This is a genomic window from Cryobacterium sp. (assembly GCF_025463825.1).
Classification (GTDB): Bacteria; Actinomycetota; Actinomycetes; order Actinomycetales; family Microbacteriaceae; genus Cryobacterium.
Map to the genome: position 1 here is coordinate 1 of NZ_JAODBG010000011.1, position 56,608 is coordinate 56,608.

At 70.8% G+C, this 56,608-nt stretch carries 51 protein-coding genes and 3 pseudogenes (1 of these 54 cut by a window edge); 36 read left to right on the forward strand and 18 right to left on the reverse strand.

From position 1 onward, the window contains the following. Positions 1–327 (reverse strand): annotated as a pseudogene (locus tag JWP54_RS00985) (hypothetical protein); the annotation flags it as partial. Here JWP54_RS00985 and JWP54_RS00990 point away from each other — a divergent pair. Further along, positions 305–5,203 (forward strand): hypothetical protein, encoded by a 4,899-nt coding sequence (locus tag JWP54_RS00990; protein ID WP_297366320.1) that lies wholly within the window; start codon positions 305–307, stop codon positions 5,201–5,203. The pseudogene JWP54_RS00985 and the gene JWP54_RS00990 sit on opposite strands and share 23 nt — an antisense overlap. 121 nt (positions 5,204–5,324) lie before the next feature. Here JWP54_RS00990 and JWP54_RS00995 read toward each other — a convergent pair whose 3' ends face one another. Then, entirely contained in the window at positions 5,325–5,561 is a 237-nt protein-coding gene (locus JWP54_RS00995; RefSeq protein ID WP_297366321.1) for an SHOCT domain-containing protein, read from the reverse strand. Between the two features lie 157 nt (positions 5,562–5,718). Between JWP54_RS00995 and JWP54_RS01000 the strand changes: the two genes are divergently transcribed. The 3 genes from JWP54_RS01000 (at position 5,719) to JWP54_RS01010 (ending at position 9,193) form a co-directional block, all read left to right on the forward strand. After that, entirely contained in the window at positions 5,719–7,824 is a 2,106-nt protein-coding gene (locus JWP54_RS01000; RefSeq protein WP_297366382.1) for a heavy metal translocating P-type ATPase, read from the forward strand. An 87-nt stretch (positions 7,825–7,911) separates the two neighbouring features. Next, on the forward strand, positions 7,912–8,490 hold the full coding sequence (locus JWP54_RS01005) for an N-acetyltransferase (RefSeq protein ID WP_297366322.1): 579 nt from the start codon (positions 7,912–7,914) through the stop codon (positions 8,488–8,490). A gap of 1 nt (position 8,491) precedes the next feature. Continuing rightward, entirely contained in the window at positions 8,492–9,193 is a 702-nt protein-coding gene (locus JWP54_RS01010) for a M50 family metallopeptidase (RefSeq protein ID WP_297366323.1), read from the forward strand. 93 nt (positions 9,194–9,286) lie between these two features. Here JWP54_RS01010 and JWP54_RS01015 read toward each other — a convergent pair whose 3' ends face one another. Both JWP54_RS01015 and JWP54_RS01020 read right to left on the reverse strand, forming a co-directional pair. After that, on the reverse strand, positions 9,287–10,057 hold the full coding sequence (locus tag JWP54_RS01015) for a VIT family protein (RefSeq protein ID WP_297366324.1): 771 nt from the start codon (positions 10,055–10,057) through the stop codon (positions 9,287–9,289). A 133-nt stretch (positions 10,058–10,190) separates the two neighbouring features. After that, positions 10,191–11,027, reverse strand: coding sequence for an SDR family NAD(P)-dependent oxidoreductase (locus JWP54_RS01020; protein ID WP_297366325.1), 837 nt, complete (start codon positions 11,025–11,027; stop codon positions 10,191–10,193). 388 nt (positions 11,028–11,415) lie between these two features. On the opposite strand from JWP54_RS01020, the pseudogene JWP54_RS01025 reads away from it, so the two are divergent. From JWP54_RS01025 to acs, 4 genes and pseudogenes are all read left to right on the forward strand, one after another. Beyond that, positions 11,416–12,299, forward strand: a pseudogene (locus tag JWP54_RS01025) (ABC transporter ATP-binding protein). Between the two features lie 128 nt (positions 12,300–12,427). Further along, on the forward strand, positions 12,428–13,477 hold the full coding sequence (locus tag JWP54_RS01030) for an aliphatic sulfonate ABC transporter substrate-binding protein (RefSeq protein WP_297366383.1): 1,050 nt from the start codon (positions 12,428–12,430) through the stop codon (positions 13,475–13,477). Positions 13,478–13,560: 83 nt separating this feature from the next. Next, the gene (locus JWP54_RS01035; protein WP_297366326.1) at positions 13,561–14,367 is read left to right on the forward strand and encodes an ABC transporter permease; all 807 of its coding nucleotides are present in this window, start codon (positions 13,561–13,563) and stop codon (positions 14,365–14,367) included. Between the two features lie 274 nt (positions 14,368–14,641). Beyond that, positions 14,642–16,744 (forward strand): acetate--CoA ligase, encoded by a 2,103-nt coding sequence (gene acs / locus JWP54_RS01040; RefSeq protein WP_297366327.1) that lies wholly within the window; start codon positions 14,642–14,644, stop codon positions 16,742–16,744. An 87-nt stretch (positions 16,745–16,831) separates the two neighbouring features. Here the strand turns inward: acs and JWP54_RS01045 are convergent, their stop codons facing one another. The 5 genes from JWP54_RS01045 to JWP54_RS01065 form a co-directional block, all read right to left on the reverse strand. Beyond that, positions 16,832–17,686, reverse strand: a complete 855-nt coding sequence (locus JWP54_RS01045; RefSeq protein WP_297366328.1) for a hypothetical protein — start codon at positions 17,684–17,686, stop codon at positions 16,832–16,834. Further along, complete coding sequence (locus JWP54_RS01050) at positions 17,683–20,331, reverse strand: DUF4062 domain-containing protein (protein ID WP_297366329.1); 2,649 nt, start codon at positions 20,329–20,331, stop codon at positions 17,683–17,685. Before JWP54_RS01050 ends, JWP54_RS01045 begins: the two co-directional genes overlap by 4 nt. Positions 20,332–20,509: 178 nt before the next feature. After that, on the reverse strand, positions 20,510–21,241 hold the full coding sequence (locus tag JWP54_RS01055) for an alpha/beta hydrolase (RefSeq protein WP_297366330.1): 732 nt from the start codon (positions 21,239–21,241) through the stop codon (positions 20,510–20,512). Next, positions 21,238–22,059 carry an alpha/beta hydrolase gene (locus tag JWP54_RS01060; RefSeq protein ID WP_297366331.1) on the reverse strand — a complete coding sequence of 274 codons (822 nt, stop codon included), beginning with the start codon at positions 22,057–22,059 and terminating at the stop codon, positions 21,238–21,240. Before JWP54_RS01060 ends, JWP54_RS01055 begins: the two co-directional genes overlap by 4 nt. Before the next feature lie 8 nt (positions 22,060–22,067). Beyond that, entirely contained in the window at positions 22,068–23,120 is a 1,053-nt protein-coding gene (locus JWP54_RS01065; RefSeq protein ID WP_297366332.1) for a diacylglycerol kinase family protein, read from the reverse strand. 244 nt (positions 23,121–23,364) lie between these two features. On the opposite strand from JWP54_RS01065, the gene JWP54_RS01070 reads away from it, so the two are divergent. The 4 genes from JWP54_RS01070 (at position 23,365) to JWP54_RS01085 (ending at position 26,689) form a co-directional block, all read left to right on the forward strand. After that, the gene (locus JWP54_RS01070; RefSeq protein ID WP_297366333.1) at positions 23,365–23,952 is read left to right on the forward strand and encodes a signal peptidase II; all 588 of its coding nucleotides are present in this window, start codon (positions 23,365–23,367) and stop codon (positions 23,950–23,952) included. A gap of 76 nt (positions 23,953–24,028) precedes the next feature. After that, entirely contained in the window at positions 24,029–24,400 is a 372-nt protein-coding gene (locus JWP54_RS01075) for a VOC family protein (RefSeq protein WP_297366334.1), read from the forward strand. A 19-nt stretch (positions 24,401–24,419) separates the two neighbouring features. Beyond that, a complete protein-coding gene (locus JWP54_RS01080; protein ID WP_297366335.1) occupies positions 24,420–25,412 on the forward strand; it encodes an LLM class F420-dependent oxidoreductase in 993 nt (330 codons plus the stop codon). A 164-nt stretch (positions 25,413–25,576) separates the two neighbouring features. Further along, entirely contained in the window at positions 25,577–26,689 is a 1,113-nt protein-coding gene (locus tag JWP54_RS01085; RefSeq protein ID WP_297366336.1) for a class I SAM-dependent methyltransferase, read from the forward strand. 42 nt (positions 26,690–26,731) lie between these two features. Here JWP54_RS01085 and JWP54_RS01090 read toward each other — a convergent pair whose 3' ends face one another. The 3 genes from JWP54_RS01090 to JWP54_RS01100 form a co-directional block, all read right to left on the reverse strand. Continuing rightward, positions 26,732–27,106, reverse strand: coding sequence for a DUF1622 domain-containing protein (locus JWP54_RS01090; protein ID WP_297366337.1), 375 nt, complete (start codon positions 27,104–27,106; stop codon positions 26,732–26,734). Between the two features lie 158 nt (positions 27,107–27,264). After that, entirely contained in the window at positions 27,265–28,302 is a 1,038-nt protein-coding gene (locus tag JWP54_RS01095; protein WP_297366338.1) for a hemolysin family protein, read from the reverse strand. Then, entirely contained in the window at positions 28,295–29,644 is a 1,350-nt protein-coding gene (locus JWP54_RS01100) for a hemolysin family protein (protein WP_297366339.1), read from the reverse strand. Before JWP54_RS01100 ends, JWP54_RS01095 begins: the two co-directional genes overlap by 8 nt. Before the next feature lie 254 nt (positions 29,645–29,898). Between JWP54_RS01100 and JWP54_RS01105 the strand changes: the two genes are divergently transcribed. Beyond that, positions 29,899–30,702: a sugar phosphate isomerase/epimerase gene (locus tag JWP54_RS01105; protein ID WP_297366340.1), complete on the forward strand. Its 804-nt coding sequence runs from the start codon at positions 29,899–29,901 to the stop codon at positions 30,700–30,702. Next, positions 30,699–31,805, forward strand: coding sequence for a Gfo/Idh/MocA family oxidoreductase (locus tag JWP54_RS01110; RefSeq protein WP_297366341.1), 1,107 nt, complete (start codon positions 30,699–30,701; stop codon positions 31,803–31,805). Before JWP54_RS01105 ends, JWP54_RS01110 begins: the two co-directional genes overlap by 4 nt. A gap of 13 nt (positions 31,806–31,818) precedes the next feature. Here the strand turns inward: JWP54_RS01110 and JWP54_RS01115 are convergent, their stop codons facing one another. Next, complete coding sequence (locus JWP54_RS01115) at positions 31,819–32,427, reverse strand: TetR/AcrR family transcriptional regulator (RefSeq protein ID WP_297366342.1); 609 nt, start codon at positions 32,425–32,427, stop codon at positions 31,819–31,821. Positions 32,428–32,483: 56 nt separating this feature from the next. Between JWP54_RS01115 and JWP54_RS01120 the strand changes: the two genes are divergently transcribed. From JWP54_RS01120 to JWP54_RS01150, 7 genes are all read left to right on the forward strand, one after another. Continuing rightward, a complete protein-coding gene (locus tag JWP54_RS01120) occupies positions 32,484–33,569 on the forward strand; it encodes a D-2-hydroxyacid dehydrogenase (RefSeq protein ID WP_297366343.1) in 1,086 nt (361 codons plus the stop codon). A 70-nt stretch (positions 33,570–33,639) separates the two neighbouring features. Continuing rightward, positions 33,640–34,110: a hypothetical protein gene (locus JWP54_RS01125; protein WP_297366344.1), complete on the forward strand. Its 471-nt coding sequence runs from the start codon at positions 33,640–33,642 to the stop codon at positions 34,108–34,110. A gap of 48 nt (positions 34,111–34,158) precedes the next feature. Next, complete coding sequence (locus tag JWP54_RS01130) at positions 34,159–34,986, forward strand: siderophore-interacting protein (RefSeq protein WP_297366345.1); 828 nt, start codon at positions 34,159–34,161, stop codon at positions 34,984–34,986. Between the two features lie 148 nt (positions 34,987–35,134). Then, entirely contained in the window at positions 35,135–35,665 is a 531-nt protein-coding gene (locus JWP54_RS01135; protein WP_297366346.1) for a universal stress protein, read from the forward strand. 53 nt (positions 35,666–35,718) lie between these two features. Then, complete coding sequence (locus JWP54_RS01140) at positions 35,719–36,456, forward strand: 2,3-bisphosphoglycerate-dependent phosphoglycerate mutase (RefSeq protein WP_297366347.1); 738 nt, start codon at positions 35,719–35,721, stop codon at positions 36,454–36,456. Then, the gene (locus tag JWP54_RS01145) at positions 36,456–36,893 is read left to right on the forward strand and encodes a CrcB family protein (RefSeq protein ID WP_297366348.1); all 438 of its coding nucleotides are present in this window, start codon (positions 36,456–36,458) and stop codon (positions 36,891–36,893) included. Before JWP54_RS01140 ends, JWP54_RS01145 begins: the two co-directional genes overlap by 1 nt. Further along, complete coding sequence (locus JWP54_RS01150; protein ID WP_297366349.1) at positions 36,890–37,270, forward strand: CrcB family protein; 381 nt, start codon at positions 36,890–36,892, stop codon at positions 37,268–37,270. The genes JWP54_RS01145 and JWP54_RS01150 overlap by 4 nt, the downstream gene beginning before the upstream one ends. A gap of 103 nt (positions 37,271–37,373) precedes the next feature. Here JWP54_RS01150 and JWP54_RS01155 read toward each other — a convergent pair whose 3' ends face one another. Beyond that, positions 37,374–37,868 (reverse strand): MarR family transcriptional regulator, encoded by a 495-nt coding sequence (locus JWP54_RS01155; RefSeq protein ID WP_297366350.1) that lies wholly within the window; start codon positions 37,866–37,868, stop codon positions 37,374–37,376. Between the two features lie 149 nt (positions 37,869–38,017). On the opposite strand from JWP54_RS01155, the gene JWP54_RS01160 reads away from it, so the two are divergent. From JWP54_RS01160 to JWP54_RS01210, 11 genes are all read left to right on the forward strand, one after another. Then, positions 38,018–39,199, forward strand: coding sequence for a TerC family protein (locus JWP54_RS01160; protein WP_297366351.1), 1,182 nt, complete (start codon positions 38,018–38,020; stop codon positions 39,197–39,199). Between the two features lie 207 nt (positions 39,200–39,406). Continuing rightward, positions 39,407–39,997, forward strand: coding sequence for a TerD family protein (locus JWP54_RS01165; protein WP_297366352.1), 591 nt, complete (start codon positions 39,407–39,409; stop codon positions 39,995–39,997). A 52-nt stretch (positions 39,998–40,049) separates the two neighbouring features. Further along, the gene (locus JWP54_RS01170) at positions 40,050–40,628 is read left to right on the forward strand and encodes a TerD family protein (RefSeq protein WP_297366353.1); all 579 of its coding nucleotides are present in this window, start codon (positions 40,050–40,052) and stop codon (positions 40,626–40,628) included. A gap of 45 nt (positions 40,629–40,673) precedes the next feature. Next, the gene (locus JWP54_RS01175; RefSeq protein WP_297366354.1) at positions 40,674–41,876 is read left to right on the forward strand and encodes a toxic anion resistance protein; all 1,203 of its coding nucleotides are present in this window, start codon (positions 40,674–40,676) and stop codon (positions 41,874–41,876) included. A 33-nt stretch (positions 41,877–41,909) separates the two neighbouring features. Beyond that, complete coding sequence (locus tag JWP54_RS01180) at positions 41,910–42,419, forward strand: hypothetical protein (protein WP_297366355.1); 510 nt, start codon at positions 41,910–41,912, stop codon at positions 42,417–42,419. A 5-nt stretch (positions 42,420–42,424) separates the two neighbouring features. Next, entirely contained in the window at positions 42,425–42,967 is a 543-nt protein-coding gene (locus JWP54_RS01185; protein WP_297366384.1) for a TerD family protein, read from the forward strand. Positions 42,968–43,267: 300 nt separating this feature from the next. Next, a complete protein-coding gene (locus tag JWP54_RS01190) occupies positions 43,268–43,798 on the forward strand; it encodes a hypothetical protein (protein WP_297366356.1) in 531 nt (176 codons plus the stop codon). Positions 43,799–43,876: 78 nt separating this feature from the next. Further along, complete coding sequence (locus JWP54_RS01195; RefSeq protein ID WP_297366357.1) at positions 43,877–44,995, forward strand: HpcH/HpaI aldolase/citrate lyase family protein; 1,119 nt, start codon at positions 43,877–43,879, stop codon at positions 44,993–44,995. Next, positions 44,992–46,482 (forward strand): phosphoribosyltransferase domain-containing protein, encoded by a 1,491-nt coding sequence (locus JWP54_RS01200; protein WP_297366358.1) that lies wholly within the window; start codon positions 44,992–44,994, stop codon positions 46,480–46,482. The genes JWP54_RS01195 and JWP54_RS01200 overlap by 4 nt, the downstream gene beginning before the upstream one ends. Then, positions 46,479–47,663 carry a cysteine protease StiP family protein gene (locus JWP54_RS01205; RefSeq protein ID WP_297366359.1) on the forward strand — a complete coding sequence of 395 codons (1,185 nt, stop codon included), beginning with the start codon at positions 46,479–46,481 and terminating at the stop codon, positions 47,661–47,663. Before JWP54_RS01200 ends, JWP54_RS01205 begins: the two co-directional genes overlap by 4 nt. After that, positions 47,660–48,544, forward strand: coding sequence for an HAD family hydrolase (locus JWP54_RS01210; protein WP_297366360.1), 885 nt, complete (start codon positions 47,660–47,662; stop codon positions 48,542–48,544). The genes JWP54_RS01205 and JWP54_RS01210 overlap by 4 nt, the downstream gene beginning before the upstream one ends. A 6-nt stretch (positions 48,545–48,550) precedes the next feature. On the opposite strand, the gene JWP54_RS01215 is transcribed toward JWP54_RS01210, so the two are convergent. Beyond that, positions 48,551–49,447: a LysR substrate-binding domain-containing protein gene (locus tag JWP54_RS01215; RefSeq protein ID WP_297366361.1), complete on the reverse strand. Its 897-nt coding sequence runs from the start codon at positions 49,445–49,447 to the stop codon at positions 48,551–48,553. Positions 49,448–49,585: 138 nt separating this feature from the next. Between JWP54_RS01215 and JWP54_RS01220 the strand changes: the two are divergent. Beyond that, positions 49,586–52,939, forward strand: a pseudogene (locus tag JWP54_RS01220) (bifunctional proline dehydrogenase/L-glutamate gamma-semialdehyde dehydrogenase). Positions 52,940–53,097: 158 nt separating this feature from the next. Here the strand turns inward: JWP54_RS01220 and JWP54_RS01225 are convergent. Genes JWP54_RS01225 through JWP54_RS01235 form a run of 3 tightly spaced genes read right to left on the reverse strand, consistent with a single transcriptional unit; the run spans position 53,098 to position 55,182 of the window. Next, positions 53,098–53,796, reverse strand: a complete 699-nt coding sequence (locus JWP54_RS01225) for an ABC transporter permease (RefSeq protein ID WP_297366362.1) — start codon at positions 53,794–53,796, stop codon at positions 53,098–53,100. Further along, the gene (locus JWP54_RS01230; RefSeq protein WP_297366363.1) at positions 53,793–54,755 is read right to left on the reverse strand and encodes an ATP-binding cassette domain-containing protein; all 963 of its coding nucleotides are present in this window, start codon (positions 54,753–54,755) and stop codon (positions 53,793–53,795) included. Before JWP54_RS01230 ends, JWP54_RS01225 begins: the two co-directional genes overlap by 4 nt. A 31-nt stretch (positions 54,756–54,786) precedes the next feature. Next, positions 54,787–55,182, reverse strand: coding sequence for a hypothetical protein (locus JWP54_RS01235; RefSeq protein WP_297366364.1), 396 nt, complete (start codon positions 55,180–55,182; stop codon positions 54,787–54,789). On the opposite strand from JWP54_RS01235, the gene JWP54_RS17630 reads away from it, so the two are divergent. The 3 genes from JWP54_RS17630 to JWP54_RS01245 all read left to right on the forward strand — a co-directional run. After that, a complete protein-coding gene (locus JWP54_RS17630; RefSeq protein ID WP_367274167.1) occupies positions 55,157–55,690 on the forward strand; it encodes an alanine racemase in 534 nt (177 codons plus the stop codon). The genes JWP54_RS01235 and JWP54_RS17630 overlap by 26 nt on opposite strands. After that, positions 55,687–56,151, forward strand: coding sequence for a hypothetical protein (locus JWP54_RS17635; protein ID WP_367274168.1), 465 nt, complete (start codon positions 55,687–55,689; stop codon positions 56,149–56,151). Before JWP54_RS17630 ends, JWP54_RS17635 begins: the two co-directional genes overlap by 4 nt. Positions 56,152–56,510: 359 nt before the next feature. After that, positions 56,511–56,608, forward strand: partial view of a cation:proton antiporter gene (locus tag JWP54_RS01245; protein WP_297366365.1) — the start only. 295 nt of this gene lie beyond the right edge of the window; the window shows 98 of its 393 coding nt (coding positions 1–98); the start codon lies at positions 56,511–56,513; the stop codon falls past the right edge of the window.

Below are 56,608 nucleotides of genomic sequence, written 5' to 3' on the forward strand. Positions count from 1 at the left end.
CGCGGCATCAACCCCGGCGGCCGCCACGATGGCGGCACCGGCCGCTCTCGCCGACTCACCCCGCACCGCCGCACCGGCCGTGCCGCCGTTCGCGGCCCCCGGGTATCGCCCGCCGGCCACGGCGACGATTCCGCCGCCGTCCGTCCCGACCGCGCCATCGGTACCGACGAACCCGCCGGTCTCGACCGCTCCGCCCGCCTCGATCACCCCGCCGCCCGCGCCAAAGGTCCCCGACGGGCCGGCACCGCACACGCGCTCCAGCGTGCAGGTCGTGCTGCTGATCGTGGGCGTCACACTCGTGTCGGTGGCGGCGATCTTCTTCGTCACCGTCGCGTTCATCTATACCGGGCTCGCGTTCCGCGCCGGCGTGGTGGGCGTGCTCACGCTCGGGACCCTGGTGACGGCGGCGTTGCTGCGCCGCAAGGGCCTGGTCGCAACGGCCGAGGGCATCGGCGCGCTGGCAGTGGTGCTCGTGCTGCTGGACATCTGGGCCATGCGCCGGCTCAACCTGTTCGGCCTGCAGGATGGCGACGGCCTGCTCTACTGGGGCGGCGCCCTGGCGGTGTGCACGGTACTCTTCCTCGGCTGGCAGGCCCTCTCCTCGCTGCGGGTGGCCAGCGTGGCCGGCTTCGCCGCCGCCGCACCCGCGGTCGGGCTGCTCGCCGCCGGGATCGCCGCCGACGAGGTCCCGCTCACCCGGCTGTTCCTGGCCGTCACGGGCACCGCCGCCGGCGCGCTGGTGCACCGGTTCACCCTCCCGGGCACGGCCGGCGCATGGCCGTCGCTGAACCGACGCGCCGAACGCGGCGCCCTGCTCGCCCTCGCCGCCCTCGCCCTGCTCAGCTCGACCGGGCTGGCGGGCTTCGTCGAGCCCGGCACCGACTGGTCTCCCCTGGTCAGCTTCGGCGTGATCGCCCTGGTGGCGGCGGCGCACGCCTTCACGGTGCTCGGCCGCGCCAGCCCGGATGCGTTCATGCGCGTCACCAGCCACCTCTTCGTCGGCCTCGCCGCCCTGACCGGGGTGCTCGGCGTCGCCGTGTGCACCTGGCGCAGCGGCGAGATCGCCCTGATGGTGTCGGTGCCGCTGCTGGTGGCCGCCGCGGTCGCCCTCGGCTTCGAACTGGCGTGGCGGCGCCTGGCCGCCGGCCCGGTGCGCCGGGCAGCGCTCACCGGAGCTCTCACCGCCCTTGCCCTGGCGGGTCTGGCCGGCGTCGCCGCCGTCTTCGCCGCCGCCATCCCGTTGCTGCGGGCCGTGCTGGCCCTCGACGAGAACCTGATCGCCCGCATCAGCAGCGACGGCACCGCGGCGCTGGCCGCCTTGGCCGGCGTCGCCGTGCTGGGGACGGTGTTCTGGCGGGTCGGCGGCGTCCTCACGGCCCGCCGCCGACTGCTGGCCTGGTTCGGAGTGGTCGTGATCCTGCTGGCGGTCCCGTTCGCCCAGGGGCTCTGGCTGATCCTGCCGCTCTACCTGCTGCTGGGCGCCCTCGCCCTGGCCGCCCTGTTCCTGGCCCGTGGGTCACGGCCGGCGCCGGCGGAGTTCCGTCCGCACCTCATCACCCTTGTCGCCGCGGCCGAGACGCTCGGGTATGTCATCGGCTGGACGAGCAGCACGAGTTGGTGGCTCGGCACCCTCTCCGCCGTGCTGGCCCTGGTCGTCGCCCGGTACCTGCTCGATCCCCAGACCCGGGCCAACGGCCGGGGCGCCCTGCTCTCCGGCGCCATCGTGCTCACCCTGATCGGCGTCGCCGCCGCCCCCGGCATGCTCACCCGCGCGGCACCGCCGAGCAACGCCGTTCTCCTGGTGCACATCGTGCTGGCCGTGGCCGTGACCACCGGGCTGCTGCAGCTGCTCGTCGCCCAGGGCCGGCTGCTCGCCCGGCTCAGCACGGGGGAACGCCGCTGGTCGTTCTGGACCCTCCTCGCCCCCACGCTCTACCTCCTCGCGGCGCCCACCGGGCGTCTCATCGAGGCCCTGCCCGCCGGCGAACGGGCCACCGTCGCGCTGCTCGCGCCGGTCCTCGGCATCCTGGCCACGGTCCTGGTGCTGACGGCGACCCTGCTCTGGACGCTGCTGCCCGCTGCCCGACTGCGGGTGGAGCGGCTCACCGCGGCGCTCCTGGTCGCCCCGGCGCTGCTCGCGCTGACCGTCAACCTCGTTCTCGTCACGGATGCGCCGGCCACCGTCACCGCGCTCACCCCGCCGACCGCCACCCTGCTCACCGTCGCGCTCGCCCTCGCCCTGCGGGGGACCGGGCGGGCGTCGCGCACCGGACTGGGCCTTGAGGTCGGCGCCGCCGCCGTGCTGGCCACGGCATTCCTGCCGCTGGACCGGGTCGGCCTGGGCTGGCTGGTGCTGCTGCTGACCGGCGTCGCCGTGCTGCTCACCGCCGTCGACGCCGACGGCCTGTTCGCCTCCGGCTCCTGGCGGCGCCACCTGGGCTGGCTGTCCCTGGCGTTGGCCACGGCCGGACTCTGGTGGGGCCTGGGCAACAGCTCCAGCACCCCCCTCGAGGCGTATGTGCTTCCCGTGGCCGGAACCGTGCTCGGCCTGGCCGCCCTGCTCTGGCGCTATGGCCGGGTCGACCGCGCCCTCACCGCCAGTCCGGGCGCCGCCTTGCTCACCCTGGCCGGTCTCAGCCTGGCCCTGCTCCCCCTGGCCGTGACCGGCCAGACCGGCTCGGCGCTGCGCCCGGTCCTCGTGGGTGTGGCGGCGGCCGTGCTGCTGCTCGGCGCCACCCTGGTGCGGTGGACGAGGCCGCGGTGGGCGTTCCTCGCCGCCGCCGGCCTGGCCGGCGCGGCCGGCCTGCTCGTCACCGGTGTCGCCCGCTCGATCCGCCTTCTCAGTTCCGCCGGGCCGACGGGACCGCTCCTGGAGGCCTGGCTGCTGCCGACCGCGGCCATCCTGATTCTCGCAGCCGTGCTGCTCGTGCGACCGGGCCAGTCCGGCTCAGCGCCGATCCGGTACCGCGGCAGCCTGCCGTTGGTGCTGGTGGCCCTGGTCACCCTCACGGTGCTGGAAGCCGCCGCCTTCGATTCGACCCGGCTCGGCGCGGCTCGGGCCATCGGCCTCGTGCTGCTGCTCGGCGCCCTGCACGTGCTCACCGTGTGCCGGCCGCGGGCGTCGTTCGGCGTCGTCACGGCGTGGACGAGTGCCGCGCTCGCCGGTGCCGCGGCCGGTGCCGCGCTGCTCGTGGCTGCGGTTGACCCGTCCGAGGTTGTGCTCGTGCCCCTCGGCCTGGCCCTGATGGCCGGACAGCTGCTGCAGAACCGACCGTGGTCCGCCGGGACGGGCCGGTCCGCCCCCGCCGCGCGCTACTGGATCGGTACCGGCCTCGCCCTTGCCCTGCTGCCCAGCGCCGCCGTCGGCGCCGGGCCGGTGGCGACCACCCTCGGCGCGACCGGCCTCACCGACGACGCGCTCCGCCAACTGCTCACCGTCCTGGTCGGCGGCGTGCTTGCCGTCGGCGGGGCCCTGCTGCTGAGCCGGCCACGCTGGAGCCTCGCCGCTTGGCCGAGCGTGCTGGTGGGCTCCGCGGCCATCCTCGTCACCGCGACCGGCCGTGTTCACAGCCTGCTGGCCGGCGGCTCGTCCGGGCCGGACTGGCGCCTCGAGGCGTGGCTGGTGCCTGCGGCCGTGGTTCTCATCGGCACGGGCGGCCTGGTCATCCGGGTGTTCCCGGCCGCGCCCGTCCGCCCGACGGCGCCTGCCGCACCCACCCACGCACCCGCCGCTCCGGGGGATGCCGGCCTCGCCGCGCCCCGCGCCCTCGGCTACGGCCTCGTCGGGCTGGCCCTGCTGGGCATCCTCAGCGCAGAAACCACCGCACTGTCGTTCACGCCGTACGCCCAGGGCCGGGTCCTCGCGCTGGTCGGGCTCCTCGCCGTGCTGCACGTTCTCCTGCGCTGGTTCGATCAGAGCCGCGCCGGCAGCCTGCTCGCCTGGTTCACGATCGTGGCCGGCGTGCTCGCCCTGGTGGCAGGACTCGGGCGCGACCTGGTCGACCCGATCGAACTGGGCACGGTGCCACTGGGCCTCTCCCTGGTGGTCGGGCAGCTCATCGCCGCCCGGCTCCTGGGCCGGACGTCCACCGCCGCCCAGGCGATGCTGGCCCTCGGCCTGGCCGTTGCCGTGCTGCCCAGCGTCTTCGTGGGCGCCGAGGGCGCGGTGCTGCGACCGGTGCTCACCCTCGCGCTCGGCGGGGCCATCGGCATCCTCGGCGCGCTGTTGCCGACCCGCACCCGCTGGAGCATCGTGGGCTGGCCGGCCTGTGTCGTGGGCGTCCTGGCGGTGCTGGCCACCGCCGGCCTGCAGATCATGCCGCTCTACGGCCCGAACGGAACCACCGGCGAACTGGAGGCCTGGCTGATCCCGGCAGCGCTGCTCCTGGTCGCCACCGGGGCCGGCCTGGTCTGGACGACCCGGCTGGCAACATCCGTCGTCGGCGGCCTCCCGGGCTCGGGCCCGGCGGCACCCGTCGGCCCCGCCGCCGCGGGAGCGCCGGGACCCACCGCGACGGACCGCACCGTGTGGGGCGGGTACGGCCTTGCGATCGCCGCCCTCGTCGGAGTGGTGCTCGCCGAGGTGTCGGCACTGGACTACGCGCCGCTGGCAATGATCCGGGTGTTGCTGGTGGTGTGGCTGTTCTCGGCACTGTACCTGGGCGTGTTCTGGGCCGACGAGAGCCGGCTCGGGCGCCTCGTTGCCTGGGTGGCTGTCGGCGGCGGCGCGGTCATGCTGGTCGCCGGGTGGACCCACCACGTTCCCGACCCGGTTGAGATCGTCAGCATTCCGCTGGCCCTCGCCCTGATCGCGAGCGGCCTGCTGCACCTGGACCGCACACCCCCCGCCCGCAGCTGGATCACCCTGGCCCCCGGCCTGCTGGTGCTGCTGCTGCCGTCGCTGCTGCTCGACTTCACCTACAGCCCGCTCTGGCGGGTCGTGGGCCTGGGCGTGCTCACGATCGCGGTGCTGGTCCTCGGCACGGTGCGCTGGCTGCAGGCGCCGTTCCTCATCGGAGCCACGGTGCTGCTGGCGCACGCGCTCGCCCAACTCTGGCCGTGGATCTCGCTGGCCTACGGTGCCGTGCCCTGGTGGCTGTGGCTGGGCATCGGCGGCGTCCTGTTGATCGTGCTGGCCGCCCGGTACGAGCAGCGAATCCAGAACCTCAAGTCGGTGGCCCTGAAGATCTCCACGCTCCGGTAGCCGCTGTAGCCGCAGCGCAAGGGCGGATGATCTCTCTGGCGGGGTCGGCGTGTTCTGCCGCGGGACACGGCGGGTCACCAAGATCTTTGCCTGTCCGTGCCGGGTCGGGCAGCTCGGGTAGTCAGGGCTGTTCGCCGAGTTCGGCGACCTGCTCCCGGTACTGCTCGGTGCTGAGTTCGCCGCGGGCGTACCGGTCGTCGAGGATACGCCGTGCGGCGCTGCGGCGCGGCCCGACCGGGCTCGTCGAATCGTCGCGGAAGTACCGCACCGCCACCACGATGAGCGCCACCACCGCGACCAGCGACAGCAGTCCGTACAGCCAGAGCCAGGCCGGGTTCGTTCCGTTTCCCCACATCATCGTCGGCGTCCTCTCCTGTTGGCTGACCGCGATCGGTCGGCACCCTCCACGCTAGTCGTACTTCCTTGTTAGATACCCCTAGGGGGTTTAGTCTGGGCGCATGCATTCCTCCTCCGACCACCACTCCGACGCCCCCGATGTGCTGAACCACCGGGCCATGGGGCATCCAGCGCCTGCGCCTGTCGGCAGCGGACCCGCCGGCGACATCGGCCACGGTCACACCGACCACACCGGCCACGGTGCGGGCCACGGTGCGGGCCACGGCGACCATGTGGCCCAGTTCCGCCGGCTGTTCTGGGTGATGCTGCTGCTGATGCTGCCGGTGCTCGGGTTCAGCGGCATGTTCGCCGCCCTGCTGGGCTACGACCTGCCCGACGCCCCCTGGGCGGCTTGGATCTCCCCGCTGCTCGGCACCGTCATGTTCGCCTGGGGCGGCCGCCCGTTCCTCACCGGCGCGGTGGGGGAACTGAGAAGCCGCACCCCCGGAATGATGCTGCTCATCGCCCTGGCCATCACCGTGGCGTTCCTCGCCTCCTGGGGCGCGAGCCTGGGTCTCCTGGGCATGGAGCTTGATTTCTGGTGGGAACTCGCGCTGCTGATCGTGATCATGCTGCTGGGCCACTGGATCGAGATGCGCTCGCTGGCGCAGTCGTCCTCCGCGCTGGACTCCCTCGCGGCGCTGCTTCCCGACACGGCCGAGCGGGTGGAGGCCGGCCGGGTCACCGTCGTGGCCCCCGCCGAGCTGCGCGTGGGTGACCTGGTGATCGTGCGGCCCGGCGGCCGCATTCCCGCCGACGGCCAGGTCACCGAGGGCACCGCCGACGTGGACGAGTCGATGATCACCGGCGAATCCCGGCCGGTGCCGCGCGGCCCCGGCGCCCCGGTGGTGGCCGGCACCGTCGCCACCGACACCGCCCTGCGGATCCGGGTGGGCGCGGTCGGCGACGACACGGCGCTGGCGGGCATCCGCCGGCTCGTCGCCGAAGCGCAAGGCTCGTCGTCCCGGGCGCAGCGCCTCGCCGACCGGGCGGCCGGCTGGTTGTTCTGGTTCGCACTGGGTGTCGGTGTTCTCACCGCGATCGCCTGGACCCTGCTCGGCAGCCCGCAGGACGCTGTGGTGCGCACCATCACGGTGCTGGTGATCGCCTGCCCGCACGCGCTAGGGCTTGCGATCCCGCTCGTGGTGGCCATCATGACCGAACGCGCCGCCCGCGGCGGGGTGCTGGTGACCGACCGGCTCGCCCTGGAGACCATGCGCAGCATCGACACCGTGTTGTTCGACAAGACCGGCACCCTCACAAAGGGTGAACCCGTCGTGAGCCACGTGCTGGCCGTCGCCAGCCACACCGAGGCCGAAGTGCTCACCCTGGCCGCTGCGACCGAGGCCGACAGCGAACATCCGCTGGCGAAGGCGATCGTCGCCGCGACCCGCGCCCGCTCCCTCACCGTGCCCGCCGCCACCGGGTTCCAGGCGGCCACCGCCGTGGGCGTCACGGCGACCATTGACGGCCGGGAAACGGCCGTCGGCGGCCCCAGCCTGCTCACCCGGCACGCCGCGCGGCCGCTCGAGGCCACCGCGAGTTGGGCAGCGACGGGGGCCATCGTGCTGCATGTTCTGCAGGACGGTCGCGTAATCGGCGCGATCGGACTGGCCGACGAGGTGCGTCCGGAATCGCGGGAGGCCGTCGCCGCCCTGCGCACACTGGGCGTGGGAGTGGTGATGATCACCGGCGACGCCGAGGCCGTCGCCCGGTCGGTCGCGGCCGAGCTGGGCATCGATCGGGTCTTCGCGGGCGTGCACCCCGACCACAAGGCCGAGGCCGTGTCAGCGTTGCAGCGGGAGGGCCACCGGGTGGCGATGGTGGGCGACGGCGTCAACGACGCGCCGGCCCTGGCCCAGGCCGATGTGGGCATCGCGATCGGCGCCGGCACGGATGTGGCGATCGCCTCGGCCGGGGTGGTCCTGGCCAGCGACGACCCGCGCTCGGTGCTCTCGGTGATCGAGCTGTCCCGGGCGGGCTATCGCACGATGACGCAGAACCTGTGGTGGGCCGCCGGCTACAACCTGCTCGCCGTGCCGCTGGCCGCCGGGGTGCTCGCCCCGGTCGGTTTTGTGCTGCCGATGGAGGTGGGCGCGCTGCTGATGTCGGCGTCGACGGTGGTCGTGGCGCTGAACGCGCAGCTGTTGCGCCGCCTGGACCTGCGCCCGGGCCCGAGCGCGGCCCGGGCGCTCGGCGGGCGGGTGACTACCGTGTCGGCATGAGCATCCGGCTCGAACGCAGGGACGAGTGGGCCGGGCGCCCTGCCGGAAAATGACCCGTTGGTCAGCCAACACGACTAGCCTCCATGGATGGCCGACATGCGAACCTACGCCACCCCCCGCCCCGTTGAGCTCTACTGTCCCGGCGCCGACGACTGGGCCGGACTCCGCGATGTGCGACTCCGCTCAATCGCGAACTTCCCGCTGGGCTTTTTCGAATCCTTCGCCGCCGCCCTCGCGCTGACCGAGGCGGACTGGCGCGCACGCGGAGCACGGAACGCGGAACCCTCCAGCTACCAGGTCGTCGCTCGGGTGCCGGGCGAGCAGTGGGTCGGCACGATGGCCGCCTTCACGTCGGCCGGATCTCCCCAGCACGACGGCGGGGGATCCCTGGTCACCGACGGGCCGATTCAGGCCAACCTGGTCGGCGTCTGGACCGACCCCTCGTATCGCGGCCGGGCCGGGGTGGCCGCGCAGCTGCTCACCGCCGTGCGGGCCTGGGCGACCGGCGAGCAGCACCTCGACAAGCTGTACCTGCGCGTGCACGAGAGCAATCACCGCGCCATCCGCTTCTACGAGAAGAACGGCGCCGTGGCCACCGGCGAGTACCTCGACGACCCCCGCCGCGCCTCGGAGCGCCACCTCGAGATGGTCCTCGCCACGGCCTGAGATGGATCTGCTCCTCGAATTCTGGGTCCGCATCTCGGCGCGGAACGCCCCGCTGCCGGCCCTGGCCGGCTGGCTCACCCTCGCCGCCGCCGTGCTGCTGGTGCTCCTGCCACCGGCGTGGCGGCTGACCCGGCACGGCATCACTCTCGTGCACGAGGGCGGCCATGGGCTCGTCGCGGCGCTCGGCGGCCGGCGATTGCAGGGCATCCGGTTGCATTCGGACACCTCTGGCCTCACCGTGAGCCGTGGCAGACCCCGCGGTCCGGGCATGGTGGTCACCCTGCTCGCCGGCTACACCGCACCCGCCATGCTCGGGCTGGGGGCGGCGTGGATGCTCAGCGAGGGCCGCGCGACCGGCCTGCTCTGGGCGCTGCTCGCGGCGCTGGCGCTGCTGCTGGTGCAGATCCGCAACTGGTTCGGGCTGTGGTCGGTGGCGGTGACCGGCGCGCTGGTATTCGGAGTGACCTGGTTCGGCTCTCCCATGGTGCAGAGCGTCTTCGCGCTGCTGGTCACCGCATTCCTGCTGCTGGGCGCGCTGCGCACCGTCGTGGAGCTGCAGCTCACCCGGTCGCGCCGCGGCGGCGCCGCGTCCGACGCCGACCAGCTGGCCCGGCTCAGCCACCTGCCGGGGTTGTTCTGGGTGGCCGTATTCTTCGCGGTGGCCGGTGCCTGCCTCGTGGGCGCGGCGCGACTGCTCGCCTAGCCGCGAGTTGCCGAAAGAGGCCCCTTCGCGGCGTCGGAGAGGGCAGTTCGCGGCAACTCGGAAACCCCGGCGGGCGCGGCCAAGAGCTGACGGTCAGAAGACCGTGACGCCGAGCAGCGTACCGACCAGCCAGGTCACGGCCAGCGCGGCCGCGCCGCCGAGCACCACGCGGATGGTCGCGCGGGCGATGCGGCTACCACCCAGGCTCGCGCCGAGGGCGCCGGTGGCGCCGAGGGCCACCAGCACGGCCAGGAAGGTGACCGGTACCCGGATCGTGTCCGGCGGCAGCAGGATCGCCAGCAGCGGCAGGATCGCGCCGAGCGTGAACGCCAGCGCCGAGGCCCCGGCGGCGTGCCACGGGTTGGCCACTTCCTCTTCGGCGATGTTGAGCTCGAGGGAAAGGTGGGCCCTGAGGGCATCCTTCTCGGTCAGTTCGATGGCCACCTGGCGCGCGGTGGCCGGTGCGAGCCCGCGCTCCTCGTAGAGGCCGGTGAGCACGTCGAGTTCGCCTGCGGGATCGTCGCGCAACTCGCGCTTCTGCTTCTCGATCATCGCGTGCTGGCTGTCGCTCTGGCTGCTGACCGAGACATATTCCCCGAGCGCCATGGAGATGGCGCCGCCGACGAGGCCGGCCGCTCCGGCCGCCACGATGGCGGGCGTGGAGCCGCCGGCGCCGGCGACACCGACCACGATCGCCGCGACGGAGACGATGCCGTCGTTGGCCCCGAGCACGCCGGCGCGCAGCCAGTTGAGCCGGCTTGCCAGGCTGGTCGAGAGCGCGGTGGGGGTCGGAGCGACGGTGGTCGCCGCATCCGCCGAGCGGGTCGTCGCGGACCCGAAGAAGGGGGTCGAGAGGATGGCCATAGAGTCACTGTAGGCACCTCTGCGCGGCCCCGCTAGCGTGGCGAGCCTAGCCTAATCTGCCTGGTCAGAGCATGGAAAGGCTAACCTAATCGGCCCGCCGCAACGCCAGAATCGCGAGCGGGTCGAGGCGCGGTCAGCGTCGCCCGACGAAGGTGTCCATCGACGTGTAGACGCCGAACACCCGGCCGGCCACGGCATCCCAGGCCGCCAGCGGCAGCAGGCCGCGGAGCTTCTTCGAGAACCCCACGGTCCACGGCATCAGCAGCTGGGGCGAGCCGGCGAGCATGGCCCGCCAGACCCGGTTCACCACGTACTCCGGCGTCATCACCGGGGTGAACAGCGGCCCGCGGGCGCCGTCGAACATGCCCGTGGAAATGTAGCTGGGGGCGATCGTGCTCACCCGCACGTAGTCGAAGCCCTGTTGTTCCAGCTCGAGGCGTAACGAATCGCTCCACGCGATCACGGCCGCTTTCGACGCCGCGTACACGCTCATCCGCGGGTTGGACAGCATCCCCGCGGCGGAGGCGATGTTGACGATGCGGGACTCACGGTAGGGGTTGCGCATCATGGCGGGCAGGAACTCGCGGGTGATGTACATCGGTGCGAGCGCATTGATCTGCATGGTGGAGCGGGTGTCGTCGCCGTTGTCGTGCTCCCAGAAGAATGAGCCGCGGACGATGCCGGCGTTATTGATCACGATGTCGGGGTTACCCACCTCGGTGCGCACCCGCTGCGCGGTCTGCGCGATGGCGCCCAGGTCGGCGATGTCCACAACGTATGGGGCGATCTGCGTCACGCCGTTGGAGCGCTCGGTGAGGATCGCGGCGGTGTTGGAGAGGCTCGCGGCGTCGCGGTCCCAGAGGATCACGGCCGCCGCACCCTCGGCGACGGCGCGCTCGGCGTAGAGGCGGCCCATGCCCATGGCGGCGCCGGTGATCAGCACGCGGGCTCCGGAAACGGTTCGAGTCATAGGTCAATCATCGCAAGTCCCGGCCGGGAGTGGTCACGGCACACGGGTGGCGCCCGGGCACGCGTTACGCGCGGCGGCACCTGTACGTACCCGCGCCGGCAGGATCAGCTCGTGCCGCGACCGGGCGGATGCCGATACACCACCGCCGTCCGGGCCGCACCTGTCGGGCCCCGCCCGGCTCCTATTGCTACGTTACGTTTCATCGTGAGGTGCGTCCTCGTGGCCGGCTGGGTACCGTCGAGGAAAGTCATTCCCCGACTACCCGATCGGCAGCCCCATGTCCGCCTCCCCCGCAACGCGCACCGTAGTCCGCCCGGCCACGGCAGCCGCTGATGCCGCCCGGACCGGGCGCGCCGGCGAACCCACGGGCACGGATGCGGCCTTCGCCGTGGAGTTCGCGGGCCTCGGCCGCACCTTCGCGGCCGCCCCCGGCCGCCGCCGGTCCCGCGCCACTGCTGCCGGCACCTCCCCCGCGACCGCGGGCATCGAGGCAGCGCGGCCGGTGCTGCGCGACGTGTCGATCACCGTGCATCCGGGCGAGGTCCTGGCCATCCTGGGCACCAGCGGCTGCGGCAAGTCCACCCTGCTGCGCATCGCCGGCGGGCTGGACTCCCCAGCGCCGGTTCGGTGCAGATCGACGGCTCCGCCGTCACCGACTTCGACACCCGTTGCGCCGTCGGCTTCCAGGAGCCACGACTCCTGCCGTGGCGCACCGTGGCCGACAACGTCGCCCTCGGCCTGCCGCGCGGCACCGCCAGGGACGCCGGCCGCGCCCGCGTCGCCGAACTGCTCGAGCTCGTTGGCCTGACCACTTTCGCCGAGCACCGGCCGTCCGCGATCTCGGGCGGAATGGCCCAGCGCGCCTCGCTCGCCCGGGCCCTGGCCCGCAAACCCGGCGTGCTGCTCCTCGACGAACCGTTCGGCGCCCTGGATGCCCTCACCCGGCTCAAGATGCAGGACTTGCTGCTCGACGTGCACGCCGCCGCGCCCACCACGGTGCTGCTCGTCACCCACGACGTCGACGAGGCGCTGCAACTGGCCGACCGGATCATCCTGCTCGGCCAGGAGCCGGCGGCCACCGCCGGCGGCGCCCGCCCGCCCGGCGCCACCATCGTGCAGGAGATCAGCGTGCCCGGCGCCCGCCCCCGCGACCGCGGCTCAGCGGAACTCGCCGAGCTGCGCGGGCGCCTGCTCGCAGGGCTCGGCATCGACCGGCACGGCGACGCGCGGGGCACCGCCACGGGCACCACCATCCCGCACTTCCCCTACTGACGCATCCGCTCCGCCTCGCTCGCACAGCCCGACCGTGCGCCGGTTTCACCGCTTCATCGCAACACATCCACAGCATGGATACCCGCTCCACCACCCGCGCCCAGCCCGCATCCAACGAGAGACTCGCCATGAAGAATCGTTTCACCGCCACCGCCCTGATCGCGTCGGCCGCGACCGCCGCCCTGCTGCTCACCGGCTGCGTCGCCGGCGAGAACCAGCCCGCAGCGGATGCCGCCGCCGACACCGACGACACCGCCGGCGTGGTCACCGAGGGCGGCACCCTCAACATCGATTTCGCCACCTACAACCCGCTCAGCCTGGTGATCAAGGACCAGGGCTGGCTCGAGGAGGCCCTCGCCGACCAGGACATCACCGTCAACTGGGTGCAGTCCGCCGGTTCGAACAAGGCCAACGAGGCCCTGCGCGCCAACGCCATCGACGTGGGCTCGACCGCCGGCTCTGCCGCCCTGCTGGCGCGCTCGAACGGGTCGCCCATCCAGGTCATCGACATCTACTCCCAGCCGGAGTGGGCCGCTCTCGTCGTGCCGGAGGGCTCGGCGATCACCTCCGTCGAGGACCTCAAGGGCAAGCAGGTCGCCGCCACCAAGGGCACCGACCCGTACTTCTTCCTCCTGCAGTCCCTCGAGGAAGCCGGCCTCACCGAGAAGGACGTCACCGTGCAGAACCTGCAGCACGCCGACGGCTGGGCCGCCCTGCAGAACGGATCCGTCGATGCCTGGGCGGGCCTGGACCCGATCATGGGCGGCGCCGAAGCAGCCGGTGCGGAACTCGTCTACCGCAACGTCGACTTCAACAGCTACGGCTTCCTGAATGCCACCGAAACGTTCCTCACCGAGAAGCCCGACGTGGCCCAAACCGTCGTCGACGTGTACGAGCACGCCCGTGCCTGGGCGTTGGAGAACGAGGACGAGACCATCGAGATCCTCGCCGAGGTCGCCGCCCTCGACCCCGCGGTCGCCGCCACGGTGATCACCGAGCGTTCCAACCTCGACGTCGACAACGTCCCCGGTGACGCCCAGCTCGACGTGCTCACGACCATCGGCCCGGTATTCGTCGAGACCGGTGACGTGCTCGAGCAGGGCCAGGTCGACGACGCGCTCGACACCATCATCAACGACACCTTCGCCAAGAACGCCGACCCGACGATCGTCGAGTAGCCCCCGCGGATGCCGGGGTGGTCGCCGTCGCACCGCCCCGGCCTCACATTTCTCCGCACCCGCCCCGCACGAAAGGACAGCCGATGACCGAGACCCTCGCCCCGAGCACGGCGCCCGCCGTGCGCCGCCCGCTCACCTCGCGCCGCGGAGTCCGCGTCGCCGGCGGACTGCTGTTGCCCGCGCTGATCCTCCTGGCCTGGCAACTGAGCAGCAGCCTGGGCCTCGTGACCGTGTCCCAGCTGCCGCCGCCGGCATCCGTCTGGGTCGCCGCGGTCGACCTGTTCGAACGGGGCCAGCTCACCCTGTACGTCGCCATCTCCACCCAGCGGGTTCTGATCGGCTTCGCCATCGGTGCCGCCCTTGGACTGGCCACCGGCGCCCTCGTCGGGCTCTCCCGCGCCGCCGACATCTTCTTCGCGCCCACCCTCGGCGCCATCCGCGCGGTGCCGTCGCTGGCCTGGGTGCCGCTGCTGATCATCTGGCTGAAGATCGGCGAAGAGTCCAAGATCACGCTCATCGCCATCGGCGCGTTCTTCCCCGTCTACACGACCGTGGCCCAGGCGCTTCGGCACGTGGACCGGCAGCTGGTGGAGGCCGGCCGCGCCTTCGGCCTGCGCGGCGTGCGGCTCTTCGGCGCGGTGCAGCTGCCGGCCGTCATTCCGTCGGTCATTTCCGGGCTGCGTCTCGCGCTCGCCCAGGCCTGGCTGTTCCTGGTGGCGGCGGAATTGATCGCCGCCTCGATGGGCCTGGGCTTCTTGCTCTCGGATTCGGGCAACAACGGCCGGGTGGACCGCATCCTGCTGGCCATCATCCTGCTCGCACTGCTCGGCAAGTCCACCGATGCCATCCTGGGCGTCTTCGAAAAGTGGGCCATCAAGAAGTGGGCCTGACCGCGAGCTGACGGCTCGGGTTGATGCTCGCGGCACCTGAAAATGCTCGCGGCACGCGAAAAAGCGCCGAATATCGCCTGCCGCCACGTTTTTCGCACGCCACGACGAAAAAGGGCGCGCGCAGGGCAGGGCGCACGGGCCGGGAGCAAATCCGCGGCTCCACCTGGCCGCGCAGGTTACGCCGCGTTTCGCTCTGCCCTGCAGCGGATGCGCCTGCTGCGTAGCGTGAAACGTGCCCGTCAGCCCCATCCCGAACCACACCCGGAGTGTGCCCATGCCGAATCCCGACACCAGCACCGACGCTGACGCCGCCACCCATACCCCGGCGACCCGCGCCGCGACAGCCGACTGGACCGACACCAGCGCCACCATCCGCAATCTCTCCACCGAGCACCGCCGCTACCCGGCCCCGGCCGGGTTCGCCGCGCAGGCCAACGTCGACGCCTCCTGGTACGAGAAGGCCGCCGCCGACCCGGTCGCGTTCTGGACCGAGCAGGCCAACCGCCTCGACTGGGCCGAACCGTGGCACACCGACCACAGCTGGCAGCCGCCCACCCCGGATGCCGACGGCGTGCTGAGCGTGCCGCGCGCGGAGTGGTTCGCCGGCGGCAAGCTGAACGTGGCGGTGAACTGCGTCGACCGGCACGTGGCCGCCGGCCGCGGCGACAAGGTCGCGTTCCACTTCGAGGGCGAACCCGGCGACCGCCGCACCCTCACCTACGCCGACCTGGAGAAGGAGGTCGCCCGGGCCGCCAACGCGCTCACCGACCTCGGCATCGTCACGGGCGACCGGGTGGTCATCTACCTGCCGGTGATCCCCGAGACCATCATCATCACCCTCGCCGTCGCCCGGATCGGCGCCATCCACTCGCTGGTGTTCGGCGGCTTCTCGGCCGAGGCGCTGCGGTTCCGGGTGGAGGACACGGGCGCCAAGTTGCTCGTCACCACCGACGGCCAGTTCCGCCGCGGCAAGGCCGTGCCGGTCAAGGAGGCCGCCGACGAGGCCGTGGCCGGCACGAACGAGATCGAGCACGTGCTCGTGGTGCGCCGCACCGGCGAACTCACCCCCGGCATCCCCTGGACGCCCGGGCGCGACGTGTGGTGGCACGACACCGTCGGCACCGCCGCCGACACGCACGAGCCCGAGTTCTTCGACGCCGAGACGCCGCTGTTCATCATCTACACCTCCGGCACCACCGGCAAGCCGAAGGGCCTGGTGCACACCAGCGGCGGCTACCTCACCCACGCATCCTGGAGCCACTGGGCCGTCTTCGACGCCAAGGAGGACGACGTGCACTGGTGCACGGCCGACCTCGCCTGGGTCACCGCGCACAGCTACGTGCACTACGGGCCGCTCTCCAACGGCACCACCTCGGTGATCTACGAGGGCACCCCGAACACCCCGCACCCCGGCCGGCACTTCGAGATCATCCAGCGCTACGGCGTGACCACCTATTACACGGCGCCCACCCTCATCCGCACGTTCATGACCTGGTTCCCGGACGGCCTCCCCGCCGAACACGACCTGTCCAGCATCCGCCTGCTCGGCTCGGTCGGCGAGGCGATCAACCCGGAGGCCTGGGTGTGGTTCCGGGAGAACATCGGCGCAGGGCAGGCCCCGATCGTGGACACCTGGTGGCAGTCCGAGACCGGCGCCGCCGTGATGGCGCCGCTGCCCGGCGTGAGCACCCTCAAGCCCGGCTCCGCGCTGCGCGCCCTGCCCGGGCTGAACACCCTGGTGGTGGATGACGCCGGCCAGCCGGTTCCGCACGGCACCGGCGGCTACCTGGTGCTGGCCGGCACCTGGCCGGGCATGGCCCGCACGGTCTGGGGCAACGCGGAGCGCTATCGCGACTCCTACTGGGCGCGCTTCGCGAAGCAGGGCTACTTCTTCAGCGGTGACGGCGCCAAGTACGACGACGACGGCGACATCTGGCTGCTCGGCCGGGTCGACGACGTGATCAACGTCTCCGGCCACCGGCTCTCCACCATCGAGATCGAGTCCGCGCTGGTGTCGCACCCGGCCGTCGGCGAGTCCGGTGTGGTCGGCGTGGCGGATGCCACGACCGGCGAGGGTATCGCCGCGTTCGTGATCCCCGCGGTGGCTCCGGCCACGGATGACCCGGCCGCCTGGCTGGCGCTCCGTGCTGAGCTGGCCCCGCAGCTGCGGGCGCACATCACCCACGAGATCGGCGCGGTGGCCAAGCCGCGCGACGTGTTCCTGGTGCCCGACCTGCCCAAGACCCGCTCGGGCAAGATCATGCGCCGGCTGCTCGGGGACATCGTCGACGGCCGCCCCCTCGGCGACGTCACCTCATTGCAGGACGACACGGTCCCCGGCCGCATCCAGGCCATCGTGCGAGCCGCCCGCCCGTAACGACCCACGCCCGATTCCGACACAACTGTTGCCCGTGCGGACAATTGGTCCCGGCATACCGGGCGCAAATGTCCGATTCGGGAACAGTCACGGGGGCGGCGGGGGCGCAGAGGCGCGGCGGCGGCGCTCGCAGGAGACGTAGAGGGTGACGTAGGCCACGAAGGACACGCACAGCCCCGCCACCACGGGAACGGCGCTCGGCCCGGTCAGGGCGTCCCGGCCCAGCAGCAGGGCCAGGAGGATGAAGACGAGGCTGAGGATCTGCGCCTGGAACAGCTGCCGGAACGCGCTCCACCGGGCGTCGCGGATCATCCACAGGTTGACCATGCCGGGCAGGGTGAGCACCGCGCCCACCACCCGGGCGGTCAGCGGGGTGAGCTCCCACGCCCACCACGGGCCGAACTGCCCGGGGAAGAGGAACAGCGTCAGTCCCGCGGCAAGCGCCGCCAGCCCCACGATCACCGACACCGCCCGCACCGCGCCGGGCAGCAGGTAGTCCCGTTCCTCCGGCCGGCCGTCATCCAGGCCCCGGTGCATCCCGAGCACCGCGGCCGAGACGAACGGCGTTGTGGCGTACAGCGTCGCCCAGACGGCGAGGATGACCGTGCCGTGGTGGAACCGGTCCCAGTGCAGGAGGGTGGCCAGGCCCAGCAGCACCGCGAACACCAGAACGGCATTGAACCCGCGATGCACCCGGTGCCACCGGGTCTCCCGTGCCACCCGGGCGAAGAACCAGATGCCGCCGATGTAGGCGCAGGCCAGGAACAGGGCGGTGAGCGGCGGCGCGATGGTCCAGGCGAACAGCACATCGGTGCGGGTGGGGAAGCCGTACAGCAGCACCACCGCCACCGCGAGGAACGGCAGCAACAGCACGCCGACCCAGCGGGCGAACCCGTGCAGCCTGTCGGAGCCCTGCCGGGGCACCGTCGCCGACCGGGTCACTCGGTGTCTCCGGATGCGCTCAGCCCCTCACCGAACAGGTCCACGGCACCGCCCTTCACCGGCGGCAACGCGTATGCCACCGCGGCGCGCACCCCCAAGTGCCGGCCCTCCCCCACACCCGTGGCGAATTGGGCCCCGAGCGGCCCGCCCTGCAACGGGCCGACCCAGGCGCGGTGGAACGAGATCGACGGGGCGTTGTGCAGGCCGCTCTGCTCCCGCACCGACTGCGACGCACCGAACAGGCGACCGGCCCGCAGCACGTCGCCGGCCTGCGCGGCGACGGCGGTCATCGCCTCCAGCCCGTACGCGACGCCCTCGTCGTGGCCCAGGTCCCGCGACAGCACCAGGGCATCCTCGAACTGCGCGGTGGCCGCCGGCACATCACCCAGGAGCAGGTGCGCCCAGCCGCAGTGGTGCAGTGCGATCGCGGCGCCGAGCTTGTCCTTCTGGCGCAGCGTCAGCGCCAGGCTCTCCTCGAACCGGTTGAGGGCACTCGTCAGCTTCTGCTGCAGGACGGCCGCCAGCCCCAGCGACACGAGCGCCATCGCCTCCCCCCACCGGTCGTCGGCCCCCCGGAACAGGTGCACGCTGGTCTCCAGCACGGACTCGGCCTCCCCGGCGTCGCCGCGCTCCAGCGCGGCCAGGGCCACCGACACCAGCGTCAGCGCCTGCGCGCGCGGCAGGCCCTCCTGTGCGAACAGCTCGGCGCTCTCGGTGAGGGTCTGGGTGATCCCGTCCACCGGGTCCTGCCAGAACCGGATGGCGCCGGTGAAGTACAGCGCCCGGGCTCGCGCGGCCGGCGACAGCGGGGCATCCGCCGCCAAGACTTCCTCCATCCAGCCGCGCACCTCGCCCAGGTGCCCGCCGATCCACCAGTACAGGTACAGCGACCAGGCGAACACCGTCGCACTCTCCCAGTCCCCCGTGTCGAGGTAGAACCGTTCCGCCGCACGCAGGTTCTCACGGTCGTCGACGAGCCTGGACATCCATTCGACCTGTTGTTCCCCGTCCAGCAGCCGGTCGGCGTTGGCGGCGACCCGCAGGTAGTGCGCGGCGTGCGCCCGGCGCAGGTCGTCGAGGGTGCCGGAAGCCTCCAGCTGCTCGAGCGCGTACTCGCGCACGGTCGCGAGCATCGTGAAGTAGGTCTGCCGGGGCCGTTCCTCCTGCCGCACCAGGCTGCTGTCCACGAGCACACCGAGCATGCTCAGCACGTCGGGGCCGTCGCCCGCGCAGATGCTCTCCACCGCTTCAAGGGTGAACCCGCCCACGAAAACTCCCAGCCGGGCGAGCAGCCGGTGTTCCTCGTCGCCGAGCAGCTGGGTGCTCCATTCGATGGTGCGGCGGAGGGTCTGTTGCCGGGCAGGCAGGTCGGTCATGCCGCCGGAGAGCAGCGGCAGGCGGCGATCCAGCCGGGCGAGCATCAGGTCGGGTGAGAGCAGCCGGATGCGCGCGGCCGCGAGCTCCAGCGCCAGCGGCACACCGTCGAGCGCGGCGCAGATCCGCACTACCGCCTCCACGTTCGCGGCGGTCAACTCGAAATCGGGCCGCACCGCCCGGGACCGCTCCACGAACAGGGTCACCGCCGGCGAGCGCCGCGCCGCGGTGAGAGGCACCGACCCGGGCCGGTCGTCGCCGTTGGTGTGCGGTTGGGCGAGCGGGCCGAGCTCGCAGTTGTGCTCACCGTTGACCCGTAGCAGTGCCCGGCTGGTGACGAGCACGTTCAGGCCGGGCAGGGCGGCCAGCAGCCGGGTCACCACGGAGCCGGCGGGCAGCACCTGCTCGAAGTTGTCCAGCACCAGCAGCACCCGGCGGTTGCGCAGGGCGATGACGAGCTTGTCCTCCACCGGGCCGTCGCCGGTGTTGCGCACCCCGAGGGTCTGCGCGATCGCGGTGGCCACGTTCGCCGGGTCCTGCACCGGGGCGAGGTCCACGAAGTACACACCGTCCGGGTACTCCAGCGCCAGGTCCTCGCCCACATCGATCGCCAGCCGGGTCTTGCCCATCCCGCCGGGCCCGGTCACCGTCACCAGGCGCACGGCCTCCCGGGCCAGGGTGCGCTTGAGGCCGGCAACCTCCCTCGACCGCCCGATCAGCTCGGTGACCGGCGACGGAAAGGTGCTCAGCGCCTCGTCGGCCGGGGCCGCCGGGGCGGGCGCGGCGGCGGCGCTGGCGGCGAACCGCTCGGCCAGCAGGATGGCGAGGTCCGCTTCGAGCAGCCCGGTGAGCGCATCCGCGTCGGGGAAATACTTGAACGAGGCGGTGTCGTCGGTGCGGATTCGGTCGAGCAGTTCGGTCAACCGGGGTTCGCGCTCCCCCTCCGTCTCGCGGATGTAGATCAGTTTGGGCAGCGCCCCGGACAGGGTGAACTCGTCCTCCAACCCGGAGACGCTCTCGCCCGGCGCCACCCAGCCGTACCGGTCGCCGTAGATGCCCACGAAGATGTTGCTCTGCTCCAGATAGGCCCGGTAGAGGTCCCGCGGCGGATGCGGCCGGGCGCCGAGCTCGAACATCACCGGGGCCAGGTGCAGCCGTTCCACCGCGGTCCGGGCGCTCTTGCGCTCAGCGGCCAGTTCCCTCAGCGTCGAGCTGATGAACACGCGCAGCTTCTGGTCGGGGGTGCGGATAGCCGATGACAGCCCGGTCATGGGGGCTCCTGCTCACGAAACGGTCAGGGATGAAGCGGCCGTCCGCGCGCGGGCGGCTGGGACTCTACGCCGAAAGTACCCGGATTCGCGCGCTCCCGCACCGTCCAACGTCTCGCGAAAGCGGTCCAGTGGCGGCTTCCGCCCCGGTGACGCAGCATCGTGACCGCTTTCGCGAGGTCTACGCCTGCTGGGCCGCGGCGGCGAGCACCTGCCGGTGCGTCTCGGGGTGGCTCAGGATCCGGAAGTGACCGCCGGTGTCGATGAGCACGTTCTCGGCGCCGGGCAGCACGCTGCCCTCCGGTATGTGCGGGTCGAAGCGGCCGAAGATCGACACGACCCGGTTGTTCAGGCGCAGGTCGGCGGCCAGCGCGGCCAGGTGCGGGTTACTGCCCGCGAAAGCGCGGAGGCTGGGAACCAGCAGGTACCGGGCGTACCGCGACCCGGAGAACGGGGTGCTGATGGCGATCAGCCGCCGCACCCGGCCATCGGGATCCAGCTGCGTCATCAGGTACTTGCCGATCAGGCCGCCCTTGCTGTGCGCGACGATCACCACGTCGCGCAAGTCCCTGTTCTCGAGGTAGTCCGCCACGATGGCGGCGGACTCCACCACCGGCCGCCGGTTGCGCTGCAGGAGGGTCACAACGTGCACGGGATGCCCGCGCTCGTGCAGCACGTCGATCACCGGCCGCATGAAGTGCCAGCTCTCGTAAATGCCCGGGATGATCAGCACCGGTGCCCGGTCGCCGGTCGCGAAATCGTCGGGGTGGGTGCGGGACATCGCGCCGCGGCCCTGGGCGCGTATCGCGTAGACGTAGTCGAGCACCCAGGAACCCAGGTCCCGCAGTCGGCTGCGGAACGAACGCCGCGCGGCTGGCCGGTCGGCGGGACGATCGCCCTGGCCTGCGCTCACGGGCGGGCCGGTTTGCCCGGGGACGCCGCGCCCTTCGGGAACAGCCGGGCAGCGGGCGCCGCCGGGGCGGCCGCTATCAGCGCTGACACGCCGACGTGCTCCCGGATGCCTTCGGCCGTCGCCACGGTCGAGGTGAGCTGCACGAGGTGCCGGCCGGGCAACTCCAACAGCCGACCATCCCGGGGCCGAGCGGCCAGGTAGGCAGCCCAACCATGGCGGGAGACCGGGTCGCGCTCCCCCCGGATGACCAGGGTCGGGGCATCCACCTGCTTCAGCCGCAGGTCGGTGCGGTAGGCGAGCATCGGGCGCAGCGTGGCCAGGTACCAGCGTGGGCCGCAGCGGATGTAGTCGGTGAAGACGGTCAGGTTGCCGCTGAGTGGCTCCTTGAGGGTGTCCCGCGCGAGGTCCAGCGCCTGGCGCAGGACGGTAGCCCTGGCCGGGTCGGTCACGGCCCCGATGAGAGCGAGGTGCGACACCAGCTCCGGGTACCGTGCGGCTGTCTCCACCACGAACTGCGCGCCCATCGAGTGCCCGACGAGCACAGCCGGCCGCGCGCTGAGCAGCGGGATCAGTTCGCCGAGGTAGTCCGCGTATTGCTCGATGCTGACGCCATCCGCCGGCTTCGGCGACCGCCCGAAGCCCGGCAGGTCCACCGAGTGCACGGTGCCGGACCGCGCCAGGTCCCGATGCAGCGAGGCGAGATACCGGTGTGACATGCCGATGCCGTGCACCAGCACGAAAACCGGTCCGATCGGATCCCCGACCGTGGACAGCACGTTCGCTGAAGCCCCGGTGCGGGTCAGCGCCACCTCACGCATGATTCGCGCTACTCCTGCGGAACCCGCACGCGCAGGCCGCCGGGCAGCACCCGGGCCTTGAACGCGGTCGCGGTGCCGAAGCCGTCGCCGTCGAGTTCGATCTCCTCGGGGCGGCTGAGTTTCGCCGTGATTTCGCGGCCCTTGACGTAGTTGAGGGCCTCGACCTCCTTGGTCATCATGCGCCGGCCCAGCGGGGTGCGGCGCAGCACGCCGTTCTCCCAGAACACCTTCACGATGATCTGCACCCAGTGCACGAAGCCCTCCGGGCGCAGCATCAGCATCTCGAACTGGCCATCGTCGATGACGGCCTCCGGCAGCAGCAGCACATTGGCGGTGAGGGTGCCGGTGTTGCCCACGATCACGGTGTGCGCACGCACCGACTTGGTGGGGCCGCCGTCGAGGCTGTACCGCAGGCGCAGCTGGTTGCGGTCCTTGAGGGCCGTGATGATCGCACCCACGTAGGCGAGCCAGCCGATCTTGGCCTTGAGTTCGTCGTTGGTGCTGGCGAGCATCTTGGCGTCCAGGCCGAGGCCTGCCATCACCAGGAAGGCGTGCTTGCTGACGGTGTCGTCATCGTGCCGGATCTCGATCCGCCCGATGTCGACCGTGCGCTCGGTTCCGGTGAACGCGGTCGAGATCGAGTGCTCCAGGTTGTCCAGGCTGAGGTCGAGGTTGCGGGCCAGCAGGTTCCCGGTGCCCGACGGCAGCAGGGCGAGCGCCGCGTCGCTGCCGTGCACCACTTCGGCCACGGCGCGCACTGTGCCGTCGCCGCCCGCCGCGATCACCACGGTGGCGCCGGCGTCGATCGCGGCTTGCGCGACGCCCTGGCCCGGGTCTTCCTTCGAGGTCTCGAACCACAGCGTCTCGCCCCAGCCGGCCTCGGCCTCCGCGGTGGCCACCACGCGCTTGATGGCGTCGAGATCCACCTTGATCGGGTTGTAGACGACGGCCGCGATCCCGGCGGTGCCCGTGTCGGCTGCCGGCTGCGGAGTGGTTTCGGCGGCGGCATCCGTGGCGCCCGTGGTGGTGTCTTCGGTGGGTACGTCGGTCGGTGTCGACATGCGCGGTCTCCTCAGGCAGGCGAGCGGATGTTCCCGCTCGGGCAAATCCCGCTGCGTCCGGCAGCGTACGGGTGCAACCACGCTACACGGATCAGCCGCCAGGGAACCGGACAGTTGTGCCGCGCCGCGCCGCGGGTTGCCGTTGGCGCGCGGTATTCACGGCCACGGCGGGTAGCCGGCAGGGTCGGAGCGGACATCGGGCCGCCCGGCGACCGGGCCGCGCAATCGCTGAGATGATTGTCGGGTGACTCCTGCCGCCCAGACCCCACCGCTGACGCCGACCCGTTCCCGGCGGGCCTCCCGGTTGGCCTGGCCCGCCTTCGCCATCGCCCTCGTCGTGATCCTCGTCGACCAGGCATCCAAGTGGTGGGCCGTGGCCGAGCTCGATAACGGCAAGGTGATCCCGGTGATCGGCGACCTCATCCGCTTCGTGCTGGTCTACAACCCGGGCGCCGCGTTCTCCATCGGCGCGAACTTCACCTGGATCTTCGCGGTGCTTGCCGCGGCCGCCGTGGTGTGGATCACCGTACTCACCTGGCGGGTGGAGTCCCGCGGCTGGATGATCGCGCTCGGCCTGCTGCTCGGCGGCGCCACCACGCACCTGGGCGACCGGCTCTTCCGCGAGCCCGGCTTCGCCCGCGGCCACGTGGTCGACTTCATCGGTTACGGCAACCTGTTCATCGGCAACGTGGCCGACATCGCAATCTTCACCGGCGCCGTCATGCTCGCCGTGCTCACTGTGATGGGCGTGCACCTGCGGCCCGTTCCCCCGGAGGTTGCCGCCCATGAGGACGAGCGCGCGCCCGAGAAGAACGACGACACTCCCTCCTGAAGCGGGGCTGCCGCCCGATGCTCGGTGGCACTGGTAGCTTCTGGAGAGGACCGGGATCGTTTTCGAAGGTGTGACGATGCTCGCCGACGACGTGGCGGGCATGGCGGCGTTCTACGAGCACGCCCTCGGTTTCGAGGTGGCGGTGCGGGAGGAAGACTACGTCGCCCTGAGCGGCACCGGGGTGCGGCTGGCCATTTTCCGCCGCTCCGGCATGAGCGCCCACACCCAGCACCATCCGTCGTACCGGGCGAAACGCCGCGGGCAGGCGGTGGAGCTGAATTTCGAGTGCGGCAGCCCCGACCAGGTGCGCGTGCGCTTCGCCGAGCTCGTCCGGCGTGGAGCCACAGTCGTCGCGCACCCCGCTGAGCGCGAGTGGGGCCACCTCACCGACTTCTTCGCCGACCCGGAGGGCAACATCCACTCGCTCTTCGCGGTCATCCCCGGCTGAGCGCCCCTAGGCTGGGGCCATGCGATTCGGACTCTTCATTCCCCAGGGCTGGCGTCACGACCTCGTCGGCATCGACCCCGCCGAGCAGTGGGCTGGGATGAGCGGCCTCGCCGCGCACGCGGATGCCGGCGCCTGGGAATCGATCTGGGTGTACGACCACTTCCACACCGTTCCGGTGCCGAGCGAGGAAGCCACCCACGAAGCGTGGACCCTGATGAGCGCCTTCGCCGCCACCACCAGCCGGGTGCGGCTGGGCCAGATGTGCACCTGCATGAGCTATCGCAACCCGGCCTACCTGGCCAAGGTTGCGGCCACGATCGACATCATCTCCGGCGGCCGGGTCGAGATGGGCATCGGCGCCGGCTGGTACGAACACGAGTGGCGCGCCTACGGTTACGGTTTCCCGCGCGCCGGTGAGCGGCTGGCCCGCCTCGACGAGGGCGTGCAGATCATGCAGCAGGCCTGGACGACGGGATCCGCCACCCTGAACGGCGAGCACTACCAGGTGGACGGCGCCATCGTGCGGCCGCTGCCGTTGCAGGAGGGCGGCATCCCGATCTGGATCGCCGGCGGCGGCGAGAAGGTGACGCTGCGGATCGCCGCGCAGTACGCGAACTACACCAACTTCGACGGCTCCCCGGAGGGCTTCAGCCACAAGAGCGATCTGCTGCGCGAGCACTGCGCCGCGGTCGGCACCGACTTCGACGCCATCGTGCGCTCGGCCAACTACAACACCGTGATCGGCCGCGACGAGGCCGAGGTCGCCGAGCGCCTCGACGCCATCGAAGCCCGCGTGACGCCGTACCTCGGTGCGGACGAGGCCACCACATTCATGGCCGAGTACCGCAGCGGCCACGCGCAGGGCGTCGGCACCCCCGAGCAGGTCGTGGAGCGGCTGAACGGCATGAAGGCGCGCGGCCTGGGCTACGCCATCCACTACTTCCCCGAGGCGGCGTACGACCGCTCCGGCCTGGAACTGTTCGAGCGCGAGGTTCTGCCGGCGCTGCTCTAGCCTCCCAACTCGTCTGCACCGGGGCACGTCGGGTTCGCCGGTGCGGCGGATGCGATAATCGAACAGGTCGCGGATGCCATGCCCTGCGGGTCCCGGCCGACAGTCCCGGGTGCACGAACCCGGGCACCCGAAATCACCCGTGTCGTGTCACGAGAGCGGACACCGTGTCAGAGATCACGTGGCACGTCGGCGAGACCGCGCACACCGCCCGCTGGCACTCCGAGGGTGGCTGGCCCGTGCCGCGCCGGGTCGTGGTCGTCGACGACACCCTCACCGCGGATGCCGCCTACCGGCTGGCGAAGTCCGGCACCGGCATGCTCTGGGCGGGCGACTTCCACAACGCCCGGCAGCTGCTGAAGGCCATGGCCCGCCGGGTCGACCGGCACCGCCGCACCCCCGCAACCGACCTCAAGGCCGCGTTCGAGGCGCACCGCGCCGAGGCCCTCCGCCGCGCCCGCCTCCTCGGCCTGCTGCTCGTGCCCCTCGACCCCGGCTACACCCTCACGCTGCGCCGCGCCCCCGACGTGCGGCAGGCCTGCACCGAGGCCTACGGTCCCATCGACCAACCGTCGGTCACGTCGCTCCGCGAACTGCTCGGCGTGATCGGCGCGCACGAGTGGCGCACCAACGGGGTGCCGATCCCCGCGCTGGGCGGCCGCATCCACCCGCACTACGGCGTCTTCTCGCCGGTGCGCGGCGAGTACCTTGACCTCGTCGCCACCGCCCCCCTGGCCGCGCCCGCCGTGGCATTCGACATCGGTACCGGCACCGGCGTGATCGCGGCCCTCCTCGCCCAGCGCGGCGTCGGTCGCGTGGTGGCCACCGATATGGAACCGCGCGCGCTGACCTGCGCCGCCGACAACCTGCAGCGCCTGGGCTTCGCCGGCCAGGTCCAGCTGGTCCAGGCCGACCTGTTCCCCGCCGGACGGGCCGACCTCGTGGTGTGCAACCCGCCGTGGTTGCCCGCGTCCGCCGCTGTCGGCACCGACTTCGCCGTCTACGACCCTGAGAGCCGCATGCTGCGCGGCTTCCTGACCGGGCTGGCCGAGCACCTGAGCGCGGATGGCGAGGGCTGGCTGATCCTGTCCAACCTGGCCGAACTGCTCGGGCTCCGCTCCCGCGGGGAGCTGCTGGACCTCATCGACGACGCGGGCCTCACGGTGGTCGCACGCCTGGACATCCGCCCCACCCACCGCAAGGTCGCCGACGCCACCGACCCGCTGCACGCGGCCCGCTCGGCCGAGGTCACCTCGCTCTGGCGGCTGCGCCGGGCCTGATCCGCCGAGTCACGAAGGGGGCGCGTCACGAAGGGGGGCGCGTCACGAAGGGGGCGCCGCGGCCTTGCCCGTGGTGCGCCAGCGCGCCCACGGCCAGACGCCGTCCATCTCCACCTCGAGGGAGAAACTCAGCAGCACCCGGATGATCACGATCGCGCCGAGGACCAGCACACTCTCCACCGTGGGTTCCACCACGATGGTGCGGATGATGTCGGCCACGATCAGTACCTCCAGGCCGAGCAGGATGGCCCGGCCGAGGTTCCGGCGCATCCGCTCGTAGGCCGAATCCCGGGTGGCCGGGTCGAGCGCCCGCGGAATGCCGCCGGCCAGGGCGGCCAGCCCGCCGAACACCATGATGGCCGCACCGACCACCTCGACCACCCGAACGGCCGCTTCGACCACTTCTTCGAACGTCATCTGACCCCGCTCCCGCTGCAGTCCTAGCGGAAAGGTTACTCCCAGCCTGAGAGCGCACTAAAGGCGGAGAATCTGGGGACACGCCGCCTGAGCAGCCAGCCAGCACCGCGGGCCCGGAGATTCTCCGCCTTTACATCACACCCCGTACGTCAGAAGGGTCAAGCGCTGGTCACGTCCTCCACCTCACCGACGAGCTCCTCGATGATGTCCTCGAGGAACAGCACCCCGGTGGCAACGCCGTGCGCGTCGAACGAGCACGCCACGTGTGAGCCGGTGCGGCGCATCGCCGCGAGGGCATCCTCGAGGTCGCTGTCGCGCAGCACCGTCGCGAGCTTCCGCACCCGCTTGACGGGCACCGGCTGCCCGAAGACCTCCGGTCCGGTGAGGTCCATGACGTCCTTGAGGTGCAGGTAGCCGGCCGGCTCCCCGCCGGCGGTGAGGATGTACCGGGAGAACCCGTGCTCGGCCACGGCCCGCTGCAGGTCGGCCGGGGCGGCGTCCAGCGGCAGGGACACGATGCCCGCCAGCGGCACCTCCACGTCAAGGACCCGCTTGGTGGTGAACTCGAATGCCGCCGAGAGCGTGCCGGAGGCATCCAGCAGCATGCCCTCCCGGGTGGACTGCCGCACGATGCCGGCGACCTCGTCGAGGGTGAACGCGCTGGTCGCCTCGTCCTTGGGTGTCACCCGGAACAGCCGCAGCACGCCGTTCGCCAGCCAGTTGAGGCTGACGATCACCGGCCTGAACACCCGTGCCACGAACACCAGCGGCGGTGCCAGGATCAGTGCCGCCCGGTCGGGCACCGAGAACGAGATGTTCTTGGGCACCATCTCGCCCAGCACCACGTGCAAGAAGGTCACGAGCGCCAGCGCCACCGCGAACGCGATGCCGCTGATGGCGGCCGGCGACAGGTCGGTGAGCCCCAGCGGGATCTCGAGCAGGTGGTGGATGGCCGGCTCCGACACGTTGAGGATCACCAGCGAGCACACGGTGATGCCCAGCTGCGACGTCGCCAGCATCAGGGTGGCGTGTTCCATGGCCCACAGGGTGGTCTTGGCGGCCTTGTTGCCCTGCGCGGCCAGCGGTTCGATCTGCGAGCGGCGGGCCGAGATCACGGCGAATTCGGCGCCGACGAAGAAGGCGTTCACGGCCAGCAGCACTCCGAGCCAGAGCAGCCCGGGCAGGTACTCACTCATGGGTCGACCTCCCTTCCAGAACGGCGACAACCGGGTCGAGATCGGCCCCGGTCTCGGTGGGGGTGAGGCGGATGCGCGACACGCGCGCACCGTCCATCCGCTCGATCCGCAGGGTGCCGGCGGCGATGCCCACGGTGTCGCCCACCTCGGGGATGCGGTTGAGCCGGTCGGTCACGTAGCCGGCGACGGTCTCGTAGTCACCGTCGTCCGGCACGGTCACACCGGCCCGCTCGACAAGCTCGTCGGGGCGCAGGGATCCGTCGAACACGACGGACCGGCCGGTGCGCACGATGCCCGGCTTGGCCCGGTCGTGCTCGTCCTCGAGTTCGCCGACGAGTTCCTCCACGAGGTCCTCGAGCGTGACGATACCGGCCGTGCCGCCGTACTCATCGGAGACGACGGCGATCTGCAGGCCCTCCTGGCGCAGGGTGCCCAGCAGCCGGTCCACGCCCATCGATTCGGGCACCCGCAGCGCGGGCAGCATCAGCTCGTCGGCGCGCACCAGGGCCCGGCGGCCGAGGGCCACGGCGAAGGCCTGCTTCACGTGCAGCACGCCAAGGATGTCGTCGGTGTCCCGGCCGATCACCGGGAACCGGGAGTACCCGTTGGCGCTGGCCAGGGCCACGATACCCTCGGCGGTGTCGTCGGCGTGCACCGACGCCATCTGCACGCGCGGGGTCATCACGTCGGCCGCCGAGTGGTCGGAGAAGCGCAGGGTGCGGTTCAACATCTCCGCGTGGTCGGCGTCCAGCAAACCCTCCAGCGCCGACCGGCGCACGAGGAAGCCGAGTTCCTCGGCGCTGCGGGCGCCGGAAAGCTCTTCCTTGGGCTCGATGCCGACCAGGCGGATGAGCGCGTTCGCGGTGTTGTTGAACAGCAGGATCACGGGCTTGAAGATCATCGTGAACGCCGCCTGCATGGGCACGACGAACTTGGCGGTGGCCAGCGGCACGGCCAGCGCGAAGTTCTTGGGCACCAGTTCGCCGATCACCATGGAGAACAGGGTGGCCAGCGCGATGCCGATCACGGTGCCGAGCACCGACACGAGGCCGTCGGCCACGCCGAGGCCGAGCAGCGGCCCGCGCAACAGCGAACTGATGGCCGGCTCGAAGGTGTACCCGGTGAGCAGGGTCGTCAGCGTGATGCCCAGCTGGGCGCTGGAGAGGTGCGTGGAGGTGATCCGCAGCGCCTTGATGGTGGGGCCGAGGCGTTTCTCGCCGCGATCCCGCCGTGCCTCGAGGTCATTCCGGTCGAGGGTGACGAGGGCGAACTCGGCGGCGACGAACACGCCGGTTCCGAAGGTGAGGATGAGCCCGAGGCCCACCATGACCCATTCGTTCACGAGGTGGCTCCCTGCGCCCGGAAGCGTTCGGGGCGGGCAGGGAGCATGGGTTTATGCGTGGGAGGGTCATCCATAGTGGGACGAGCCTACAGAAGTTTTCTGTACAAACGCACAGGCAGGCGGGCACCCGCGGGCCACCTCGCCGTGAAATGTGGGGACATCACGGCGACAAGGGCTTGTCTTTCAAAACCTTGCGACGTTAGGTTTGTCCCTGCAGATAAAACCTGCCCACCATCACTTCCAAAGGAGCAAGTATGTCCAGCACACCCTCCGTCCAGCTCTACACCGTGAGGGATGCCGTCTCCGCCGACCTGCAGGGCGCCATCGCCCGCGTCGCCGAGATCGGATTCACCAAGGTCGAGCCCTACGCGTTCGTCGAGCGCGCCGACGAATTCGCCAAGGCCTTCGCCGCATCCGGTGTCACGGCGCCGTCCGGGCACGCGCCCGTCATCGACTCCGACGACCCTTCCCGTGCCTTCGACGCCGCAGCCACGCTCGGCATCGGCACCGTCATCGATCCGTTCATCCCGAGCGACCGTTGGCAGAGCATCGATGACGCCGCCCGGATCGCGGACCGGGTGAATGAGCTCCAGGTCGCCGCGGCGGAGGTCGGGCTGCGGTTCGGCTACCACAACCACCAGTGGGAGTTCGCGAACCAGGTCGACGGGCGCAGCATCTACGAGCTGTTCGTCGAGCGGCTCTCGCCCGACGTGGCCCTCGAGCTCGACACCTACTGGTCCACGGTCGGTGGCGCCGACACCCCCGAACTGCTGCGCCGCCTCGGCGACCGCGTACAGTTCCTGCACGTCAAGGACGGCCCGGTCCGGGGCGACATCGCCACCGCGCTGCCCAGCAGCGAGAGCGCCCTGAAGGTGCCGGAGGCGCTCGCCACCGCCTTCACCAGCCAGCTGCCGGCCGGCAGCGGAGACGTCGGCGTCGCCGCGATCCTCGCGGCCGCACCGCACGCCCTGCGCGTGGTCGAGTTCGACGGTTACGCGGGGGATGTCTTCGAGGGCATCGCGGCCTCGTTCGCCTGGCTCGCGGAGAACGACAAGTGACCCGCACCGGACGTGTCGGCGTCGGCGTCATCGGCGCCGGCGTGATCAGTGGCACCTACCTCGAGAACATGACCGCCTTCGCCGACCTCGACGTACTCTTCGTCGCGGACCTCGACCTCGAGCGCGCCCAGGCGCAGGCCAAGGCTTACGGGGTGCCCGGCCACGGCACCGTCGACGAGCTGCTGGCCAGGGACGACATCGAGATCGTCGTGAATCTCACCATCCCCGCCGTGCACACGGAGGTGGGTGAGCGGATCATCGCCGCCGGCAAGCACGTCTGGAGCGAGAAGCCGCTTGCCCTGGACCACGAGTCCGGTGCGGCGCTGCTCACCTCGGCGAGCGCCGCTGGCCTCCGGGTCGCGTGCGCGCCGGACACCGTGCTGGGCGCGGGCATCCAGACGGCCATGCGCGCCATCGCGCGCGGTGACATCGGCGAGCCGCTGACGGCGACCACGATGTTCCACGTGCCCGGCCCGGATGCCTGGCACCCGAACCCGGAGTTCCTCTTCGCGCTCGGCGCCGGACCGCTCTTCGACATGGGGCCGTACTACATCACCACCCTCGTGCACGCCTTCGGCGCGGCCAGCCGGGTCGGCGCGGTGTCGTCGAAATCCAGCGCCATCCGCACCATCGGCAGCGGCCCCCGCGTGGGCGTCGAGTTTCCGGTCGAGGTGCCCACCCACCACGCCGCGGTCATCGCGTTCGAGGGCGGAGCGTCCGCCCAGTCCACCTTCAGTTTCCAGAATGCGCTGCCGCGGATGGGCTTTGTGGAAATCAGCGGCACCGAGGGCACTCTCGTGCTGCCGGACCCGAACACCTTCGAGGGCGAGTCCACGCTCTGGCGGTTCGGTCAGGAGGAGCCGACCACGATTCCCGCGGTCGGGTCCACCTACGGCCGTGGTTCCGGGGTGCTCGACCTGGCCCGCTCGATCCGGGCCGGGGTTCCCGAGCGCGCCAGCGGCGCGGTCGCCGCCCACGTGCTCGACGTGCTGCTGGCGATCTCGGACGCCGCCGAGAGTGGCACAACGGTGGACGTGGCCTCGAGCGTGGCCAAGCCCACCCCGCTCGCCGAAGACTGGGACCCCGCTACGGCGACCCTCTAGCGCAGGTTTCCGCTCAGGAGGGGGAACCGTTCGCCGTCGGCGGCCGGTTCCCCGCCCGGGCCAGCGCGATGACCGCTTCGACGTGCGCGCCCATGTCGCGGCTGTCATCGAACATCCACTGCAGCTGCATGCCGTCGCTGACCGCCATCAGGATCGACGCCAGCACCTCGGGGTCGACCGTCGCCTCGAGCCGGCCGGATGCCTGCATCCGACCCAGCCCCGCCGCCAGCGTGGCGCGCACGCTCTCGTAGCGCTCCCGGAAGTACTCGTGTGCCGGGTGCTCGGGGTCGGTCGCTGCGGCGGCGGACAGGTTGGAGAACATCTGTACCAGCCCGGGCACCTCGGCGTTGTGCCCGACCACGGCCGCGAGGGTGCCGGCGGGGTCGGGATCCGCCGGGCCCGGGGAGGCGTCCAGCTCGTCGCGCTTCCGCAGGATGGCGACCCAAAGGTCGTCCTTGGACTCGAAGTAGTGCAGCAGACCGGCCGGCGTGAGGCCCACCGCGTCGGCGATGTCCCGCACCGACGTCTGACGGAACCCCTGCCGGGCCACCAGCGCCAACGCCGTCTCGAGAATCTCAGCACGCTTCGCCACACCCTTCGGGTACCTGCCCAGCGTCGCCATGCTGTAAGGCTAGACCAGGAGCAGCTCCAGTCCCGTTCCCCAGAAAGGCCGTCCGCATGACCGCCAGCAGCACCCCAGCCAGCCCGTCGTCGTCCACGCTGAGGGTCGTCGTCGCGTCCCCGCTGTCCGAGGAGGACTGCCGACTGATCGAGCAGGCCGAACCGCGCATCGAGCTGGTGCGCGACCAGTCCCTGCTGCCGCCGATGCGGCATCCGGCCGACCACAACGGCGACCCGGCCTTCCAGCGCACACCGCATCAGCAGGCCGCGTTCGAGCGCCTGCTGGACTCCGCCGACGCGCTCTACGGGATTCCGGATGTCGACCCGGCCGCCCTGCGCCGCACGGTGGAGGCGAATCCGAAGCTGCGCTGGGTGCAGCTCATGGCCGCCGGCGGCGGCGCGCAGGTCAAGGCGGCCGGGCTCAGTGACCCGGACCTGGCCCGGGTGGCCTTCACCACCTCAGCCGGCGTGCACGGCGGCCCCCTGGCCGAGTTCGCCCTGTTGGGCATCCTCGCCGGCGCCAAACAACTGCCCCGGCTGCAGGCCGACCAGCGCGCCCACGAATGGCCCGGCCGGCGGCCGCTCGGCCAGCTGCGCGGCCAGACCGTGCTCTTGGCGGGCCTGGGCGGCATCGGCCGCGAAATCGCCCGGCTCACCGCCGCCCTCGGCATGCACGTGATCGGCACCCGCCGCCCGGGCAGCAGCACGACGGCCCCGTTCGTCGACGAGTACGTGTCCATCGACGACCTCGCCGGGGCCGCCGGCCGCGCCGACGCGATCGTGATCTCGCTGCCCGGCACCACCGCCACCGACCGCCTCGTGGGCGCGGCCGTGTTCGAGGCGGCCCGGCCCGGCATCACGGTCGTCAACGTAGGCCGCGGCACCGTCATCGACGAGGATGCCCTCGTGGCCGCGCTCCAGAACGGCCAGGTCGGCTTCGCGGCGCTCGACGTGTTCGTCACCGAACCCCTGCCGGCCGCCAGTGAGCTCTGGGACCTGCCCAACGTGCTCGTGAGCCCGCACACCGCAGCCCTCGACCCGCGGGAGGAACGCCGCATCGCCGAGCTGTTCACCGACAACGCCACCCGCCTCCTGAACGGCACTCCGCTCCGCAACACTGTGAACACGGTCGAGTTCTACTGACCCACCGCCCTGCCGGAGTGCGGGCCCTCGGCGGTACCGGAGAATGGATGAAACAAATCGGGAGGTACGGATGTCGCGGAAACGGCGTGCAGAGCAGATCCGGCTGATCGCCGAACACGTCCTGACCACGCCGATCCTGCTCGAAGGGGACGCCGCGGAGCTCCTGTGCGTGTTGCGGGAGGGGGCCCACACGGCGAACCTCCGATTGACGGACCACGCGTCCGCCGCCGAGCCGGCCCACATCGTCGTGCTCGCCGTCGAACGGGACGCCCGGCGCTCCTCGCTCGTGAAGGCGGCCACGATGCTGCGGGAGCTGGACGAGCAGGTCGCACCGGACGCCGTACGGATCGTGGTGGTGCAGAGCGCCAGGTCCAAACTCGCGCCACCGAAGCTGCAACGCCTGGTCGCCTCCGAGGTGCTGTTCCAGGCGGCCCTGGCCCTCTCCAGCATCGTGCCGGACCTGAGGGAGCGCACCCTCCGGCAGCGGCTGGGGCTCACCACCCTGGACGCGGCGGGATTTCGCATTCTGCGGTTCGGCTGACACCGCCGCGTTGCAAAGGAAGGGTTACCTAACTTAGGGTGGGTCGAGATGGCTACTCTCACTCCCGCGCCGGCCCGACCCGTCCGGCCGCAAATCACCCTTCAGGTCCTGCGCCGCGAACAGCTGAGCCCGCACCTGGTGCGGATCGTCCTCGGCGGCGAACAGTTCGACAGCTTCGTTCCGAACGACTCGACCGACAAGTATGTGAAGATCCACTTCGCCAAGCCGGAGCTCGGCCTCATCCCGCCCTTCGACCTCGCCGCGCTGCGTGAGACGCTGGCCCCGGAGGACCTCCCGGTGACCCGCACCTACACGGTTCGACACGTCGACCCCGAAGCGCGCGCGCTGTCGATCGACTTCGTCGTGCACGGCACGGAGGGACTGGCCGGGCCCTGGGCGGATGCGGCCCAGCCGGGTGACTCGCTCGCGTTCTCCGGCCCCGGCGGCGGATACGCCCCCGACCCCGCCGCTGCGTGGCACCTGTTCGCCGGTGACCAGTCGGCCCTGCCCGCGATCGCCTCCGCCCTGGCCGCGTTGCCGGCCACCGCGACCGGGTTGGCGTTCATCCAGGTCGCCGACCCCGGCGAGATCCTCGAACTCGCGGCTCCTGGCGCGGTCGCGGTGCAGTGGCTGTTCGGCACCGACCCGGAGCTGCTGGTGACCACGGTGGATGCCGCGACCTGGCTACCCGGCCGGCCGCAGATCTTCGCCCACGGCGAGCGGTCGGCGATGAAGGGCCTGCGCAATGTGTTCTCCGCCCGCGGCGTGCACAAGTCCGAACTCTCCCTGTCGGGTTACTGGGCGCTGGGCCGCACCGAGGACCGGTTCCAGGCCGAGAAGCGCGAGCCCGTCGGCGTGATCCTGCCCGTCGGCTAACCGGCGGCTGCGGCTCTGCCGCCAGTCCGTCGACGGCCGGGCCGCCGAGCGACAGGACAGGGTGGGTCGCTCGCCGCAGGGCATCGGATTCTCCACAGTCCTGAATGGGGCCTACCGGGTTGGCGGGTCTTCTGTCACTCTGGGCGCCATGAGCATCCGGACCAGTGTGGTGGTGGGCGTCTATCCCGGCCAGGCCGACGGGGTGGTGCTGCAGGCCGCGGTCTTCGCCGCGCGTTTCGATGCCGAACTCGTCTGCGCCTGGGTGGATCCCGGCCGGCATCCTCGTGACGACCACGCATACTCCGTTGCCCCTGAGGGCGGCACGGGCATCGACCCGCTCAGCGATGCCCCGGTGATCTCGCCCGCGACCGCTCCCACGCCGCAGTTCAACCCCTACTTGGACGCCCACCTGGCCCGAATCCTGGGTGGCCACGACATCACCTGGAGCACTCGCCAGCTCAGCGGGGATCCGGCCAGGGCACTCGGGCAGCTCGCCGAGTCGCTCCGGGCCGCGATGATCGTGGTGGGCACCAGGGACGGCACGGTGCGCGGCAACCTGCAGGAGTTCTTCGCCGGTTCGATCGCCATGAACCTGGCGCACCGGCAGAACCGGCCGGTGGTGGTGATTCCGCTGTCCCCGGTCTCGTTCGACGATGCGCCGCAGTGGGAGTCGGACTGAGCGGTGTACCCTTTTCGTGGCCGGCACCGGCCGACGAGACGGGCGGGTGAACGGTGACGAGCAGGTTGAGCGGGTCCCTCGTTCTGCTGCGCCACGGCCAGAGCACCGCGAACGCGGCCGGTCTCTTCACCGGCATCCTCGACCCCGGCCTGTCCGTCTCCGGGGCCGCCGAGGCCGCCGCCGCCGCCGCCCTGCTCCGGGCCAACGACCTGGTGCCGGATGCCGTGCTCGTCTCCCCCCTGCAGCGCGCCAGCCAGACCGCGGCGATCGTCGCCGCGACGCTCGGCCTGCCCGCGAGCACGGTAGTCGTCGACTGGCGACTGAACGAACGCAACTACGGCGCCCTGACCGGCCGGCACAAGGACGACGTGCGCGCCGAGGCCGGCGAGGCCCAGTTCCTGGCTTGGCGTCGGTCGGTCGACACGGCGCCGCCGGCGATGTCCGACCAGCTGTTCGCCGCCGTCGCCGACACCGCCCTGTTCCGCGGTTTGCCGGCCCGGGCGCTCACCCGTACCGAGTCCCTGCGCGATGTGATGGGCCGGGTCGGCGAGTTCCATACCGACCGGGTGCTGCCGCTGCTCGCGGCCGGGCGAACGCTTCTGGTCGTGGCGCACGGCAACTCGCTGCGCGCCTACTGCGCGGTGCTGGAGAATCTCGACGAGTCGGCAATCCACCGGCTCAACCTGCCCACCGGGCACCCGCTGGTCTACCAGGACGGCGACCGGCGCTACCTCGACGCCCCGCGAGCCGAGGCCGCCGCGCTGGCGCTCACGCTGGACGGCGGCACCTGATGCGCCCCGTGCACCTGCGCTGGCGCGCCATCGCCCTTGTTTTCGCAGGCGGCACGGTGGGCACTGCACTGCGCGAGCTCCTGGCGATCTCGGTTCCGCCGGTGGCCGGGGTAGCGGTGGTGATCGTGGGCATCAACGTGGTGGGTGCGTTCCTGCTCGGCCTGCTGCTGGAAACTCTGACGAGCCGCGGCGCCGATGAGGGCCGGCGCCGGCAGCTGCGACTGCTGCTGGGCACCGGGGTGCTGGGCGGTTTCACCACGTACAGCGCCCTGGCCACCGACACCACCCTGCTCCTGGCCGATGACCGTCTCGGTGCGGCCCTGCTGTACGCGCTGGGCACCGTCGTCCTCGGTGCGTTCGCTTCCTGGGCGGGCATCGCCGCCGCCGCCGCGCTGCATCGCCGGCGCCGGGTCGACGGCACGGTGGTCGACTCGTGACTCCGCTGCTCTTCCTGGTCGTCGCCCTGGCCGGCGGCCTCGGCGCGGCTGGGCGCCTGGTCCTGGACGGTCTGGTCAGAGCCCGGGTGCGCACGGCGTTGCCCGTCGGCACGTTGCTCATCAACGGGCTCGGCTCCCTGGTGCTCGGCCTGATCACCGGGCTCACCCTGGCCCTCTGGCTGCCGGAGGCCTGGCATCTCGTGCTCGGTGGCGGTGTGATGGGCGGCTTCACCACCTTCAGCACCGCCAGCTATGAGACCGTGCGGCTGGCCCGAGCCCGGCGCGCCGTGACCGCCCTGGCCAGCGGCCTAGGGATGCTCGTGCTGTCGGTGGGCTGCGCATTCCTCGGCCTCTGGCTGGGCCTCGCGGCCGACTAACCGGAGATAGTGCGTTTTTTAGGACGCAATCCCCGAAAACGTCCTTGTCATCTCACTATTTCCTTATCTGCGTGCGAGGGAAGGGCTGCCGGCCAGGGGGCGGTCAGATCGACTCGTTGTGCCGGGCCACGGCCTCGGTCACCCAGGAGAGCTCGTCCACGAACCGGCCGAGCAGCCGGGCGAACTCGGTGCGGTCGGGCTCGGTCCACTTGCCCACCAGGGTGTCGTACACGCCCTGGGCGAGCTCCCGGTGCTTCGCAATCGCGGTGCGGCCCTCTTCTGTTGCCGTCACGAGCACGGCGCGGCGATCGATGGGATCCGGCCGGCGGACCACCAGGCCCGACTTCTCCAGCCGGCGGATCTCGGTGGTCATCGTCGACTTGTCCACGGCCATCCAGCCGGCGAGCTTCGACATCCGCAGCGGACCGGCCACCACCACCCGTTCCAGCAGCCAGGAGTCGGTGCTCGACAGTGCGGCACCGCTGGAGTCGTGCAGCATCCGTCGGTTTTCGGCGCGGGTGGACCACCGCAGGATCGTCGACAGCGCCGATTCGAGTGCCTCACCCACCGGGGCATCGGGTTCGCGGCTCTGAACCATAGCTGAATGTTGCCTGACTCTTTGGAACGTGGACAAATAGTTGGAGGAACCCAACTAACATAGTGGAGCCGCCTAACTTGTCTCAGACAGGCGGCGAATGGCTGGGGCAACCCAACCTTCACACCACTACACCCGGAGAACAACCACCCATGGACATACCCGGATACGTCTGGCTCCTCACGATCCTCGGCATCCTCGCACTGCTTACCTTCGACTTCTTCTTCCACGTGCGCAAGGCGCACGAGCCGACGCTGCCCGAGGCTGCAAAGTGGTCTGCGATCTACGTCGGTATCGCGATCCTCTTCGGACTGGGCGTCCTGCTCTTCGGTGGCGGCACACTCGGCACCGAGTACTTCGCCGGGTACATCACCGAGAAGGCCTTGTCCGTCGACAATCTGTTCGTGTTCCTGATCATCATGGCAAGCTTCAAGGTGCCCCGCGCCGACCAGCAGAAGGTGCTGCTCTTCGGCATCGTCTTCGCACTGATCGCCCGCACCGGTTTCATCTTCCTCGGCGCGGCCCTGATCAACTCGTTCGCCTGGTTGTTCTACCTGTTCGGCGCGTTCCTCATCTACACGGCCATCAAGCTGCTCAAGCCAGAAGCCGAGAGCGACGAGGCCGACAACTTCATCATCCGCCTCGCCAAGCGCCTCTTCCACACCACCGAGCGCTACGACGGCGACCGCCTGTTCACCATGGAGAACGGCAAGAAGGTCATGACCCCGATGCTCCTGGTCATGGTGGCCATCGGTGGAACCGACCTCCTGTTCGCGCTGGACTCCGTGCCCGCGATCTTCGGCCTCACCCAGAACGTCTACATCGTCTTCACCGCCACGGCGTTCTCGCTGATGGGCCTCCGTCAGCTGTACTTCCTCATCGACGGCCTGCTCGACCGCCTGATCTATCTCAGCTACGGCCTCGCCGCGATCCTGGGCTTCATCGGCATCAAGCTGGTGCTGCACGCGCTGCACGAGAACGCCCTGCCGTTCATCAACGGTGGCGAGCACGTGCCGGTCTTCGAGATCAGCACCGGCCTGTCCCTCGCCGTGATCATCGGCGTCCTCGCGGTCACCGTTGTCGCGTCGCTGGTCAGCCCGGCCGGCCGCGCCCACAGCGCAATCGCCCTCAGCCGCGGCTCCGCCAAGAAGTACCTCGCCGGCGAATTCAGTGGCAAGGGTGAAACCCGGGACGAGACCTATGCCCTCGTCGTCGCCCACGAGCGTGCCCTGGGCCTACTCACGCCCAAGCACCACGCCCGTGCCGCCGAGGATGAGGAACTGCAGGCCCTGCTCGCCGAGGCCCACGCAGCGCACAACAGCGTCACCAAGTAGCGGTTCGAGAAGCGGGCGGCGGATCGGGCGGAATTTCGCCCGGTCCCCGCCCGCTTCTCTCGGCTTTGTCACCGGCGAGGCCTCTAGACTGGGCGCGCACTGGCGCTGGCCGTGCCAGGCGGCGAACCTCGTCCGCACGCACCAGGCCCCGCCCCACGAACCAACTGCATCAGCAGCTACCGAAAACGTCACACGAAGGAGTACACAATGGGTTTGAGCTTGTCAAAGGGCCAGTCTCTCTCACTGACCAAGGCGGATGGCGGCAGCCTCTCGAAAGTCCGGATGGGCCTCGGCTGGGACAGCGCCGCCCCGGTCAAGCGCGGCCTGTTCAGTCGCGGCAAGGCCGCTGAGGTCGACCTGGACGCCTCGGCGATCTTCTTCGACGCCGCAGGGAAGGTCCTCGACACCGTCTGGTTCCAGCAGCTGAGCAGCAAGGACGGATCCACCCGGCACACCGGCGACAACCTCACCGGAGCCGGCGATGGCGACGACGAAACCATCCTCGTCGACCTCACCAAGGTTTCCCCCGCGGTCTCGCACATCGTCTTCGTCATCAGCAGCTACAGCCAGCAGACCTTCGACCTGGTAGAGAACGCGTTCAGCCGCCTCGTGGACGACTCCTCCGCCGGCACCCCTGAGGTCGCCCGATACCAGCTGACCGATAGCGGTCCGCACACCGCGATGATCATGTCGAAGGTCTCTCGCGACGGCGCCGGCTGGACCTTCAAGGCCGTCGGCGAGCGGGCCACCGGACGCTCGGCGATGGACTTGCTCACCGCAGCAGCGAAGGTAATCTGACCCGCACCACCAGCTCATCCACCCCGCAGTCACACACAAGGAGAGAATTCCCATGGCAGGTCTGACACTCGCAAAAGGCAACAACCTCTCGCTGACCAAGGTCAGCCCCGGACTCACGGTCGCCACCGTCGGCCTCGGCTGGGACCCCCGCACGACTAGCGGTGAGGCGTTCGACCTGGATGCCTCCGCGCTGCTCATCGGCGACAACGGCAAGGTGCGCTCCTCCGCCGACTTCATCTTCTACAACCAGCCGGCCGCTGCCGACAAGTCGGTCGTGCACCTCGGTGACAACCGTTCCGGCGCCGGCGAGGGCGATGACGAGCAGATCACCATCGACCTCAACCTGGTGGCCAGCGACGTGTCCCGCGTCGTGATCGTGGTTTCGATCGACAAGGCGGATGCACGCCGCCAGAACTTCGGCCAGGTGCGCGGGGCGTACTGCCGCGTCGTCGACCAGGACAACAACGAGATCGTGCGCTTCGACCTGAGCGAGGACGCCGCCCCCGAGACCGCGATGCTTTTCGCGGAGGTCTACCGCAACGGCTCCGACTGGAAGTTCAAGGCCGTCGGCCAGGGCTACACCTCCGGACTTGCGGGCATCGCCACCGACTTCGGGATCTCGCTCGACTAACGTCCCCGCCACTCCCCGCCACTTCAAAAGCAGACAGGAAGACGCATGAGCTCGCCCCTTTCTCCCCCGGACGCCACCGAAACCGCCCTGGTCCTCAAAGCGCCGGATGCTCCGGACATCGTGGTGGCCGACGACGCTCCCGGCATGGTCCCGGTTCCCGCCGAGCGTCAACAGGAGATTGCGCGTCAGGCTCGGGACTTCGTGGCGGATGTGTCGGCCCTCGACCCGAGGACGCCGGAGTTCACCACCAAGATCGAGGGAATTTCGGCCCTCGCCAGCACCGAGATGGTGCAGTCCAGTGGGTACTCCAGCCGGATGCTGGAGCGCTCCAGCTCCTCGGTCGCCGGCGCCAAGCGCAGTGGCAACAGTGCCCAGGTCACCGTGGCGAACACCCTCGGCGACCTGCGGACAACGGTCGAGGACCTCACTCCGAACCAGGCCGACCTCGGCGTGGGCCGCAAGATCCTGGGCTTCATCCCCGGCGGGAACAAGCTGGCGAAGTACTTCCAGAAGTACGAGTCCGCACAGACCCAGCTCGACGCCATCATCAAGTCGCTGATGAGCGGTCAGGACGAACTCCTCAAGGACAACGCGTCCCTCGCCGGCGAGAAGGTGCAGCTATGGGAGACCATGCAGGCCCTGAGCGAGTACGCCGTCTTCGCGAAGGCCCTGGACAACGCCACCGTCGAGAAGATCGACGCGTCCCGCGCGGCCGGCCGCATCGACGAGGCGCAGAAGCTCGAAGCCGACGTGCTCTTCCCGATCCGCCAGCGCCACCAGGACATCCTCACCCAGCTCGCCGTGTCCGTGCAGGGCTACCTGGCGATGGACCTGATCCGCAAGAACAACCTCGAGCTGATCAAGGGGGTCGACCGGGCTCGCACCACCACCATCGCGGCGTTGCGCACGGCCGTCATCGTGGCGCAGGCCCTGGCCAACCAGAAGATGGTGCTCGACCAGATCGACGCGATCAACACCACAACCAACAACATGATTCTCAAGACCAGTGAGATGCTCAAGGATCAGACCGTGCGCATTCACGAGCAGGCGTCGAGTTCCGGCGTCAGCGTCGAGACGCTGCAGAAGGCCTTTGACAACGTCTTCGAGACCATGGACGCCATCGACACCTTCCGGGTCACCGCGGCCAAGAACATGGAGGGCACTGTCACGGCGCTAGAAACCGGGTTGCAGAAGGCCAGACCCTACCTGGAGCGCAGCAAGCAGGGAGACCAGCGCGAACTGCGCTAGACACACAGGCAGGCAACGGGGAGGGTGACGCAGATGGCATTCGGCAAGTTCGTGGATTCTTTCTTCAAGGGTCAGGCCGACTTGAGCCCGGTGAACGTCGAGCCGCGCAGGGCGGTGGAGACCGAAGACGAGGCAACCCTCGGCGCTCTCAACCAGATGCGCTCCGCGGTGCGCAGTGCCGGAGGCGAGCTACCCACGCTGCTCGCCTCCCGGCTCGCGCAGATCGACGACCATCTGCGCCAGGTGATCGAGATGATGGCCGCGCAGAATGCCTCCACCGAACAACGGGTGCTGCTGGATGCGATGATCCGCGACTACCTGCCCACGCCCCTGCGCGCCTACCTGGCTCTACCCGAGCGCGAGCGCACCGACGACTCCGCCGCCACCCTGCAGTTCTCCACCCAACTCGGCATCCTCGAAGAGACGATCAGCGACTTGCTCAACCAGATCCGCATCGGCGCCATCGCTGAACTGTCCACGCACGGCCGTTTTCTCGCCGACAAGTTCGCCGCGCCCAGCCTCACCCTGGACGGCCCGGCGTGAGCTCGATGATCGCGGGGGCCAACGCCGCCCTCACCGCGGAGAACCCCGGCCTCACCGAGCTTCTGGTCGGCTTCGGCTGGGAGAGCATCTCCAGCCGCGGACCGCAGGCTGAGCTGGTGCCCCTAGCGATCATGTGCGACGCCCACGGCATGTCACTCTCCAACGACCACCTGGTCTTCTTCAACCAGATCGTCAGTCAGGACGGCTCCGTCGCGTTCGCAGGCGACGGCGACACCGAGCAGATCGACGTCGACCTGTCCCGGGTTCCCGCCCAGGTCTCGAAAATCGTGTTCGTGGTCTATGTGGACCCCGACGTCCGCGGCGCCGGCAACTTCTCGGCCGTGCGCTCCGCGTATGTGCGGGTCGCCACCCGGGACAACCGCGAACTGGTGCGCTTCAACCTGCCGGACGGCGAGGCCCGCGACGTGGACGTACTCATGTTCGGTGAGCTCTACCGCCACCGCGACGATTGGAAGTTCCGCGCCCTCGGTCAGGGCTACTCGACCGGGCTGCGCGGTGTCGCGGCCGACTTCGGAATCGACCTCTGACCCGTGGTACTGAACCGTTCCGGCGTCCGCAGCGACGTCGGGTATCTGCGCCGGCGCGTAAAGCCCCGGCCCGCGGCCACGCCGGACCCGGCCGCCACGGCTCACGAACCTGAGCCCCGCCGGGCACCGCTCGCCGGCTTGTCGGTCGGTGCGGTGCCGACCGGTGCTTCGCCATCAGCGGGGTTGTCGCTGGGTCGCCCGCCGGCCGGCCCCGCGGCATCCGCCGGGTTGTCGCCGGGTCGCGCGCCGGGCGGCCCCACGGCATCCGCCCGTCCCGCTCCGGGCGTCGCGCCCACGCCGGTGCCCCCGAACCTGCTCCCGTTCCCCGCCCCCACCATCGACGAGGTCAGCCAGCTCGGCGACACCGACCCGGTCCTGCGGCTCAACTCGCGCCAGTCAGCCGTGGGCAACCTCATCGTCAGCGGCGCCGACCTGGCCGTGTGGGAGGACGACTCGCGGGTGACCGGTTCGGCCACGGCAGCCGGTGACACTGCCGGCACCCCCGTGCGCACCTCCGGCAACCGGCCGCTGGTGGGTTTCGACGCGGCGGATGCGCTCGTCTCGTTGCGGCACGTGCGGCACCTGCGCCGCGCGTTGTTCGTCGGCAGGGGACCGACCCCGCTCGGCGTGCAGCTGTTCACGGGGTCAGCGGTCACCGTCGCGCCGGGTGACGGCAGCCGGATGTTCATCCTCTGTTTATCGAGGATCGGTAACGTGCTCGAATTGCGGGCCGAACCGGTGGACAAAAACGCTCCGGACGCCGCGATTCTGACCCAGTTCGGCTTCACCCTTACGCCATACGTCGCCCCTCGAGAGTCCCGGAGTCGATAACCACCCATGCGTCACTTCGCCTTCCTCGACGATTTCCAAGCCGATCAGCTTTTCCACCGGCGGCCACAGGAGGTGACTGTGGACTCCGCCGCGCCGCTGCTCGCGGCGGCCCTCGGCGCCACGCTGTATTGCCCGGGCGATCGGCCGCGCATTGCCGAGGCCGTAGTCAAGCAGGCCGCCCGCGGGTGCGTCAGCATGGTGCTGTGCCTCGAGGACTCGATCGCCGACAGCGCGGTGGACGGTGCCGAAATCAACGTCGCCGAGGCGATCGTCACCCTGCATCGCCTGTCGCTCGACGAACCGGACACCGCCCTGCCGCTGCTCTTCGTACGGGTGCGCACACCCGAGCAGATGCTGCGGGTGGCCGAGTCCTGCGGGGCCGGCCTCGATCTGTTGAGCGGTTTTGTGGTTCCCAAGTTCGAGAACGCGAACGGCTACGCCGAGGCGTTCTTCGTCGTCCTGCGCCAGATCCAGCGGCTGAGCGGTGCCGACGGGTTAGCCGGCGGCAAACGCCTGCGCTTGATGCCGATCCTCGAGTCACCGAATATGATCCACAGCGAAACCCGCAACTCGGCGCTCTCGTCCATCCGCGAGATCTTGCACGAGAACCGCGACGACGTGCTGGCCGCCCGGATCGGCGCCACCGACCTCTCCAGCGCATTCGGCCTGCGCCGCTCCCGTGACCTCACGGTGTACGACGTGCAGGTGGTCGCGTCGGTGATCTCCGACATCGTGAACGTTCTGGGCCGATCCGACGACAACTTCGTGATCACCGGCACGGTCTGGGAGCACTACGAGACCGAGCGCATCCTGCGCCCGCAACTGCGGATGACCCCATTCGTGGAGGCCAACGAGCGGGAGCTCCGGCATCGGCTGCTGCTCGGCGGCCTGGACGGCCTGATCCGGGAGATCTCCCTCGACCAGGCCAACGGGTTGCTCGGCAAGACCGTGATCCACCCCACCCACGTGCCCGTCGTGCACGCCATGTCCGTCGTCAGCCACGAGGAGTTCCTCGACGCCTCGGTGATACTCAGCGACGTGACCGGCGGGGCCAGCGCCTCCCCGTACGGCAACAAGATGAACGAAGCCAAGCCGCACTCCACCTGGGCCCACCGCACCATGCTGCGCGCCCAGGCCTTCGGTGTCGCATCCGAGTCCACCACCTTCGTGGACCTCCTCGAAGCGAGCATGCGGTGACCCTGACCACCCCGTTCTGGCCGACGGGTTCGGTCCGCGACGCCCTCGACATCCACGTGCGCACGGATGACGCGCGCAGCATCCTCGACGTAGACGCCCTGGTGGGCATCGCGCTCCGCCACAACCCCAAGCGCGCCCACCTGCTGGTGTCCACCGTGCTCGCCAAGCACGTGCCCACGGTGCCCGGAATCGCCCTGGCGGCTGGAGAGCTGCTCGGATTGCTCGTCTCCGACGCCCTCGGCGCCGACGGCGGCACTGGCGCCGGCACCGCGCAGCGGGCGCGCGAGTTCGGTGGCCGTCTCGGCGCCCTGGTCACCCTCCTCGCCGAGGGGGCCGGGCCACGCACCCCCGCGGCCACCGACCGGGCCCGCCTCGACCTCACGGACCTCCGCCGCGAGATCCGCGCCGCCACCACGGCACACCCGGACGTGGTGGCCCTCGGCTATGCCGAAACCGCGACCGGGCTCGGCCAGCTCGTCGCCGACGCCCTCCACGCCTACTACCTGCACTCCACCCGGCACGCGCCCGCCGGAGCGACGTCGTTCGCCGGGTTCGCCGAAGAGCATTCACACGCCACCGACCACGCACTGCTGCCGACCGACCCGGAGTGGCTGTGCGCCGGCGGCACCGCGATCCTGGTGGACGACGAACTCAGCACCGGCACCACCGTGATCAACACCGTCACGGCCTTGCACGCCCTCCGCCCGCAACGGCACTGGGTGATCGCCTCGCTCATCGACCTCCGGTCCGCGGCCGACCTGGCCCGGTTCGACGACCTGGCCGGACGTCTCGACACGCGGATTGACGTGGTTTGCCTGGCCGCCGGCTCCATCGCGCTGCCCCCCGACGTTCTCACGCGCGCCGGCCGGCTGATCGATTCGATGTCCGCCGCCGAGCCGGCAGCCGACGGCACCGAGCCTCTGGGCGGCGCCGTGCACCTGCTCGATTGCACCGATCTGCCCCCGGTGCGGAGCGCTCGTTTCGGCACCACCGAACCTGTCTCCACCGCGCTGGCCGCCACGATCGCCCGGCGGGTGGCCACGACGCTGCCGGCCGTCGATTCGACCCGGCCAACCAGCACACCCGACCGTGGCGTCCTGGTACTCGGCTCAGAAGAATTCATCGCCCTGCCGATGTTCATCGCCGACGAGCTCGCCAGTGCAGCCGCGTCGCGGACCGTCAGGTTCTCCACCAGCACCCGGTCGCCGATCGCCACTCTGGACCGACCCGACTACCCCATCCATAGCGCCATCCGGTTCCAGAGCCACGACACGACCTCGGACGGGGTCGGCGTGCGCTTCGCCTACAACCTCACCACCGCCCACCAACGTTTCGGCGCCGTGGTGTTCCTGCCGGAACCGGGCACCGATCCTGCCACGCTCGACGGCGCCGACGGCGTGATCGACGCCATCCGCCAGGTGAGCGACAACGTCGTGGTCGTGCTGTTGACAGCGTCGACCCTGACCGAAGGGACCCCCACCCCATGACGATCCTTCCCCCGGCGGCCGTGCTGCCCACTCCGCTCAGCGGCCCCGCCTTCGGTTCCTACGCCGCGGACGACGTGCGCTGGTTGCTCAAGGACCTTGAGGGCGTCGCACTCGAGGCGCCCGCAGAAGAACGGGAATACCTGATCCAGACCGGCGAAGCGAACTACGCCGAGTCGCTGCCCATCGAATACCTGCCGTCGCCGGAGTACGAGGCGCTGTACCGGGAGGCCCTGGACCGCTCCGGTCGCCGGCTCGCCGAGGCCGTGGGGGTCGTCACCGACCTTGCCCTCGCCGCGCGCGACAACCGCCCGGTGTTCGTCTCCCTGGCCAGAGCCGGCACGCCGATCGGCATCCTGATGCGACGCTGGGCACTGCAGGAGCGCGGCATCGACGTGCCGCACTACACGATGAGCATCGTGCGCGGTGTCGGGCTCGACCAGACCGCCCTGCGCTACCTCGCCGCCCACCACGACCCGGCGCAGATCATCTTCGTCGACGGCTGGACCGGCAAAGGGGCCATCGCCCGCGAACTCTCCGCGGCCATCGCCCTGTTCGGCGAGACCGACGGCATCTTCTTCCCGAACGACCTCGCGGTGCTCGCCGACCCCGGCCACTGTGTCACCATCCACGGCACCCGCGAGGACTATCTGATCCCCTCCGCCTGCCTGAACTCCACCGTCTCCGGGCTCGTGTCGCGCACCGTTTTCAACACCGAGCTGATCGGGCCGGACGACTTCCACGGCGCGAAGTTCTACGCCGACCTCGCCCCGAACGACGTCTCCGGGGCGTTCCTCGACACCGTCTGCGGATACTTCCCCGACATCCATGACGACGTGTCCGCCGGCGTCGCCGTGGCGAACGCCGAGGACCGCACGCCGTCCTGGATCGGCTGGCAGGCCGTGGAACGCATCAGCGCCGAGCAGGGCATCAACAACGTGAACCTGGTGAAGCCCGGCGTCGGTGAGACCACCCGGGTGCTGCTGCGGCGCATCCCCTGGAAGGTGCTGGTGCGGGCGGATGCCGTGGCCGACATCGCCCACGTGCTGCTGTTAGCCGAGCAACGCGGCGTCGCGATCGAGGCCGTCCCCGACCTGCCGTATAGCTGCGTCGGACTCATCCGCCCCGGTGGCAGCAGCCCGGCTCCCGCCCCGGCCCCGACCCCGACCGAAGGTGCCTTGTGAACGCCTCCCATCTCGTCGCCTGCGACCTGGACCGCACCCTGATCTACTCGTCGCGGGCGTTCTGGCTCGAGACCGACGACGCCGATGCTCCCTCGATCGTGGTCTCCGAGGTCTACCAGGGGGTGCCGCTCTCGTACATGACCCGGACCGCCGAGCGGCTCCTGGTCGACCTCGCCGGCACGGCCACCTTCGTGCCCGTCACCACCCGCACCGTCGCCCAGTACAGTCGCGTGCAGCTGCCCGGACCTGTGCCGCGTTACGCCATCACCACCAACGGCGGCACGATCCTCACCGACGGTGAACCGGATGCCGACTGGTCCCGTGCCTTGCAGTCCCGGCTGAACACCGACGCCGCCCCGCTGGCCGAGGTGCGGGCCCTGCTGGACGATCCGGCCGCCACCGACTGGATCCTGCGGGTGCACACCGCCGAAGACCTCTTCACCTACGCGATCATCGACCGCGACGCGATGCCCGCGACCTGGATCGACGGCCTGCACGCCCAGTGCCTGGCGCTCGGCTGGACCGTCTCGGTGCAGGGCCGCAAGCTCTACTGCGTGCCGGCAGCCGTAAACAAGAGCGCGGCCGTCGCCGAGGTGCGCCGCCGGCTCGGCGCACCCACCGTGCTGGCCGCCGGCGACTCGCTTCTCGACCAGCGGATGCTCGAGGAGGCGCACTTCGCCTACCGGCCGGCGCACGGCGAACTGCACGAGGCCGCCTTCCAGAGCCACAACCTCGTCGTCACCAGCGCGCGCGGAATCCTGGCCGGCGAGGAGCTGCTGCGCTCCATCACCGCCCAGATCCTCAGCGGTTCGCCCGTGTCCGGCGCGTCGGCCAAGGTCGGCTCGGCCCCGCTCGCCGCTCGCTCACCCGTCGGCCGGTGACGTCGGTCAGGCGGGCGAACGTTGCTCCCGCGCGGCCCGCGCAAGCGCCCGCAGCAACGCGTTCGCGGCGGGCGAGCCCAGGCCGGCGTCGCGTTGCGCGGTGAAGATGGTGCGCCGCGGCTGCCCGGGCAGGTCGATGAGCCGGCACGAGGTGTCGCGGCCGGTCCAGACCAGGTCGGGCATCAGCCCGACGGCGTTGCCCGATTCGATCAGCCGGATCTGTGATTGCAGGTCGGCCGCCTCGTACCGCACGTCGGGTTCGAATCCGGCCGAGCGGCAGGCCTGCTCGGCGAAGTGCCGGGAGGCGCTTCCGCGTGGTTCCATCACCCACGCCCGTCCGCGCATGTCGGTGAGCGCGGTGCCCGCCGTCCCTGCCGGCACCGCGAGGCGGATGGCGTCGGTGGTCAGGTCGCGCCGCTCGAGGCCCGGTAGCCACGCCGCGGAGTGCGCCGGGTACTGCTCGGCGATGACCATGTCGAAGTCCCTGGCCCAGGTCTCGTGCAGCGCCTCTTCCGGTTCCTTCTGCACCATCTCGACCCGCACGTCCGGGTATTCCGCGGACATGGTCCCCAGCGCCGACGGCATCAGCGCCAGCGCGGCCGACTGGAACACGGCCACTCGTACCTTCCCGCGGACGCTGGTGTGCGCGGCCTGCAGTTCCGCTTCCGCACGCTCGAGGATGTTCGAGAGCTCTTCGGCGGCGGCCACGAGGATCTCCGCCTGCGGGGTCAGTTGCACCCGGCGACCGGATTTTCGCAGCAGAACAGTGCCGGTCTCCTTCTCCAGCAGAGTCAGCTGCTGCGATACCGCCGACGGGCTGTAGACCAGCGCCTCGGCGACGGCGGCCATGGTGCCGCGGATCGAGAGCTCACGCAGCAGCATCAGGCGGTGCACATCTAACACGGGTCCACCCTTCAATCAGCACAGCTTATGGATAACGGTAAGAAACGATCGCTTTTCTTGACGCTTCTTTCTCCGAATACTAGGGGATAGGCCCGCAGGCTTCTCCTCGGCCTCCTTCCTCCCCCGCGAAAGGTCGCCATGACCCTCCTCTCAGCCGCCCCGGGCGCGAGCACCCCGACCTCCCCGTCCGCCGATTCCGTCGACGCCACCCTGAGCGCCGAAGCCATCGCGCTGGTGCGCCGGTGGCTGCGCGAGGCCTCGTCGTATCCGGTGGATGCCTCCGGCGCGCAGTTGGCCGGGGTGCTCAAGGACCCGAAGGGACTCGACTTCACCGTCGGCTTCGTCGATGGTGTCGTGCGGCCGGAGGACGTGAAGGTGGCGGCAGCGAAGCTCAAGGCGATCGCGCCCCAGGTGCCGGGCTTCCTGCCTGCCGCGCTGCGCGGCGCCGTCAGGCTCGGCGGCACCATGGCCCCCATCCTGCCCGGGGTGGTGGTTCAACCTGCTCGGCGAAGCCGTGCTCGGCCGGGGCGAGGCCGGCCGCCGGCTCGAGGGCACGCACAAGCTGCTCGCCCGCGGCGACGTCGACTACGTGTCGATCAAGGTCTCGTCCACCGTCGCCCCGCACAACCCCTGGGCCTTCGACCAGGCCGTCGACGACGTCGTGGCGGAGCTGGCCCCGCTCTTCACCCGCGCCGCCGCCGCCCCGACCGCCAAGTTCGTCAACCTCGACATGGAGGAATTCACGGACCTCGACCTCACCATCGCGGTCTTCACCCGCATCCTCGACCGGCCCGAATTCCTGCACCTCGAGGCCGGCATCGTGCTGCAGGCCTACCTGCCGGACGCCCTGGCGGCCATGATCCGGCTGCAGGAATGGAGTGCAGCCCGGCGCGCCCGCGGTGGTGCCGCCATCAAGGTGCGCCTGGTCAAGGGTGCGAACCTGCCCATGGAGCAGGTGGAAGCCTCGGTGCACGGCTGGCCGCTGGCCACCTGCACCTCCAAGGTGGACACCGACACCAACTACAAGCGGGTCATCGACTACGCGCTGCAGCCCGAGCGCATCCGCAATGTGCGAGTGGGCGTCGCCGGCCACAACCTCTTCGATGTCGCCTACTCCTGGCTGCTCGCCGGCCGCCGCGGCGTGCGCGCCGGCATCGAATACGAGATGCTGCTGGGCACGGCCCAGGGCCAGGCCGAGGCGGTGCGCCGCGAGGTCGGTTCGCTGCTGCTCTACACACCGGTGGTGTCCCCCACCGAGTTCGACGTGGCCATCGCGTACCTGATCCGGCGTCTGGAAGAGGGCGCCTCCAGCGACAACTTCATGTCGGCGGTGTTCGAGCTCGACCAGAACGAAGACCTCTTCGCCCGCGAGCAGGAGCGGTTCCTCGCCTCCGTCGCCGGCCTGGACGGCCTCGTGCCGCCAACGCACAAGGTCGCCGACCGGTACGCCGCCGTCCCCGGCCGGTCGCGGGCGCGTTCCAGAACACCCCGGACACCGACCCGTCCGTCGCCGCGAACCGGGACTGGGCCCGAGCCATCCTGGACCGGGTGCCGAGCTCTGGGCTCGGCCTCGCCAGCGTTGCCGCCGCGCAGGTCGGCGACCCGGCCGAGTTGGACCGTGTCGTGGCCGCCGCGGCCGCGGCCGGCGCCGCGTGGGGCCTGCTGCCGGGCGCCGAGCGCGCACGGGTGCTGCACCGCGTGGGCGACGAAATCGAACTGCGCCGCGCCGAGTTCCTCGAGGTGATGGCCGCCGAAGCCGGCAAGGCCATCGACCAGGGCGACCCGGAGGTCTCCGAGGCCGTCGACTTCGCGCACTACTACGCCGAACTCGCCGCCGAACTCGACAGTGTGGACGGCGCCCGGTTCACGCCGGCCGCCGTCACCCTGATCACCCCACCGTGGAACTTCCCCGTCGCCATTCCCGCCGGCGGGGCGATCGCCGCCCTCGCCGCGGGGTCCGCCGCGATCCTGAAGCCGGCCGCCCTCACCGCCCGGTGCGGTGCGATCGTCGCCGAGGCGATGTGGGCGGCCGGCGTGCCCTCTGACCTGCTGCGGTTGATCCAGGTGAGCGAACGGAACCTCGGCGCGCAGCTGGTCGCACACCCGCAGGTGGACCGGGTGATCCTCACCGGGGCCTACGAGACCGCGGAGCTGTTCCGGTCCTTCCGCGCCGATCTGCCCCTGCTCGCCGAGACCAGCGGCAAGAACGCCATCATCGTGACCCCATCGGCGGACCTCGACCTCGCCGTCAAGGATGTGGTCTCCTCCGCGTTCGGGCACGCCGGTCAGAAGTGCTCCGCGGCATCCCTGGTGGTCTTGGTGGGCTCGGTCGCCGAATCGGCCCGGTTCCGCACCCAGCTGCTGGACGCGGTGTCCTCCCTCACCGTCGGCTATCCGGAAGACTCCGCGACCCAGATGGGACCGATCATCGAACCGGCCGCCGGCAAGCTGCTCGCCGGCCTCAGCACGCTGGGCGCCGGGGAACGCTGGCTGCTCCAGCCCCGCCAGCTCGACGATACCGGCCGGTCCTGGACCCCGGGCGTTCGCGACGGCGTCTCGCGCGGCTCCGAGTGCCACCGGATCGAGTATTTCGGCCCGATCCTGGGCATCATGACCGCCGCCACCCTCACGGAGGCCATCGCCCTCGTCAACGACGTCGACTACGGGCTCACCTCCGGGCTGCACGCCCTCGACCCGCGCGAGATCGGCCAGTGGCTGGGCAGCATCCAGGCGGGCAACCTCTACGTGAACCGCGGCATCACCGGCGCCATCGTGCGCCGCCAGCCCTTCGGCGGCTGGAAGGAGTCCGCCGTCGGCCCCGGCGCCAAGGCCGGCGGCCCGGACTACCTGACCGGCCTCGGCTCCTGGACCCCGGCTCCGGCCGGGACCGGGGTGGCCGTGACCGACGCCCGAGTGGCTGGTCTTGTGGCGGCCGCCCGCGCCGAGTTGCCTGCCGCGGAGGCCGACAGCCTTGATCGCGCGACCCGCAGCGACGCGGCGGCCTGGGCCACCCGCTTCGGTGTGGCCGACGACGTCTCGCAGCTGACCGCCGAGCGGAATGTCTTCCGCTATCTCCCGTTCGACAAGCCGGTCCTGGTGCGCCTCGCCCCGGGCGGTGCCCTCGGTGCGCTCGCCCGCACCGTCGCCGCGGCCGCGCTCACCGGCACGCGCATCACCGTCTCGAGCGGCACCGCCCTGCCCGCTCAGCTGGCAGCCGCCATCGGCGCGATCGCCGGCGAGGTCGTGGTGGACGACGAGGCGGCCTGGAACCGACGGGTGGCCGGCTACGGTGCCGGCCGGGTGCGTCTGCTCGGCGCCGGCGCGGCCTCCGTCGCGGCGGCCAGCGGGGCCCGACCGGACCTGGCGGTCTACGCCAACCCGGCCACCGAGTCCGGTCGCATCGACCTGCTGCCCTTCCTTCGGGAGCAGGCCGTCTCCATCACAGCGCACCGGTTCGGCACGGCCAACCACCTCACCGACGCCCTCATCTGAGCGGCGGGACCGGGGGTCTCGCCGTTAGGCGACTCACGGCCCGAGGGCATCGGCGGCGACCAGGTCAATCAGCAGGTCGACAATTGGGCCCCTTCGGGCGGAACGTCCGGCGGGCAGCCGCGATGCGCTCGCGACCGCCCTGCAGTGCAACTCGCTGTCTACTGCACCGACTTCCGCTCGTAGAGCGCCATCGACCAGACGTATCCGATGACCGTGATGACGACGCACCAGCCGACGGCGAGCACCGCGTTCCAGCCGAGCGGAGTGCCGAGCAGCAGTCCGCGGAGGGTCTCGACGACCGGGGTGAACGGCTGGTAGTCCGCGAACCATTGCAGGCCTGCCGGCATCGACTCCGTGGGCACGAAGCCGCTGCCGAGGAACGGCAGCAGCACCAGCAGCAGCAGCAGCAGATTGCTGGCGGTTTCCACCGACTTCGCCTGCATCCCCATGCCCACGGCGAGCCAGGTGATCGCGAACGCGATGAGTGCGATCAGGCCGGCAGCGGCCAGCCATTGGAGCGGGCTCGCGGTGGGGCGGAAGCCGATCAGAACGCCGACGCCGAGCACGAGCGCGACGGCGAGAATGGCCTGGATGGTGTTGCCGAGCACGTGCCCCGCCAGCACCGCGGCACGGGAGATCGCCATCGTGCGGAACCGCGCGGTGATCCCCTCGGTCATGTCCATCGACACCGTCGTGGCGGTGCCGCCGCCGGTGCCCGCGATGGTGAACACGGACAGGCCGGGGTAGCTCACCATGTGCAGCAGGTTGCGGCGCAGCATCGTGTTGGCGTCGGCGATCACGTGCGTTTGGCGTCTTGCACCCTGCGTCGTGGGGCGCTGGGCGGTGATGGTGGTCATGATTCGGGTCCTTTCGTATCGGTGGGTCCGGGGCCCTCCTGCGTGCCGGTGAGGGCGAAGAACACGTCATCGAGGTCGGGGGTGTGGATGCTGAGGTCGTCGACGTCGAGCTGGGCCGTATCGAGGCGGTCCAGAACGCTGCGCAGGGCGTGCACCCCGCCGTCGCTGGGCACGGTCAGTGCGAGCCCGGCGTCGTCGCGGGTGGCCCCGTCCAGGACCCGGGCGGCGGAGTCGAGGGCAGCGGCGTGAGCGAACCGGAGCCGGATGTGCCCGCCGGGCACGAGCCTCTTGAGCCCGTCCGGGGTGCCGTCGGCGACGATGCGGCCTTGGTCGAGCACCGCGATGTGGTCCGCGAGCTCGTCCGCCTCCTCCAGGTGCTGCGTGGTGAGCAGCACGGTGGTGCCCTCCGCGACGAGGTCGCGCACGATGCCCCACGAGGCGCGCCGGCTGCGCGGATCCAGCCCGGTGGTGGGCTCGTCGAGGAAGATCACGCTCGGGGTGGCGACGAGGGTCATCGCAAGATCCAGGCGCCGCCGCATCCCACCGGAGTAGGTGGCCAGGGGCTTCCGGGCGGCCCCGACGAGGTCGAACTGCTCGAGCAGCTCGGCCACCCGGGTCTTCGACCGTTTCTCACCGAGGTGGCGCAGCCGCGCCATCAGCATCAGGTTCTCTTCGCCGGTGAGGAGGCCGTCGACGGCCGAGAACTGGCCGGTGAGGCCGATCGCGGCGCGCACGCCGTCGGGATCGCGCCCGACGTCACAGCCGGCGACGGTCATGGTGCCGGCGTCCGGCCGCACGAGGGTGGACAGGATGTGCACGGTCGTGGTCTTGCCGGCGCCGTTCGGGCCGAGCAGCGCGGTGACGGTGCCGGCGCGCACGGTGAGGTCAACGTCGTCGAGCACGATCTTGTCGCCGTAGGACTTCCGCAGCCCGCGGACGGCAATCGATGTGGTGGTCATAGGAATCGGTTCCTTTCACTTGAGTCACACGTCATTGCGCGCGACGGATGTTGATGTCACCGAACTGGGTGCGCGCACGCACAGCGACGGTCTGCTCGGTCGGGTCGGGCGCGGTATCGCCGGCGAGCTCGTTGCGCAGGCGCCCGTTCTTGGACGCCAGGTCGAGCCAGGCGGGAACACCGGGTCGCACGCCGATCGCAATCTGGCCGAAGCCGCTCTCGACCTGCACCGACCCGCTCGAGACCTCGCCCAACTGAATGCTGCCGTACGCGGTCTTCGCCGAGACGGCGGCGAACGCCCGTGCGATTTCGAGGTCGCCGTAAGACAGCTTCGCGTCGAGGTCGCCGCCGGACTCGCCGATCTGGATGTTGCCGTGGGACGCCTTGAGAATGGCATCACCGGTGACCGTGCCGATCTCGCTCGTCATCGACGCGGCGCGGCTCGAGCGCAACATCGCCAGGATGGCCGCCTTCGCCGCCGCGGCCGGGCTGGCGCTGCGATCGCACGTGAAAACGCACAAGTCGGTCGAGATCGCGCGCCGGCAGGCCGCCGCCGGCGCCAGCGGCATCACGGTCGCCACGATCTCCGAGGCCGAAACCTTCGCGGCGGCCGGCTTCACCGACATTTTCATCGCCTACCCGCTCTGGCTCGACGCCGACAAGACCGCCCGGCTGCGACGCTTGCTCGAAGCCATCCCGGTCGGGGCGGGTCCGCTGCTCATCGGCGTCGACTCCATCGCCGGTGCTGAACGGGCCGCGCACGCCGCCGCCGGTCTGCTCGACCGGCTGGCGGTGCTCGTCGAGGTGGACTCCGGCCACCAGCGCAGCGGCGTGGCCGCAACCCAGGCGGGGCCGGTCGCCGCCGCCGCGCGGCAGCGGCCGATGAGGCGCGCGAACTCTCCGCCGCGCTGCTCTCCCTGGCCGGCTTCGGCGTGACGGCACGCATCGTCAGCGGGGGCTCCACCCCCTCCGCCGAGTTCGCCGACGCCACGGTGCTCACCGAGCTTCGCCCCGGCGTCTACGTGTTCCGGGACGCGCAACAGTGGGAGCTCGGCATGTCGTCGCCCGACGATATCGCCCTCGCCGTGCACACCACCGTGGTGTCCCGGCACGGCGGCCGCCTCATCGCGGATGCGGGCAGCAAGGTCCTCGGCGCCGATCGAGGATCGTACTCAACGGGTTTCGGACGCCTGCTCGACCACCCCGAAGCGCGGGTCACCGCACTGTCGGAGCACCACGCAACCATCACCGGGGTCGACCTGCCCGCCGGCAGTCAGGTTCGAGTCGTGCCGAACCACGTCTGCACCGCCGTGAACCTCGCCAACGAATACGTGGTGGTGCGCGACGGTGTCGTCGTGGGGCGCTGGCCCATCGACGCCCGCGGCGCCAACACCTAGCAGCAAGGGAAGACAGGCGTTATGGATGTTCAACTCCTCCTCGTGATGACCGGCGCGCTGGTCATCGCCGCCTTCGCCCACCTCCGCGGGCTGCAGGCCGGCATCGTGACCGTCACCCTGGCGGCGGCCATCTCGTTCATCCCCGGCCTGCCGCAACTGCAACTCGAGCCCGAGCTGATCCTCGGAGTCGTGGTCCGCCGCTGCTCTACTCCGCCACCCTCAACTTCTCGTTCTTCGCCTTCGTCAAGAACCTGCGCAGCATCCTCGGCCTCGGCGTGGGCCTGGTGGTCTTCACCACCGCGGTGGTGGGCCTGCTCACCTCGTGACTCTCCCCCGACCTCTGACTGGCCGGCGCGCTCGTGCTCGCCGCAGTGGTCTCACCGCCGGACTCGGTCACCACCGTCAGCCATGGGCGCGAGATCGGCCTGCCACGGCGCACGATCTCCATCCTCACCGG

What these genes read in the sequence shown, in the direction of transcription:
- JWP54_RS01135 (WP_297366346.1), top strand. Translation starts at nt 35,135, where the DNA reads ATGAGCATCCGGACCAGTGTGGTGGTGGGCGTCTATCCCGGCCAGGCC.
- JWP54_RS00995 (WP_297366321.1), bottom strand. Translation starts at nt 5,561, where the DNA reads ATGATGTGGGGAAACGGAACGAACCCGGCCTGGCTCTGGCTGTACGGA.
- JWP54_RS01080 (WP_297366335.1), top strand. Translation starts at nt 24,420, where the DNA reads ATGCGATTCGGACTCTTCATTCCCCAGGGCTGGCGTCACGACCTCGTC.
- JWP54_RS01090 (WP_297366337.1), bottom strand. Translation starts at nt 27,106, where the DNA reads ATGACGTTCGAAGAAGTGGTCGAAGCGGCCGTTCGGGTGGTCGAGGTG.
- JWP54_RS01035 (WP_297366326.1), top strand. Translation starts at nt 13,561, where the DNA reads ATGACCGAGACCCTCGCCCCGAGCACGGCGCCCGCCGTGCGCCGCCCG.
- JWP54_RS01050 (WP_297366329.1), bottom strand. Translation starts at nt 20,331, where the DNA reads ATGACCGGGCTGTCATCGGCTATCCGCACCCCCGACCAGAAGCTGCGC.
- JWP54_RS01185 (WP_297366384.1), top strand. Translation starts at nt 42,425, where the DNA reads ATGATCGCGGGGGCCAACGCCGCCCTCACCGCGGAGAACCCCGGCCTC.
- JWP54_RS01130 (WP_297366345.1), top strand. Translation starts at nt 34,159, where the DNA reads ATGGCTACTCTCACTCCCGCGCCGGCCCGACCCGTCCGGCCGCAAATC.
- JWP54_RS01160 (WP_297366351.1), top strand. Translation starts at nt 38,018, where the DNA reads ATGGACATACCCGGATACGTCTGGCTCCTCACGATCCTCGGCATCCTC.
- JWP54_RS01000 (WP_297366382.1), top strand. Translation starts at nt 5,719, where the DNA reads ATGGGGCATCCAGCGCCTGCGCCTGTCGGCAGCGGACCCGCCGGCGAC.
- JWP54_RS01030 (WP_297366383.1), top strand. Translation starts at nt 12,428, where the DNA reads ATGAAGAATCGTTTCACCGCCACCGCCCTGATCGCGTCGGCCGCGACC.
- JWP54_RS01015 (WP_297366324.1), bottom strand. Translation starts at nt 10,057, where the DNA reads ATGGCCATCCTCTCGACCCCCTTCTTCGGGTCCGCGACGACCCGCTCG.
- JWP54_RS01230 (WP_297366363.1), bottom strand. Translation starts at nt 54,755, where the DNA reads ATGACCACCACATCGATTGCCGTCCGCGGGCTGCGGAAGTCCTACGGC.
- JWP54_RS01060 (WP_297366331.1), bottom strand. Translation starts at nt 22,059, where the DNA reads ATGCGTGAGGTGGCGCTGACCCGCACCGGGGCTTCAGCGAACGTGCTG.
- JWP54_RS01165 (WP_297366352.1), top strand. Translation starts at nt 39,407, where the DNA reads ATGGGTTTGAGCTTGTCAAAGGGCCAGTCTCTCTCACTGACCAAGGCG.
- JWP54_RS01020 (WP_297366325.1), bottom strand. Translation starts at nt 11,027, where the DNA reads ATGACTCGAACCGTTTCCGGAGCCCGCGTGCTGATCACCGGCGCCGCC.
- JWP54_RS01225 (WP_297366362.1), bottom strand. Translation starts at nt 53,796, where the DNA reads ATGACCACCATCACCGCCCAGCGCCCCACGACGCAGGGTGCAAGACGC.
- JWP54_RS01010 (WP_297366323.1), top strand. Translation starts at nt 8,492, where the DNA reads ATGGATCTGCTCCTCGAATTCTGGGTCCGCATCTCGGCGCGGAACGCC.
- JWP54_RS01170 (WP_297366353.1), top strand. Translation starts at nt 40,050, where the DNA reads ATGGCAGGTCTGACACTCGCAAAAGGCAACAACCTCTCGCTGACCAAG.
- acs (WP_297366327.1), top strand. Translation starts at nt 14,642, where the DNA reads ATGCCGAATCCCGACACCAGCACCGACGCTGACGCCGCCACCCATACC.
- JWP54_RS01145 (WP_297366348.1), top strand. Translation starts at nt 36,456, where the DNA reads ATGCGCCCCGTGCACCTGCGCTGGCGCGCCATCGCCCTTGTTTTCGCA.
- JWP54_RS01235 (WP_297366364.1), bottom strand. Translation starts at nt 55,182, where the DNA reads ATGACGAGCGAGATCGGCACGGTCACCGGTGATGCCATTCTCAAGGCG.
- JWP54_RS01095 (WP_297366338.1), bottom strand. Translation starts at nt 28,302, where the DNA reads ATGAGTGAGTACCTGCCCGGGCTGCTCTGGCTCGGAGTGCTGCTGGCC.
- JWP54_RS01120 (WP_297366343.1), top strand. Translation starts at nt 32,484, where the DNA reads ATGACCGCCAGCAGCACCCCAGCCAGCCCGTCGTCGTCCACGCTGAGG.
- JWP54_RS01005 (WP_297366322.1), top strand. Translation starts at nt 7,912, where the DNA reads ATGGCCGACATGCGAACCTACGCCACCCCCCGCCCCGTTGAGCTCTAC.
- JWP54_RS01105 (WP_297366340.1), top strand. Translation starts at nt 29,899, where the DNA reads ATGTCCAGCACACCCTCCGTCCAGCTCTACACCGTGAGGGATGCCGTC.
- JWP54_RS01065 (WP_297366332.1), bottom strand. Translation starts at nt 23,120, where the DNA reads ATGTCGACACCGACCGACGTACCCACCGAAGACACCACCACGGGCGCC.
- JWP54_RS01115 (WP_297366342.1), bottom strand. Translation starts at nt 32,427, where the DNA reads ATGGCGACGCTGGGCAGGTACCCGAAGGGTGTGGCGAAGCGTGCTGAG.
- JWP54_RS01175 (WP_297366354.1), top strand. Translation starts at nt 40,674, where the DNA reads ATGAGCTCGCCCCTTTCTCCCCCGGACGCCACCGAAACCGCCCTGGTC.
- JWP54_RS01155 (WP_297366350.1), bottom strand. Translation starts at nt 37,868, where the DNA reads ATGGTTCAGAGCCGCGAACCCGATGCCCCGGTGGGTGAGGCACTCGAA.
- JWP54_RS01180 (WP_297366355.1), top strand. Translation starts at nt 41,910, where the DNA reads ATGGCATTCGGCAAGTTCGTGGATTCTTTCTTCAAGGGTCAGGCCGAC.
- JWP54_RS01205 (WP_297366359.1), top strand. Translation starts at nt 46,479, where the DNA reads ATGACGATCCTTCCCCCGGCGGCCGTGCTGCCCACTCCGCTCAGCGGC.
- JWP54_RS01125 (WP_297366344.1), top strand. Translation starts at nt 33,640, where the DNA reads ATGTCGCGGAAACGGCGTGCAGAGCAGATCCGGCTGATCGCCGAACAC.
- JWP54_RS01075 (WP_297366334.1), top strand. Translation starts at nt 24,029, where the DNA reads ATGCTCGCCGACGACGTGGCGGGCATGGCGGCGTTCTACGAGCACGCC.